At 61.4% G+C, this 55,450-nt stretch carries 56 protein-coding genes and 1 tRNA gene (2 of these 57 running past the window's edge); 30 read left to right on the top strand and 27 right to left on the bottom strand.

What is annotated here, in order from left to right; all coding sequences use genetic code 11:
• The 3 genes in view from SPITH_RS10670 to araD are tightly spaced (each overlapping or abutting the next) and all read left to right on the top strand, a layout consistent with a single transcriptional unit that may run on beyond the window.
• Positions 1–540, top strand: the 3' end of a protein-coding gene (locus SPITH_RS10670; RefSeq protein ID WP_014625669.1) for a ribulokinase. Its footprint begins 1,155 nt before the window's first position; 540 of the gene's 1,695 nt are visible here — the last part of the coding sequence; the start codon falls outside the window, past its left edge; the stop codon is at positions 538–540.
• Positions 537–2,042 (top strand): L-arabinose isomerase, encoded by a 1,506-nt coding sequence (gene araA / locus SPITH_RS10665; RefSeq protein ID WP_014625668.1) that lies wholly within the window; start codon positions 537–539, stop codon positions 2,040–2,042. The genes SPITH_RS10670 and araA overlap by 4 nt, the downstream gene beginning before the upstream one ends.
• Positions 2,042–2,746 carry an L-ribulose-5-phosphate 4-epimerase AraD gene (araD, locus tag SPITH_RS10660; RefSeq protein WP_014625667.1) on the top strand — a complete coding sequence of 235 codons (705 nt, stop codon included), beginning with the start codon at positions 2,042–2,044 and terminating at the stop codon, positions 2,744–2,746. The genes araA and araD overlap by 1 nt, the downstream gene beginning before the upstream one ends.
• Positions 2,747–2,761: 15 nt before the next feature.
• Here araD and mnmA read toward each other — a convergent pair whose 3' ends face one another.
• The 3 genes from mnmA to SPITH_RS10645 are packed head-to-tail and all read right to left on the bottom strand — an operon-like array spanning position 2,762 to position 5,921.
• A complete protein-coding gene (gene mnmA, locus SPITH_RS10655) occupies positions 2,762–3,892 on the bottom strand; it encodes a tRNA 2-thiouridine(34) synthase MnmA (RefSeq protein ID WP_014625666.1) in 1,131 nt (376 codons plus the stop codon).
• Positions 3,893–3,916: 24 nt separating this feature from the next.
• Positions 3,917–5,143: a GTPase HflX gene (hflX, locus tag SPITH_RS10650; RefSeq protein WP_014625665.1), complete on the bottom strand. Its 1,227-nt coding sequence runs from the start codon at positions 5,141–5,143 to the stop codon at positions 3,917–3,919.
• A gap of 13 nt (positions 5,144–5,156) precedes the next feature.
• A complete protein-coding gene (locus tag SPITH_RS10645) occupies positions 5,157–5,921 on the bottom strand; it encodes a hypothetical protein (RefSeq protein ID WP_014625664.1) in 765 nt (254 codons plus the stop codon).
• A 214-nt stretch (positions 5,922–6,135) separates the two neighbouring features.
• On the opposite strand from SPITH_RS10645, the gene SPITH_RS10640 reads away from it, so the two are divergent.
• The 4 genes from SPITH_RS10640 to SPITH_RS10625 all read left to right on the top strand — a co-directional run bounded on the left by SPITH_RS10640 (position 6,136) and on the right by SPITH_RS10625 (position 9,751).
• Positions 6,136–8,172 carry a sodium-translocating pyrophosphatase gene (locus SPITH_RS10640; RefSeq protein WP_014625663.1) on the top strand — a complete coding sequence of 679 codons (2,037 nt, stop codon included), beginning with the start codon at positions 6,136–6,138 and terminating at the stop codon, positions 8,170–8,172.
• 95 nt (positions 8,173–8,267) lie between these two features.
• Complete coding sequence (locus tag SPITH_RS10635; protein ID WP_014625662.1) at positions 8,268–8,486, top strand: hypothetical protein; 219 nt, start codon at positions 8,268–8,270, stop codon at positions 8,484–8,486.
• Positions 8,455–8,979, top strand: coding sequence for an NUDIX hydrolase (locus tag SPITH_RS10630; RefSeq protein WP_014625661.1), 525 nt, complete (start codon positions 8,455–8,457; stop codon positions 8,977–8,979). Before SPITH_RS10635 ends, SPITH_RS10630 begins: the two co-directional genes overlap by 32 nt.
• A 7-nt stretch (positions 8,980–8,986) precedes the next feature.
• Positions 8,987–9,751, top strand: a complete 765-nt coding sequence (locus tag SPITH_RS10625) for a chorismate mutase (RefSeq protein WP_014625660.1) — start codon at positions 8,987–8,989, stop codon at positions 9,749–9,751.
• Positions 9,752–9,813: 62 nt separating this feature from the next.
• On the opposite strand, the gene SPITH_RS10620 is transcribed toward SPITH_RS10625, so the two are convergent.
• From SPITH_RS10620 to SPITH_RS10595, 6 genes are all read right to left on the bottom strand, one after another.
• On the bottom strand, positions 9,814–11,028 hold the full coding sequence (locus SPITH_RS10620; protein WP_014625659.1) for an aminotransferase class I/II-fold pyridoxal phosphate-dependent enzyme: 1,215 nt from the start codon (positions 11,026–11,028) through the stop codon (positions 9,814–9,816).
• A 12-nt stretch (positions 11,029–11,040) separates the two neighbouring features.
• A complete protein-coding gene (locus SPITH_RS10615) occupies positions 11,041–11,859 on the bottom strand; it encodes an SDR family oxidoreductase (protein WP_014625658.1) in 819 nt (272 codons plus the stop codon).
• A gap of 39 nt (positions 11,860–11,898) precedes the next feature.
• Positions 11,899–13,791, bottom strand: a complete 1,893-nt coding sequence (locus SPITH_RS10610) for a TRAP transporter large permease (RefSeq protein ID WP_014625657.1) — start codon at positions 13,789–13,791, stop codon at positions 11,899–11,901.
• Positions 13,778–14,770, bottom strand: a complete 993-nt coding sequence (locus SPITH_RS10605) for a TRAP transporter substrate-binding protein (RefSeq protein ID WP_014625656.1) — start codon at positions 14,768–14,770, stop codon at positions 13,778–13,780. Before SPITH_RS10605 ends, SPITH_RS10610 begins: the two co-directional genes overlap by 14 nt.
• Before the next feature lie 14 nt (positions 14,771–14,784).
• Complete coding sequence (locus SPITH_RS10600) at positions 14,785–15,777, bottom strand: TRAP transporter TatT component family protein (RefSeq protein ID WP_014625655.1); 993 nt, start codon at positions 15,775–15,777, stop codon at positions 14,785–14,787.
• 80 nt (positions 15,778–15,857) lie between these two features.
• Positions 15,858–15,929, bottom strand: a tRNA-Cys gene (locus SPITH_RS10595).
• 138 nt (positions 15,930–16,067) lie between these two features.
• On the opposite strand from SPITH_RS10595, the gene SPITH_RS10590 reads away from it, so the two are divergent.
• The 4 genes from SPITH_RS10590 to SPITH_RS10575 all read left to right on the top strand — a co-directional run bounded on the left by SPITH_RS10590 (position 16,068) and on the right by SPITH_RS10575 (position 19,838).
• Entirely contained in the window at positions 16,068–17,312 is a 1,245-nt protein-coding gene (locus tag SPITH_RS10590) for an IS256 family transposase (RefSeq protein ID WP_014624686.1), read from the top strand.
• 72 nt (positions 17,313–17,384) lie between these two features.
• Positions 17,385–17,876 (top strand): peptide deformylase, encoded by a 492-nt coding sequence (gene def, locus SPITH_RS10585; protein WP_014625654.1) that lies wholly within the window; start codon positions 17,385–17,387, stop codon positions 17,874–17,876.
• Positions 17,849–18,826, top strand: coding sequence for a methionyl-tRNA formyltransferase (gene fmt / locus SPITH_RS10580; RefSeq protein ID WP_014625653.1), 978 nt, complete (start codon positions 17,849–17,851; stop codon positions 18,824–18,826). Before def ends, fmt begins: the two co-directional genes overlap by 28 nt.
• Complete coding sequence (locus SPITH_RS10575) at positions 18,807–19,838, top strand: PASTA domain-containing protein (RefSeq protein ID WP_014625652.1); 1,032 nt, start codon at positions 18,807–18,809, stop codon at positions 19,836–19,838. The genes fmt and SPITH_RS10575 overlap by 20 nt, the downstream gene beginning before the upstream one ends.
• A gap of 107 nt (positions 19,839–19,945) precedes the next feature.
• Here SPITH_RS10575 and SPITH_RS10570 read toward each other — a convergent pair whose 3' ends face one another.
• The 3 genes from SPITH_RS10570 to SPITH_RS10560 form a co-directional block, all read right to left on the bottom strand.
• Positions 19,946–20,650, bottom strand: a complete 705-nt coding sequence (locus SPITH_RS10570; protein ID WP_014625651.1) for a Bax inhibitor-1/YccA family protein — start codon at positions 20,648–20,650, stop codon at positions 19,946–19,948.
• A 240-nt stretch (positions 20,651–20,890) separates the two neighbouring features.
• Entirely contained in the window at positions 20,891–21,679 is a 789-nt protein-coding gene (locus tag SPITH_RS10565) for an ABC transporter permease (protein WP_014625650.1), read from the bottom strand.
• A complete protein-coding gene (locus SPITH_RS10560; protein ID WP_014625649.1) occupies positions 21,669–22,583 on the bottom strand; it encodes an ABC transporter ATP-binding protein in 915 nt (304 codons plus the stop codon). The genes SPITH_RS10565 and SPITH_RS10560 overlap by 11 nt, the downstream gene beginning before the upstream one ends.
• Before the next feature lie 87 nt (positions 22,584–22,670).
• On the opposite strand from SPITH_RS10560, the gene SPITH_RS10555 reads away from it, so the two are divergent.
• Entirely contained in the window at positions 22,671–23,003 is a 333-nt protein-coding gene (locus SPITH_RS10555; protein ID WP_014625648.1) for a YqfO family protein, read from the top strand.
• A gap of 10 nt (positions 23,004–23,013) precedes the next feature.
• Here SPITH_RS10555 and SPITH_RS10550 read toward each other — a convergent pair whose 3' ends face one another.
• On the bottom strand, positions 23,014–23,559 hold the full coding sequence (locus SPITH_RS10550; RefSeq protein WP_014625647.1) for a macro domain-containing protein: 546 nt from the start codon (positions 23,557–23,559) through the stop codon (positions 23,014–23,016).
• A gap of 314 nt (positions 23,560–23,873) precedes the next feature.
• Positions 23,874–25,196 carry a transposase gene (locus SPITH_RS10545; RefSeq protein WP_014625646.1) on the bottom strand — a complete coding sequence of 441 codons (1,323 nt, stop codon included), beginning with the start codon at positions 25,194–25,196 and terminating at the stop codon, positions 23,874–23,876.
• A 301-nt stretch (positions 25,197–25,497) separates the two neighbouring features.
• Between SPITH_RS10545 and SPITH_RS10540 the strand changes: the two genes are divergently transcribed.
• The 6 genes from SPITH_RS10540 (at position 25,498) to SPITH_RS10515 (ending at position 30,988) form a co-directional block, all read left to right on the top strand.
• On the top strand, positions 25,498–26,742 hold the full coding sequence (locus tag SPITH_RS10540; RefSeq protein WP_014625645.1) for an IS256 family transposase: 1,245 nt from the start codon (positions 25,498–25,500) through the stop codon (positions 26,740–26,742).
• A 72-nt stretch (positions 26,743–26,814) separates the two neighbouring features.
• Entirely contained in the window at positions 26,815–27,978 is a 1,164-nt protein-coding gene (locus tag SPITH_RS10535; RefSeq protein ID WP_014625644.1) for an RCC1 domain-containing protein, read from the top strand.
• A 45-nt stretch (positions 27,979–28,023) separates the two neighbouring features.
• Positions 28,024–28,854, top strand: a complete 831-nt coding sequence (locus SPITH_RS10530) for a hypothetical protein (protein ID WP_014625643.1) — start codon at positions 28,024–28,026, stop codon at positions 28,852–28,854.
• Between the two features lie 32 nt (positions 28,855–28,886).
• Positions 28,887–29,888, top strand: coding sequence for an NADase-type glycan-binding domain-containing protein (locus SPITH_RS11840; protein ID WP_169311821.1), 1,002 nt, complete (start codon positions 28,887–28,889; stop codon positions 29,886–29,888).
• A 171-nt stretch (positions 29,889–30,059) separates the two neighbouring features.
• Positions 30,060–30,539, top strand: a complete 480-nt coding sequence (locus SPITH_RS10520) for a hypothetical protein (RefSeq protein WP_014625641.1) — start codon at positions 30,060–30,062, stop codon at positions 30,537–30,539.
• 164 nt (positions 30,540–30,703) lie between these two features.
• Positions 30,704–30,988, top strand: coding sequence for a transposase (locus tag SPITH_RS10515; RefSeq protein WP_041624063.1), 285 nt, complete (start codon positions 30,704–30,706; stop codon positions 30,986–30,988).
• A gap of 284 nt (positions 30,989–31,272) precedes the next feature.
• Here the strand turns inward: SPITH_RS10515 and hcp are convergent, their stop codons facing one another.
• Both hcp and SPITH_RS10505 read right to left on the bottom strand, forming a co-directional pair.
• Positions 31,273–32,931: a hydroxylamine reductase gene (gene hcp, locus SPITH_RS10510; RefSeq protein WP_014625640.1), complete on the bottom strand. Its 1,659-nt coding sequence runs from the start codon at positions 32,929–32,931 to the stop codon at positions 31,273–31,275.
• Between the two features lie 39 nt (positions 32,932–32,970).
• A complete protein-coding gene (locus SPITH_RS10505) occupies positions 32,971–33,804 on the bottom strand; it encodes an ATP-binding protein (RefSeq protein WP_014625639.1) in 834 nt (277 codons plus the stop codon).
• A 101-nt stretch (positions 33,805–33,905) separates the two neighbouring features.
• Between SPITH_RS10505 and SPITH_RS10500 the strand changes: the two genes are divergently transcribed.
• Positions 33,906–34,619: a Crp/Fnr family transcriptional regulator gene (locus tag SPITH_RS10500; protein WP_014625638.1), complete on the top strand. Its 714-nt coding sequence runs from the start codon at positions 33,906–33,908 to the stop codon at positions 34,617–34,619.
• Here SPITH_RS10500 and SPITH_RS10495 read toward each other — a convergent pair.
• Positions 34,603–35,097: a PaaI family thioesterase gene (locus SPITH_RS10495; RefSeq protein ID WP_014625637.1), complete on the bottom strand. Its 495-nt coding sequence runs from the start codon at positions 35,095–35,097 to the stop codon at positions 34,603–34,605. The two genes, SPITH_RS10500 and SPITH_RS10495, sit on opposite strands and share 17 nt — an antisense overlap.
• A gap of 149 nt (positions 35,098–35,246) precedes the next feature.
• Between SPITH_RS10495 and SPITH_RS10490 the strand changes: the two genes are divergently transcribed.
• Genes SPITH_RS10490 through SPITH_RS10480 form a run of 3 tightly spaced genes read left to right on the top strand, consistent with a single transcriptional unit; the run spans position 35,247 to position 36,467 of the window.
• Entirely contained in the window at positions 35,247–35,846 is a 600-nt protein-coding gene (locus tag SPITH_RS10490; protein WP_014625636.1) for a response regulator, read from the top strand.
• The gene (locus SPITH_RS10485; protein ID WP_014625635.1) at positions 35,839–36,198 is read left to right on the top strand and encodes a response regulator; all 360 of its coding nucleotides are present in this window, start codon (positions 35,839–35,841) and stop codon (positions 36,196–36,198) included. Before SPITH_RS10490 ends, SPITH_RS10485 begins: the two co-directional genes overlap by 8 nt.
• Positions 36,195–36,467 carry an acylphosphatase gene (locus tag SPITH_RS10480; RefSeq protein WP_014625634.1) on the top strand — a complete coding sequence of 91 codons (273 nt, stop codon included), beginning with the start codon at positions 36,195–36,197 and terminating at the stop codon, positions 36,465–36,467. Before SPITH_RS10485 ends, SPITH_RS10480 begins: the two co-directional genes overlap by 4 nt.
• Positions 36,468–36,579: 112 nt before the next feature.
• On the opposite strand, the gene eno is transcribed toward SPITH_RS10480, so the two are convergent.
• The 9 genes from eno to zwf all read right to left on the bottom strand — a co-directional run bounded on the left by eno (position 36,580) and on the right by zwf (position 46,918).
• A complete protein-coding gene (eno, locus tag SPITH_RS10475) occupies positions 36,580–37,881 on the bottom strand; it encodes a phosphopyruvate hydratase (RefSeq protein WP_014625633.1) in 1,302 nt (433 codons plus the stop codon).
• Positions 37,882–37,941: 60 nt separating this feature from the next.
• Positions 37,942–39,537 carry a glucose-6-phosphate isomerase gene (locus SPITH_RS10470; RefSeq protein ID WP_014625632.1) on the bottom strand — a complete coding sequence of 532 codons (1,596 nt, stop codon included), beginning with the start codon at positions 39,535–39,537 and terminating at the stop codon, positions 37,942–37,944.
• A gap of 43 nt (positions 39,538–39,580) precedes the next feature.
• Positions 39,581–40,846 carry an argininosuccinate synthase gene (locus SPITH_RS10465; RefSeq protein WP_014625631.1) on the bottom strand — a complete coding sequence of 422 codons (1,266 nt, stop codon included), beginning with the start codon at positions 40,844–40,846 and terminating at the stop codon, positions 39,581–39,583.
• Between the two features lie 10 nt (positions 40,847–40,856).
• On the bottom strand, positions 40,857–42,056 hold the full coding sequence (locus SPITH_RS10460) for an aspartate aminotransferase family protein (RefSeq protein ID WP_014625630.1): 1,200 nt from the start codon (positions 42,054–42,056) through the stop codon (positions 40,857–40,859).
• A 10-nt stretch (positions 42,057–42,066) separates the two neighbouring features.
• Positions 42,067–42,846: an acetylglutamate kinase gene (gene argB / locus SPITH_RS10455; protein ID WP_014625629.1), complete on the bottom strand. Its 780-nt coding sequence runs from the start codon at positions 42,844–42,846 to the stop codon at positions 42,067–42,069.
• 15 nt (positions 42,847–42,861) lie between these two features.
• Positions 42,862–43,899: an N-acetyl-gamma-glutamyl-phosphate reductase gene (gene argC, locus SPITH_RS10450; RefSeq protein WP_014625628.1), complete on the bottom strand. Its 1,038-nt coding sequence runs from the start codon at positions 43,897–43,899 to the stop codon at positions 42,862–42,864.
• Complete coding sequence (locus tag SPITH_RS10445) at positions 43,900–44,376, bottom strand: arginine repressor (RefSeq protein ID WP_014625627.1); 477 nt, start codon at positions 44,374–44,376, stop codon at positions 43,900–43,902.
• Between the two features lie 164 nt (positions 44,377–44,540).
• Positions 44,541–45,455: a glucose-6-phosphate dehydrogenase assembly protein OpcA gene (locus SPITH_RS10440; RefSeq protein ID WP_014625626.1), complete on the bottom strand. Its 915-nt coding sequence runs from the start codon at positions 45,453–45,455 to the stop codon at positions 44,541–44,543.
• Positions 45,440–46,918, bottom strand: a complete 1,479-nt coding sequence (gene zwf / locus SPITH_RS10435) for a glucose-6-phosphate dehydrogenase (protein ID WP_041624372.1) — start codon at positions 46,916–46,918, stop codon at positions 45,440–45,442. The genes SPITH_RS10440 and zwf overlap by 16 nt, the downstream gene beginning before the upstream one ends.
• Positions 46,919–47,197: 279 nt before the next feature.
• Here zwf and SPITH_RS10430 point away from each other — a divergent pair, with 279 nt between their 5' ends.
• Positions 47,198–47,938, top strand: coding sequence for a biotin--[acetyl-CoA-carboxylase] ligase (locus SPITH_RS10430; RefSeq protein WP_014625624.1), 741 nt, complete (start codon positions 47,198–47,200; stop codon positions 47,936–47,938).
• On the opposite strand, the gene SPITH_RS12845 is transcribed toward SPITH_RS10430, so the two are convergent.
• Entirely contained in the window at positions 47,935–49,497 is a 1,563-nt protein-coding gene (locus tag SPITH_RS12845; protein WP_052296286.1) for a hypothetical protein, read from the bottom strand. The two genes, SPITH_RS10430 and SPITH_RS12845, sit on opposite strands and share 4 nt — an antisense overlap.
• Positions 49,498–49,666: 169 nt before the next feature.
• On the opposite strand from SPITH_RS12845, the gene groL reads away from it, so the two are divergent.
• The 7 genes from groL to SPITH_RS10390 all read left to right on the top strand — a co-directional run.
• On the top strand, positions 49,667–51,295 hold the full coding sequence (gene groL / locus SPITH_RS10420) for a chaperonin GroEL (protein WP_014625622.1): 1,629 nt from the start codon (positions 49,667–49,669) through the stop codon (positions 51,293–51,295).
• A gap of 112 nt (positions 51,296–51,407) precedes the next feature.
• Complete coding sequence (locus SPITH_RS10415; protein ID WP_014625621.1) at positions 51,408–51,710, top strand: hypothetical protein; 303 nt, start codon at positions 51,408–51,410, stop codon at positions 51,708–51,710.
• 121 nt (positions 51,711–51,831) lie between these two features.
• On the top strand, positions 51,832–52,764 hold the full coding sequence (locus tag SPITH_RS10410; RefSeq protein WP_155816559.1) for a hypothetical protein: 933 nt from the start codon (positions 51,832–51,834) through the stop codon (positions 52,762–52,764).
• 52 nt (positions 52,765–52,816) lie between these two features.
• The gene (locus tag SPITH_RS10405) at positions 52,817–54,106 is read left to right on the top strand and encodes a YARHG domain-containing protein (RefSeq protein ID WP_014625619.1); all 1,290 of its coding nucleotides are present in this window, start codon (positions 52,817–52,819) and stop codon (positions 54,104–54,106) included.
• Positions 54,107–54,190: 84 nt separating this feature from the next.
• Positions 54,191–54,916 (top strand): response regulator transcription factor, encoded by a 726-nt coding sequence (locus SPITH_RS10400; RefSeq protein ID WP_014625618.1) that lies wholly within the window; start codon positions 54,191–54,193, stop codon positions 54,914–54,916.
• 9 nt (positions 54,917–54,925) lie between these two features.
• Positions 54,926–55,147, top strand: coding sequence for a tetratricopeptide repeat protein (locus SPITH_RS10395; protein WP_013314766.1), 222 nt, complete (start codon positions 54,926–54,928; stop codon positions 55,145–55,147).
• An 8-nt stretch (positions 55,148–55,155) separates the two neighbouring features.
• Positions 55,156–55,450: the 5' portion of a bactofilin family protein gene (locus tag SPITH_RS10390; RefSeq protein ID WP_014625617.1), read on the top strand. The gene runs 119 nt beyond the window's last position; 295 of the gene's 414 nt are visible here — the first part of the coding sequence; it begins with the start codon at positions 55,156–55,158; its stop codon lies beyond the right edge, outside the window.

Below are 55,450 nucleotides of genomic sequence, written 5' to 3'. Positions count from 1 at the left end.
GCCGCAGCCCTTGAGCTTCATCCCGAGGATCCGGTGGCTCTCGACTGGTTCAACGGACGCAGGACTCCCTACGCCAACCAACTCCTCACCGGTGCGGTGGCCGGTCTGGATCTGGGGGTGGATGCCTCCCTGTTCTACAGGATCCTCATAGAGGGGACGGTGTTCGGTTCGAAGGCCATCGTGGACCGCTTCAGGGAAGAAGGGGTGGAGATCGAGAGCATCGTAGGGATAGGCGGGGTGGCGAGAAAGTCCCCCCTCGTGATGCAGATGATGGCGGATGTGCTCGGAGCGCCGATCGATGTGCTCGCCAACGATCAAACCGTGGCGATCGGGGCGGGGTTGTTCGGCGCAGTGGCTGCGGGCGTCTTCTCCTCGGTGGAGGAGGCGCAGGAGGTGATGGTGCCTCCCGTGGAACGTACCTACGTGCCGGAGAAGAGCAAGGCAGATCTGTATGCCCCGCGATATGAGAAGTACCGGATGCTCGGGCGTTTCATAGAGTCCGAGTTTACCACTTATCCCGAAGAAGGGAGGGAGTCATGATAGACCTTTCCAGGTATCGGTTCTGGTTCCTCACCGGGAGTCAGTACCTCTATGGCATGGAGACACTCGAGAAGGTCGACGCGCATGCGAAGCGGATGGTAGAGGGGCTCAACGCCGATCCCCTCCTCCCGTGTCCCGTCGAATGGAAGCCGGTGTTGAAGAGTCCCGATGAGATACGCCGGGTATTCGAAGAGGCGAACGCCGATCCCTCGTGTGCCGGAGTGATCACGTGGATGCACACCTTCTCCCCGTCCAAGATGTGGGTGGGCGGTCTCTCCATCAACAGGAAACCGCTCCTCCACCTCCACACCCAGTTCAATCGTGACATCCCGTGGGATGCCATCGACATGGACTTCATGAATCTCAACCAATCGGCACATGGAGACAGGGAGCACGGCTTCCTCCACGCGCGGATGCGGCTTCCTCGGAAGGTGGTGGTGGGCCACTGGGAGGCTCCCCACGTGAGGGAGCGGATCGGGGTGTGGATGCGTGTGGCCTGCGCGGTGGCGGACGGTCGGGAGGGGCAGGTGGTCCGTTTCGGAGACAACATGCGTGAGGTGGCCGTCACCGAGGGCGACAAGGTGGCGGCGCAGATCAGGTTCGGATGGTCCGTGAACGGATGGGGGGTGGGGGAACTCGCGAGGCTCCTCCAGGAGATCCCTGAGAACGAGGTGGAGGAGATCCTCGATGTCTACAGGGAACGATATGAGTTCCCCAAGGACGAGGGCGCCCTGGCCTCCATACGTGAGCAGGCGCGGATCGAATGCGCCCTCAGGAGGTTCCTCGAAGAGCACCGGGGGATCGCCTTCACCACCACCTTCGAAGACCTGCACGGACTCCCCCAGCTCCCGGGGCTCGCCGTACAGCGCCTCATGGAGGACGGGTACGGGTTCGGTGCGGAAGGAGACTGGAAGACTGCAGCCCTGGTGAGGGCGGTGAAGGTCATGTCGACCGGCCTTTCCGGCGGCACCTCGTTCATGGAGGACTACACGTATCATCTCGAGTCGGGACAGGAAGCGGTGTTGGGGGCCCACATGCTGGAGGTGTGTCCCTCGATCGCCGGAGACAGGCCTCGGATAGAGGTGCACCCGCTCTCCATCGGAGGGAAGGCCGATCCGGCGAGACTCGTCTTTGAAGCGGCTCCTGGCCCTGCGCTCAACGCCTCCCTCATCGACCTGGGCAACAGGTTCCGCCTCCTCATCAATGAGGTGGAGTCCATTCCCATCCCTCAGCCCATGCCGAAGCTCCCGGTGGCACGCGTGCTCTGGCGTCCGAAACCCGACTTCCTCACGGCGGCCGGGGCATGGATCCTCGCCGGAGGCGCACATCACACCGTGTTTTCTACGTCCATCACCAGGGAGTATCTTGAGGACTGGGCGGAGATGATGGGCCTGGAGTACGTGCTCATCGACGAAAGGCTCGACGATCTCGAGACCTTCAAACGGGAGCTCAGGTGGAACGAGGTGTACTGGTCGCTCGCCTCGATGAACCAGGGGGGATGATGAACACGTACGAGGAACTCAGGAGGGAGGTGTGGAAGGCCAACCTCCTTCTCTCGGAACACAGGCTCGCGTTGTTCACCTGGGGGAATGTCTCAGGCTATGACCCCGATGCAGGCGTGGTGGCCATCAAACCGTCCGGGGTGCCCTACGATGCGCTCACTCCCGAGGACATCGTGGTGGTCTCCCTCGAGGGAGAGAAGGTGTGGGGATCGCTCAAGCCCTCCTCGGATACGCCCACGCATCTCGTGCTTTACCGTGAGTTTCCCGGCCTGAGGGGCGTGACCCACACCCACGCCCCTTTTTCCGTTTCCTGGGCCCAGGCGGGTGTGGACGTGCCCCTCTACGGGACCACCCATGCGGATCACTGTGTGGGGCCGGTGCCGTGTACCCCCTATCTGAGCGAGGGCGAGGTGCAGGAGGCCTACGAGGAGGAGACGGGACGACTCATCGTCCGGACCTTCAAGGCACGGGGGGTTCAACCGCTCCATACCCCCATGGTACTCGTCGCGGGCCACGGCCCTTTCACCTGGGGGAGCAGCCCTGAGGAATCGGTCCGGCACGCGGTGATCCTCGAGGAGATATGCAAGATGGCCCTGTGGACGAGGATGACCAATCCGGAAGTCTCCTCCCTCCCCTCCTACATCGCCCGGAAGCACTGGGAGCGGAAGCACGGGCCTCACGCCTACTACGGGCAGGGTTCCTGATGGGGTGGGAGGGGATCACCCCTCCTCCGTCTGCAAGATGAACCCGCTGCAGAGGACCTCATCGCCCACGTAGGCCACGAGGAGCTGGCCCGGGGTGACGGCGCGCTGGGGCTCGTGAAACCTCACCCGGATCCGGTCCCCCTCATGGGTGAGTACGGCCGGCGCCGCGCGATGGGCGTATCGGATCTGGGCGAGCACTTCCATCGGACGTGGTGGAGGCGGCGCGAACCAGTTCACCCCTGCGGCCTCCACCACCCGATGGAGGAGGGCCTCCTCCCGGTCCGTGACGATCACCGCGTTCCGTTCGGGATCTATGGCCTTCACGTAGACCGGGCGGCCAAGCGCCACCCCGAGCCCTCTCCGCTGGCCTATGGTGAAGACGTGGATCCCTCTGTGGCGCCCCAGGACGTTGCCCCGTTCGTCGAGGATGGGGCCGGACTCTCCCCCTTCCTCGAAGAACTCCTGCAGGAACTCCCCGAACCTGAGGCCCGTGGTGTTGAAGCACACGTCCTGGCTCTCCGGCCTCTCGGCCGTGGGGATGCCATGGTGCCGGGCGTAGGTCCGTATCTCGTTCTTGGTCTGGTCTCCGAGGGGGAAGTAGGCGTGCCGCAGATCCTCTGGTCTCGTCTGGGCGAGGAAGTAGCTCTGCTCCTTGGTTCCGGCCTTCCCTCTCAGGAGATGGACGCATCCCTCCGCGTCGACGTAGATGCGGGCATAGTGACCGGTGGCGATGCCGTCCGCGCGCAGCACCTCCCGTGCGTATCGTACCAGATGTCCGAACTTGAGGGTGCGGTTGCAGAGCACGCAGGGGTTGGGGGTGCGCCCCGACCGATATTCCTCCCATGCACGCCGCAGTACCCGCGAGGTGTACAGGTCGTGGAGGTTGAGCACGTGGTGTTCGATCCCCAGGTGTGAGGCCACCTCCCGCGCGGCCCTCGCTTCTTCGGAAAAACCCTCGTGGTCCACCTCTGCAGGGGTGTTCACGCGGATGAAGGTGAGGCCCACCACCTCTATCCCCGCCGAGAGGAGGAGGTGGGCGGTCACGGAAGAGTCGACCCCTCCGCTCATCGCCACTACAAGACGCCGGGGTCTCCGTGTGTCACGAATATCCTGAAACGGTGTGTGATGCTCACTTGTGTGGATCATGATTGGGAAATATACCTCATCTTTTTACTCATGAACAGATGGGACGGAGGGGGCGTACCTCACGAAGAGTCCCACATCGGTGTATTCCTGATGGATGATGGCGGCGCGGGAGAGGACTTCGTGGGATTCCCCCAGCCTGTGATAAGGAAGCTCCAGGGTTTCTATGGGGTAGTGGCGTTCCATCTCCCGGACGATGAGGGAGAGGAGTCCCTCGATCCCCTCCCCGGTCTTTGCGGAGACGAGGATTTCCGGATGATTCGAAGGGGGAAGGAGGGGGTGGGGGGAGGATCGATCGACCTTGTTGTAGACCCTGATTCGTGGGATGTGGTGGGCTCCTATCTCGGTGAGGACCTCCTCGGTGGTGGAGAGGTGGAGGAGGAGGTTCGGGCTCGACAGGTCGACCACCTCGAGGAGGAGGTGGGCGTCGCGCACCTCCTCGAGGGTAGCGTGGAAGGCATCGACCAGGGTGTGGGGCAGATGTTGGATGAAGCCCACGGTGTCGCTCACCACCACCCGCCCCCATCCCGGAATCAGGCACGTCCGGGTGGTGGTGTCCAGGGTGACGAACGGTCGGTCCTGTATACGCACGGCCTGGCCGGTGAGGCGGGTGAAGAGGGAGGATTTCCCTGCATTGGTGTAGCCCACAAGCGAGACGCGGGGGATGCCTGCCTCGAGACGCCGGGAACGGGTGGTGGTCTGGTGGCGCTCTATGGCCTCCATCTCCCTTCGTATCCTCGCGAGTCTGGAGAGGATCATCCGTCTGTCGAGCTCGATCTGACGCTCACCCTCACCCCTCGTACCTCGGGCACCACCTCGTTGTCGGTCGAGGTGTGACCAGGCTCCCCGCAGTCGTGGGAGAAGATACTCGAGACGGGCCTTCTCCGTCTGAAGCTGGGCCTGCTTGGTCCGGGCATGGCGGGAGAATATCTCGATGATCACCTCGGTACGATCCATCACCCGGCTCTTCACCAGATGTTCCCAGTTGCGCTGTTGCGCCGGGGTGAGGTCCTCGTCGAAGACCACGAGATCGATCCCCCGCATACGGGCCTCCCGTGCTACCACCTCTGCCTGGCCGGGCCCGAAGAGGAACTTCCTCTCAGGCGTTCTGAGGGGGAAGGAGAGGATCGTCTCCGGGATATAGCCGAGTTCTTCCACGAGGAGGGAGAGCTCCGGAAGGGAGGAGGTCTCCTCCCTTCCGGTTTTGCGTCCTACGAGGATGCAGCGTGGGGCCTCTTGCCCCGTGTCGTACATCGTGCCTCCATTCCTAGATGATGAGAGCCGATTTCGCCCAGTCGTAGTGGTGACGGCGCAGTTCGTCCACCGATTTCATGGGGTAGAAGACGATCCCGTCCTTGTTCCCCACGTACACACCGGTGTTGATGATCTGGTAGGAGAACGACCCGATGTGGGACCGTTCGATGGTCTTGGTGGGTTTCTCTTTGTTCTCCACCACGGTTTTGATGCAGTCCTCGAGGTGTTCGATGTTCCTGTCGTAGATCGCCCCTATGTTCCCGGTCTCCTCGGGGTGGTCGAAGTCGATGGTCTTGATGTCTGCGAAGGCGATGGTGGGGACGTAGATCTTGCTCGAGCCGTCGGAGATCTTGGCGGCGAAATCTCCGGGAGGGAGGGAGCTCACCACCAGGGGGGTGATGGGACAGAGTTCCTGGTAGAGGTAGTACGATCGTGGTGCACCGGGGCGATAGGGAGCCTGTTGCAACTTGAGGGTACGACCATCACGGGTGGTGAGGTAGAGATCCTTCAAGCTCTCGAGGGGGACGTGCTCGAGCACTCTGTAGACTCCCAGGTACACCGAGTGCTTGGGTTCCCCGTTGGGATGGGGGACACACCGCTTCCGTGCGTACTCCCAGTCGAAGAAACTGCCGAATTCGCCCTCCACTTCGATGAACATGATTCCCTCGTAGGCCCCTTTCCTCGTCCCGGTGGCCATGTAGGCCCCGAAGTCCTCGGGTGAAAGCTGTGATGCGATGAGTCCCTCCGTGGGGAAGATGGAAAGGTAGTACCGTATCATGCTCACTCCTTTTTCTTGTGGCTATTGAAAAGTGTAGATCAATGGGGCCGAAAAGTAAAGTGAGCGTTTTCGGCTGGGGGTTTGAATAATTATCTCTTTTTTTGGGAATAAAATACGAAAAAGTGTGGACTATCGATCACCGGATGCCCTTGAAAAGGTTCCTCAAAGGTGCTACAAGGTATGCATAAATATTCATCCTTACGAGGAGCGACGTATGCAGGATCAACTCTTGCTCCTGTTCCCCCTGGGAGCAGGACTGGCGGCACTTGTAGTTGCGTTCTTCCGTTATTTCTGGATAAAGAAACAGGAGACAGGGGCGGACCGTCTGCAGGAGATCGCCGCTGCCATAAGGGCGGGGGCGATGGCCTTCCTGGCCCGTGAGTACAAGGTGATCGTCCTGTTCGCAGCCGCGGTGACGATGGTGCTCGTCCTCGGAGAACAGGGCTACGAACGACTGGTGGCGGTGTCCTTCCTCGTGGGCGCCCTCATGTCGGCCCTCGCGGGCTTCGTGGGTATGCGGGCGGCCACCCAGGCCAATGTCCGTACCGCCCACGCCGCCGAGAGAGGGCTGGTCCCGGCCCTCACGGTGGCCTTCAACGGCGGGAGCGTGATGGGCCTTTCGGTGGTGGGGTTTGGGATCCTGGGACTCTCCGCACTCTTCCTCGTCTATTCGCGGGTCTTCGGCTCGGAGGTGCAGGTACTCAACGGCCTGGTGATCCCCATCATCTCGGGGTACTCGATGGGCGCGAGTTCCATCGCCCTCTTCGCCCGTGTGGGCGGGGGGATCTTCACCAAGGGGGCCGACGTGGGCGCCGACCTCGTGGGAAAGGTGGAGGCGGGTATCCCCGAGGACGATCCCCGCAACCCTGCGGTGATCGCCGACAACGTGGGCGACAACGTGGGCGATGTGGCGGGCCTGGGATCCGATCTTTGCGAGTCGTACATCGGGGCGATCATCGGTTCGGTGGTGCTCGGTGGTGCCCTCGGGTCCTTCCGGCTCGCGATCCTCCCCCTCCTCATAGCAGGCGTCGGTATCATCGCTTCGATCATCGGGACCTTCTTCGTCCGGACGAGGGAAGGGGGGCATCCGCAGAAGGCCCTCAACCTGGGGAGCTTCGTGGCCGCAGGGCTCATGCTCCTCTTCACGTACCCTGCCGTCTTCTGGATCCTCTCTCCCGAGCAGGGACTCGTCGTCACGCCCCTGGGACTATTCCTCGCCGTGCTCTCGGGCCTCGTGGCCGGGGTGCTCGTGGGGATCATCACCGAGTACTACACCGGTGACGGGAAGAAGCCCGTGCTCGCGGTGGCGCGCTCCTCGCACACCGGGACGGCGACCAACATCATCGCGGGGATAGAGGTGGGGATGCAGTCCACCGGTCTCCCGGTGATCGTGCTCGGACTGGCCACGTACCTCGCCTACCTCGCCGCCGGCCTCTACGGTATCGCCATCGCGGCGGTGGGCATGCTCTCCACCGTGGGGTACCAGGTTTCGGTGGACGCCTATGGCCCCATCGCCGACAACGCGGGCGGTCTGGCGGAGATGGCCAAGCTCGATCCCGAGGTGCGGATGAGGACCGACAAGCTCGACGCGGTGGGCAACACCACGGCCGCCATCGGAAAGGGGTTTGCGATAGGGTCGGCCACCTTCACCGCCCTCTCGCTCTTCGTGGCCTACGAGGAGGCCGCAGGGCTTCCCGGTATCGACATCACCCAGCCGAAAGTCATCGTGGGCGTGCTCATGGGGGCCATGCTCCCCTACGTGTTCTCCTCGTTCGTGATCGGGGCGGTGGGTCGGGCGGCCTTCGCGATGATCGAGGAGGTGCGCCGGCAGTTCCGCTCCATCAAGGGGCTCCTCGAAGGCAAGGAGAAGCCCGACTACGTGGCGTGTGTGGACATCGCCACCAAGGCGGCGATCCGAGAGATGATCATCCCGGGACTCTCCGCGGTGGTGATACCCCCTCTCGTGGGGTACCTGGGAGGGGCCGAGATGCTCGGAGGCCTGCTCGTGGGGGCTATGGTCTCTGCGGTGATGCTCGCCCTGTTCATGGCGAACGCCGGAGGGGCCTGGGACAACGCCAAGAAATACATCGAGGGCGGCGCCTACGGCGGGAAGGGCTCCGAGTCTCACAAGGCGGCGGTGGTGGGTGACACCGTGGGGGATCCCTTCAAGGATACCGCGGGACCCGCCATGGACATCGTGATCAAGCTCATGAGCGTGGTCTCTCTGGTGATCGCTCCCAACCTGCGCTAGGAGGGGTGGGCTTCGGAATCCACGGGCGGCCGGGTGGCCGCCCTTTTCGTGTATGGGGCTTGAAGGACACCGTGGTGTCGGGGTATAGAGAAGACATGGCGGGAGCCAGGGTGCCGTACTGTCCCGCGTGCAGGCACTTCAGGGTGAGCTGGGATCCCCGATTCCCCCGTGCCTGCATGGTCTTCGGGATCAAGAGCAGGGAACTCCCGAGTCTCGAGGTGCTCCGTGCCACGGGCCGGGCATGCCCGGTGTTCGAGGAGTCCCCGAGGATAAGGAGGGAACGTGGACCACGGGCTCGAACAGGGGGGGAGTGAGACCTGCGTCCTGGTAGACGACCAGGACAGGGTGGTGGGCACGGCCCCGAGAGAGGCCTGCCACAGGGATCCGGGACTCATGCACCGCACGGTGCACGTGGTGGTCATGAACCGGAGGGGAGAGGTGCTCCTGCAGCGGCGTTCCATACGGAAGGACGTGTGCCCGGGGCGGTGGGATACCGCTGTGGGCGGTCACGTCCGGCCTGGAGAGGACCACGAGGAGGCCGCGCGGAGGGAACTCAGGGAGGAGCTCGGTCTGGAGGGGCTCCCCCTCGTATGGGTGGGGCGCATGAAGGTGGAGACCCCCTGGGAGACCGAACTCGTGGGGGTGTTCATCACGGTCCACGATGGGCCGTTCTCTCCCGATCCAGAGGAGATAGAGGAGCTCAGATTCTGGAAGAAGGAGGAGGTGGAGACCTCGGTCGGCGACGACCGCGTGACCCCTGGACTCGCCCGGGAGATTTCCCTCCTCAAACGATGCGGATACTGGTGAGGTGTCTATGGTCCCGACCATCTCGTTCGACGTGGACCTCATCGCGGCCCGGCTCTCGGGCCTCGAGGAGACGATCATCGCTCGTTTCCTGGACAGGGCCCAGTTCCACGAGAACAGGATGGCCTACGAGAAGGGGAAGAGCGGCTTCGAGGGAGGTGGGGAGGCCTCTCTGTTCGAATTGCGCCTCAGATACCAGGAGGAGATGGACGCGGTATTCGGGCGCTTCTGTGTGCCCGAGGAGCGCCCCTTCTACCGGGATCTCCCCGCGCCCAGGAGAAAGGTCATCCTTCCGGACTACGGTCTGGGGGTGGACGACTACGACACCGTCAATCTCATGCCCCGGATCGTGGAGGCCTACCTCGCCGCCATCCCTTCGTTCTGTCCTCCAGGGGATGACGGCCAGTATGGTTCGAGTGTGGAGCATGACGTGATGGTGCTTCAGGCCATCTCACGAAGGGTGCACTTCGGTTCGTACTTCGTGGCCGAGGCCAAGTATCGGAAAGATGCGGCCCTCTATCGACCCCTCATCGAGAAGGGCGATCGGGAGGCGGTCCTCGCCCTCCTCTCCAGGCCCGAAGTGGAACAGCGGATCCTCGCCCGCGTGCGGGAGAAGGCTGACTGGCTCCAGTCAAAGGTGGACAGGCGGATCCGGAAGGTGGTTGATCCCGAATTCATCCTCTCGTTCTATCGAGATGTGATCATCCCCCTCACCAAGGAAGGACAGGTGCGCTATCTCCTCGCGAGGGGGTCTTCCGAGGCGGGCCGAACATGAAACACACCGTCCCGGCCGGGACGGTGTGCGGTTTTCACGACGTGTCTGGTGTTCTCCTTCGGCTAGATGAGCCCCATGGCCTTGCCCACCCTCCCTGCGATCTCCAGGGTGGCCTCCAGCTCCTCGTCGGTGTGGGTTGCCATGAACGAGGTACGGATGAGAGCCCGGTTGGGCGGGACCGCCGGTGAGATCACGGGGTTGGTGTAGAGCCCTTCCTGGTACATGGTGTACCAGAACTTGAAGGTCTTCTCGTTGTCGCCGATGATGAGGGGAACGATGGGCGTCTCGGTGTCCCCCACGTCGAACCCGAGGTCCTTGAACCCCTGGATCATCCTCCGGCCGATCTCCTGAAGCCTGTGTACGCGTTCCGGCTCCTTTTCGATGATGTCGAGTGCCGCGAGGGCTGCGGCGATCTGGGCGGGCGGCATGCTCGCGCTGAAGATGAGCGGCCGGGAGTGGTGCTGGATGTAGTCGATGACCTCCGCATCCCCGGCGATGAACCCGCCGATGGAGCCGAATGACTTGGAAAAGGTGCACATCACCAGGTCCGCGAGGTTGGGATCTCCGTAGTGCTCGAGGGTCCCCCGTCCGGTCTTCCCCAGCACTCCCATGGCGTGGGCCTCGTCGAGGTAGATCCTGGCGCCGAACTCGTCGGCGATCTTCTTCATCTCGGGGAGCTTCGCGATGTCCCCCTCCATGCTGAAGACCCCGTCGGTCACGATGAGCACCGGCTCGTCCGGCGGGATGCGGGAGAGCACCTCCCTCAGATCGTCCATGTTGTTGTGCTTGAACCGGTGTATGTTCCGGCAGCGCGTGAAGGCGGAGCCCAGCATGATCCCATCCATGATGGAGGCGTGGTTGAGCTTGTCGGTGACGATATGGCCATTCGTCTCCATGAGGGCCGAAATGGAGCCGAGGTTGGTCTGGTATCCCGTCGTGAAGCAGAGTGCCGCCTCTTTCCCGACGAACCTGGCGATGCGGTGCTCGAGTTCCTCGTGGAGGGCGAGGGTGCCGTTCATGAATCGAGAGCCCGAGCAGCTCGTCCCGTAGCGTTCCACGGCCTTCTTCGCAGCCTCTATCACCCTCGGGTCCTGCGACAGACCCAGGTAGTTGTTCGACCCCGCCATGATGAACTTCTTCCCTTCGATGATCACCGTGTTGCCGTGGTTCTCGTTGATGGGTCTGAAGTAGGGATACCACCCCTCCTGCCTGGCCTTCTCTGCTTCCTTGAACTCGTAGCACTTTTTGAAGATATCCGTCCGTGTGGTCTGTGCCATGCGCTCCTCCGTTTAGTGGTGTGCTGTTCTTTTCACTTGTGCCTGATTGATCGTATAGACGAGGTTCGGGAAGTGACGGTTGATCTTCTCTATGAGTGTGCCCTCGAGCCCCGGAGTGATGAGAAAGCGTCGCTTCCTCATCCCTTTGAGGAGTTCCCGGGCCACGAACTGGGGCGGCACGGGTTTCACCGTACCGCTCACGGCCTTGGTCTCGGGCGGCTTGGTCTTCTCCTCCTCGTGGAGCTGGGGGGTGTCGGTGTCCGGGGGGCAGAGGACCGACACGGTGATCCCGTGCAGTTCCGCCTCGCTCCTGAGGCACGAGGCGAAGCCGATGATGCCGAACTTCGAGGCGCTGTAGGCGGTGTACCCGAAGACACCGATGTAGCCTGCCATCGAGGAGACCATCACGATGTAGCCGCTCCCCCTCTGCTTCATGGCGGGGTACAGCGAGTGCACCGTGTACCAGGTACCCTTGAGGTTGGTGTCGATGGTCCGTTCGAACCACTCGTCGGGGATCCGTTCGAAGTAGTTGGGATAGGCCACGCCGGCCGAGGTGATGAGCACGTCCGGGGCGGGGTGTTCCCTCATCCACTTCCCGAGCGTCTCGCGGATCCGAGCCCCCTGTGAGACGTCGAGGGGGAGCGTGAGTACCTCCTGGTTCGGACTCCTGCAGGCGGCGGCCACCTCCTCCTTCGCTCGGGCGAGGCGCTCCTGGTTCCGGGCGATGAGCACGATGTGCGCCCCTTCTCCGGCGAAGAGCCGGGCGCAGGCCTTGCCTATGCCGCTCGAGCCGCCCGTGATGTAGATCCACCTGTTTTCGAACGATGTCATAGCCTGATCCTAGCACAGGGATGCGTGATCCATCCAGTACTACCCTCCCAGGAGGTGGAGCAGCCCGAGGGAGAGGGCCGGAACATAGGTGATGAGCAGTACCGCCGCGAAGAGGACGAGGAAGAATGGGATCACCTGCTTGTATATGGAGAGGAGATGTTCCTCGAACCTGTAGGAGGCCAGGAAGAGGTTGAGTCCCACCGGAGGGGTGAGGTATCCCACGGCGAGGTTGGCGAGGAAGAGCACCCCCATGTGGACGGGGTGGATGTCGTAGGCCTCCGAGAGGGGCACGAGGAGCGGGGCGACGATCATGATGGCCGAAAAGATGTCCATGAGGCACCCGGTGATGAGGAGGATGATCGTCACCAGGAGGAGGAAGAGATACTTCGAACCGACGTGCGCCTTCATCCAGGCGGTGAGCACGAGGGGGAACTGGGTGTCGACGATGTAGTAGGAGAGGGCCTTCGCCGCTCCCAGGAGCAGGAGGATCCCCCCGATGATGGGGAGGGCCCGTTCGATGGTCTTCCACGCCTCCCTGAGGGAGACCTCCTTCGTGATGAAGACCTCCACGATGAAGATGTAGACCACCGAAAAGGCCGCGGTCTCCACCAAGGTGAAGATGCCGCTGAAGAATCCCGCCACGATGATGAGCGGGAGGAGCACCTCCCATATGACGTCGAGCAGCCTTCCCCTGGTCTTGTTCTCTTTCCCGGTCGTGCCTTCGGGAGACGGATGCCGCAGGCTCCACACGATGCTGTAGATGATGAGCGACCCCACCAGGATGAGACCGGGGATGAATCCGCCGATGAAGAGGTCCTTGATGCTCACATGGGCCACCGAGCCGTAGATGATGATAGGGAGGCTGGGAGGAAAGAGCAGACCTATGGTCCCGGAGGCCGTGAGCAACCCGTGGGTGAAGGGCCGCGAATACTGTCTGCTCTGGATCATCACATAGGAAAGCACGCCACCGAGGGCGAGGATGGCCACGCCCGAGGCACCGGTGAAGGTGGTGAAGAAGGCCGACACGAGGATCGCCACGATCGCCACGCCTCCCGGAAGGTGGTGGAAGAGGCGTCTGAAGAAGGCGATGAACCTGTCGCCGGCTTTGCTCGCCGAGAGGAGGAATCCCACCAGGGTGAAGAGCGGGATGGGGGGGATCGGGGTGTCGGTGAGGAGGGTGTAGATTTCGTCCGGAACCACTTCGGGGACGCCCCAGCTCCCGAGGAGGAGGAAGAGGCTGATCCCCGCGATGCCCACGAAGAGGGGGAGTCCCAGGAGGATGAGGAGGACGAGGCCGAGGACCACCCAGACCCCGTGGCGCGCCGAGAGGGCCGCGATGGCCTCGGAGACGGCGGTGAGAAGTGGGTGTTCCAGGCCGCCCGCGGAGAGGAGGTTGGAGACGGCGGGGGCGCCGAGGGCGAGACCTGTGCACAGTCCGGCCCCCATGAGGAGGGCGCGGGCCGAGGGTGAGGAGACGGGTGCCCGAAGGAAGAACCTCGCTGCGATCACCGAGAATCCCAGGGGGATCACCCAGGTGATCGCTCTCAAGGGGACCCCCTCTATGTGAGCGTGGGGGTCGAAGGCGAGCACATAGTGGGATACGGCGCTGAGGGCGAGCACCGTGGTGAGTACGCCGGCGAACCAGGAGATGAGGACGAGGAGGACGGTCTTCCACCTGCGGGGGAGTATGCTCTCAAAGAAGGCGATGGAGAGATGACTCTTCATCCTGCTCCCCATCATGGCACCGAAAAAGGTGACCCAGATCACCAGGTGGTGGAGGAAGTCGCTGCTCCCCGGGATGCCGGTGGAGAAGAGGAGACGGGCCCCCATTTCAAGCAGAGGGAGCGTGGTGAGGACGAGGAGCGCACCTCCTCCCAGGATGGTTTCGACCCTGTGAAGCAGGTGTCGGGAGGAAGTCTCATCGATCCTCATGGCCAGCCCTGTAGTCTTCTATGTGGTGGATGACCTGTTCATAGATGTCCCGGGAGAAGAGCGTCCCGGCGAGTCGGGCGAGCCCTTCCCTGCTTATGGCCTCCCACTGGGCGATCTCCTCTTGGGTGGCCTCGTGTATGACGAGTCCGTGCTGTTTCATGATGGAAAGTGCCTTCTCGTCCACCTCCTTCACCTTGTCGTTGAGGGCCTCCGCCGCCTCGGCGGCCGCCCTCCTGAAGGGATCGCGGTAGCGTTCGGGGATCCGGTTCCAGGTACGTTCCTCTATCACGAGCGCACCCACCACCGGTGCGAATTTGAGCGTGGTGTAGTGGGGTGCGAGGGCGAACCACTGCAGCGTAGCGACCAGCACGGGGGGTGCGTACACCGCCTCCACGATACCGGTCTGGAGTCCTGCGAGCACCTCGTTCTGGGTGAGGGGGACGATGTGGAATCCGAACTCCTTGAACGTCTGGTTCATCTCCGGCTCGTCGGGGTAGGTGCGTAGCTTGAGTTTTTTCAGTTCGTCAGGAGTATAGGCCGGGACCTTGGTGAAGAAGTTGACCCACCCCGCCACCTGCCACACCACGGGGACGAAGCCCTTCTGGACGAGAAGCCCTTCCCAGCGAGGACCCATCTTCTCGAGGAGGTAGGAGACCTCCTCGTCGCTCTGGGCGATCATGGGGAGCGCCATGGTGATCATGTCCGGGTGAATCTTATTGAGACCCACCGAGGTGAGAACCGCGCCCTGCAGCTGGCCGAGCCTCATCTTTCGAATCACGTCGATCTCATCGCCTGCGATCCCTCCCGGATATATCTTCATCTCCACCTCACCGTTCGAGAGCTCCGCCCACTTTTGGGCCACCTCTCTGAGGGCCTCGTCCCAAGGTGTTCCTACTGGCGCCAGACTCGCCACCTTGATGGTGAGAGCCCACAGAGGGATCCCCAGGAAGAGGAAGAAGAGCTTGACCAGGTGTCGCATAGGCACTCCTTTTTCTAGAAGAATCGGTCGTCGAGGGTCTCGAGAAGCCACTCCGCCTTCTCCCGTGCAACGGCGTTCTCCAGGGCGTGCTCCGGTGTGTCGCCGGGAGGTATGGAAAGCGCCCTCTCGAGCAGGTTCCGGTAGGTATCCTTGTCCTGTCTCGGATACACGATGCTCTCCGCGTACGTGATGTAGGGGGAGAGCTTCTTCCCCCCGCTCAAGGCCACCGCCCGCTCGAAGTGGTGGCGGGCCTTTCCCTCGGGAGTCGCGTCGGCCAGACCTTCACTCTCGTAGTAACGGCGGAGACCCTCCACGAGGAGCTCCGGAGGGTTCGGTCCCCACCACAGGGCCTCCGGGAGGCCCCCATAGAGGGAGATGAACATCTCGTGGACCGCCCCCTCCTGGGAATCGGGAAAGGAGAGCAGGATCGTCGCAGCCAGGCTCACGGCCTTGGGTATCGAGAGCGAGAGTTCCGGATCCGACGGGTCGAGGGAGATGGCTGAAAGGAGCCCCGCGGCCCCCCAGTAGAGGGCGGCGACGTCCTCCTCCCGTACCGTGCCGAGGAAGGTCGAGAGGTCCCCTCCTTCCCATTCGGCAAAGGCGCGAGGATGGGCCTCCTCCAGGGCGTGGAGGGCGTAACGCGCCCCCCGGAGGTAGAGGAGCCTCGCTCTCCGGTACGCCTTCTTCTGTGCCGCGTACGAGGAGAGGGGAAGTCTACGGGCCGGTTCCTCCACGAAGGCCTTCGCATAGGAGACATACCCCTGGGCAAGGGTGAGGAGCAGCTCCCGGTTGTCGGGATCCGACTGGAGGAGCGTTTCGTAGAGTTTGAGGGCGAAGGGTAATGCCTCTGCCACGAGCTGAGGGTCTTCCTCCGTCGAGAAGGGATCGGCCCCCCCCGTGCCGAGAGAAGAGACCACAGCCCGGGTGATCATCTTGTTGAGGGAGCAGGAGGGAAAGACCGCCACCATCACGCACACGAGGAGAAGCAGGAAGAAGAGCTTCCGCATGGGTATATGATGTATCAGATTTTCTCTCTGCGCAAGGGTTTTCTATCGGATTGCAGGGGCATGTCCGTGGAGATGAAAAGAGGCGCCGGCCGGATTCGAACCGGCGAATAAGGGCTTTGCAGGCCCCTCCCTTACCACTTGGGTACGGCGCCCCGTTCGATATAGAGTATTACTAAAAAAAGAGAGCTTTGTCCACTGGGACTGTAACATCGAGTGTTGAAAAAGGCGGGGAAAAAAGATAAGGGGTATCTCCCACCACACTAATCCTTTTTTCAAGGAGGAGATACCCCATGAAGCGTGGTAACACACGCACACTGATTGAGACACAGTATACCCTCTCTGATCTGATGAAACAAGTGGAAGACCAGCTACGGGAGGAGGTGCGCCACACCTACAAGACGTACCTGGAACACCTCCTTGAGACGCTGAGAGAGGAGGCAGTAGGACGACCACGATATGCACGAGGGGAGCCTGAGAAAGGGCAGTACTACCGGTACGGCTACAGAAAGTGGAAGAGCGTGCAGACCCCCTGGGGGCCGATCGAGGAGGTACGCGTGCCCCGCATTCGCACCGGCGGGGGGAAGGAGGTAAAGCTGGTGACCTACGAGCAGAGGCTCGTGGCCCTCGCCGAGCAGCTCCTTCTCGGGTATGTGGGAGGGATGAGCGCGCGGACGTGGGCCATCCTGTTACGGGAGCTGGGGATAGGCGAGGCTCACCCGCAGACACTCCTGCGGCTCATAAAGCGTCTTCGTGAGGAGAAGGAGCAGTGGCGGAGGAGGTCCCTTAGAGGAGTGAAGGCCCTTGTGCTGGATGGAGTGTGGGCAAAGAGGCGTGGGAGGGGTCAGAAGAAGCTGGTTGTCCTGAGTGCCGTGGGGGTGAAGGAGGACGGATCTCATGAGCTCCTCGACTGGGTCGTTGCGGAGCAGGAGGACCAGGCGAGCTACGAGCGACTCCTTACCAGGCTCTATGAGCGAGGGCTTCATGAGGTGGAGCTGGTGGTGGCCGATGAGGCTGAGGGGATCCGGCAGGCCGTGGAGACGGTGTATCCTGAGGCGAAGAAGCAGGTATGCCTCTGGCACCTGCAGGGTACGCTTGAGCAGAAGCTCCTGCAGGACATGGGGGAACGGAAGGGGAAGAACGCAGACCTCCAGAAGGAGAGGCGAGCTTTTCGAGCGGAGTACTGGAAGCTCTTTGAGGCAGGAGGGAAGGAGGACGCAGCACGTGCGTTGGAGGCATTCGTGAAGAAGTGGGCGGCGAAGGCTCCCCGGATGACGGCCTCCCTCCTGTGGCGGAAGGACCGGCTTTTCTCCTATCTGGAGTTACCCTATGAGTGGAAGGAGAAGGTGAGGACGAGCAACCTTGCGGAGAACATGTTTCGGCACATGAGAAGCTTTCTACGGAGGTATCCTGGGTATATGAGCCATGCCCATGCAGATGAGGTGGTAGGCCTCTACGTGGTGGGCATGCAGGTGATACAAGAGGTGGGGAGACGCACCCCTTATCAGCTCCAGCTCAATTTCAACACTCCCCCTTGACAATCCCTTGTCCACTCCCCGCGTTGTCAGGGAGGGCTGTTTTTCGTACTATAACAAGGAGGAGTATGTAGTATGGAGTTGAGATATCTTGGAGACGAGACCCTGAGGAAGCGTGCGGTCCTCGTTCCGGAGATAGACGGACGGCTCGCCCGGGTGGTCGAGGGGATGTTCGACCTCATGCACGAGGCCAACGGGATAGGGCTCGCCGCCCCTCAGGTGGGGATCTCCCAGCGTTTCTTCATCTGTCACGTCCCCGAGGGGGAACCCCTCGTCTTCATAAACCCCGAGATCACCGCGACCTCACCGGAGCTCGCCACCTTTGAGGAGGGGTGCCTCAGCATCCCCCAGATCTACGCCGACGTGGTGCGGCCTGCCGCGGTGGAGGTGTCTGCCTGGAACCTGCAGGGAAAGCCGTTCAGGATGGAGGCCGATGGCCTGCTCGCACGGGTGATCCAGCACGAGTTCGATCACCTCAACGGTGTGCTCTTCCTCGATAGGCTTCCCTCCAAAAAACGTGAGAGACTGGAGCAGCTCTATTGGAGACGAACGCGCGTGGCTCGCTGAGGGTCCTGTTCGCAGGCACCCCTGCGTTCGCCGTCCCTTCGCTCCGGGCGGTGGCCTCACGCTTTCCTGTCGTGGGGGTGCTCACCAATCCCGATGCCCCTCGAGGGAGGGGCCGTCGCCTCCAGAGTCCTCCGGTGAAAGAGGAGGCCCTCAGGTTGGGGCTTCGTGTCTTTCAGCCTGAACGACTCGATGCAGCGTTCCGTGAGCAGGTGGCCCGCCTGGCGCCCGACATCCTGGTAGTGGTGGCGTACGGAAAGATCTTCGGCCCGAAGTTTCTCGCGCTCTTCCCCAAAGGGGGCATCAACCTCCATCCTTCCCTGCTTCCCAAGTATCGGGGACCTGCTCCCATCCCCGCGGCCATACTCAACCTGGAGCCTGAGACCGGCATCACCGTGCAGAAACTCGATCTCAGGATGGATGCCGGTGACATCATCCTTCAGGAACGCATATCCCTCACCGGCCGGGAGACCTCGGAGAGCCTTTCTCTCTGGGCCTCGGAGCGGGGGGCCGAGCTCCTGGTGGAGGCCCTCCACCTCATCGAGGAGGGGAAAGCCACTCCCGTCCCCCAGGACGAGACTGCGGCCACCTACTGTGCGTTGTTGAAGAAAGAAGACGGACTCATCCTCTGGGAGGAAACAGCCGTCAGGATTGATGCGAAGGTGAGGGCCTTCTACCCCTGGCCGCGGGCCTACACGTCCCTCAACCAGCACAGACTCTATCTTCTGGAAACCGTCCCTCTGGAAGACCGGGAGGCGGATGCATCTCCCGGTACGGTGGCAGGAGTAGACAAGGACTACGGAATTCTGATACAAACCGGGAAGGGCCTCCTCGGGGTCCTCAAGCTCCAGAGAGAGGGTCGCAACCCCCTGGGATGGAAGGAATTCCTCAACGGTATGCCGGATCTTGTCGGGCTGCGGCTGGGAGGAACTGGTGAAACGACTGGTCCGTAAGGTGCGAGAAGCGATTCCCCGTTCTCCTGATGAACCGGCGAAGAAGTGGTTCTCGTTCTTCATCTACGCGAGCATCTTTCTCATGCTCCTCATGGCCCTGGGAGGGGTGGGCGCTTTCATGCTGGCCATCCGGGCGCCTGAAGAGGTGCTCGTGCCCGCCGTGGAAGGCCAGGAGCTCGAAGACGCCCTCCTCGCCCTCCAGAAATACAAGCTCTATCCCTATGTGCAGCTCAGGTACAGCTCTGACCCCACCACCAAAGGGAAGGTCATCGCACAGAGCCCTCCACCCGGTTCTCTCATGAAGGTGGGTAAGGAAGTGACGCTCGTGGTGAGCAGGGGAGCCGTGGTGGAAGAGGTGCAGGACTACAGGGGTAAGCTCGTCGAAGAGGTATCCCTCGAGCTCAGGAGCCTCTTCGCCCCTTATGAGCCGCTCATCACCATAAAGCAGCCTCTTGTCTACGTGTACAGCGACAAGCCTGTGGGAACCGTGCTCGAACAGAAACCCGAGCCTGGCACCCGGATCACCGGTCCTGTGGATCTCGAACTGGTGGTGAGCCGTGGGCCTGCGCCGCAGCGGGTGGCCGTACCGGAACTGGTGGGTAAGCTCCCGGATGAGGCAATAGAGGCACTCGCGTCCCTCGCCCTCCCCTTCACCTTCTCTCCCGTGGAGGAAGAGGACACCCCATCCGATCCGGGCATGATCAGGGAGCAACTCCCGGAGGCGGGTACGCGGGTCGCTCCCGGTACGAGGGTGGAGCTGAAGTACGTACCCTACCGGAACACCCGGACTGAGATCGCCGGTCTCTTCGACTATGCCCTCCCGACCTATCCCGTACCGGTCGATCTCTCGGTGGAGGTGATCATCCCCGGCGGAGAGCGTGAGGTGCTCTTCTCCATGAAACATCCGGGAGGACGGCTGAGCTTTCCTTACCTCCTTCCGGTCAATGCCGAGATAGTGGTAAAGGTGTACAACCGGGAGATCATTCATCACCTTGTGACTCAGCCTCAATGACCATTCGGTACAGCGGTTCTTGGGCAGGACCAGAAGCCATGCGTGCAAAAAGAGATGAGGGCCGTCACGGACGGCCCTCATCTCTTTCCTGATGAAGGTTCTTTCTCCTAATCCCTCCGGCTCCCCATGATCCTGAGGAGGAACAGGAACAGATTGATGAAGTCCAGGTAGAGTTTGAGCGCGCCCATGATGGAGAACCTCACGTAGACGCTCTCGTCGGAGGGATCGATCTGGGTGGCCCACTGTTTGAGGATCTGGGTATCGTACGCCGTGAGTCCTACGAAGATGAGCACACCCACGTAGGAGATGATGAGTGAGAAGCCTTCGCTTCGCAGGAAGATATTCACGAGAGAGGCGATGATGAGCCCCCACAGAGCCATCCCCACGATGCTCCCCACCCTGGAGAGATCGCGCTTCGTGAGATAGCCGTAGGCGCTCATCCCCGCGAAGGTGGCTGCGGTGATGAAGAACACCTGGGCGATGCTCGTTCCCGTGTAGACGAGGAAGAGGGGGGCGAGGGTCACCCCGTTGAGCGCCGAATAGGATGCGAACGCCACCGTGGCCGCGAAGGGGCTCATCTTCTGTATCCGGAGAGAGAGGTAGAAGACGAGGGCGAGCTCTCCTCCTATGAGGAGGAAGAAGATGAGGGGATTGCTGAAGAACGTCCTGAGGAGTGTCGGTGAACTTGCCACTCCCAGGGACACCACGCCGGTGAGGGCGAGGCCTCCCGTCATCCAGAGGTAGATATTGGTGAGGATCCTTTGAAGCGCACCGGTCTGAGGTCCGGTGAGTGCCTGTGGTCGTGCGAGCATGGCTCCCTCCCTGATCTGTGGTCTCTCCTTACACTCTACTCAAAAAAGAGAGTGCCGGAAAGGGCCTTGTGTAACTTTCTCCTCCTTCCGATGTTTATAATAACGTAAAAAGGAGAGCGCGTCGCGCTCTCCTTCAGCCTCCTTTTTTTCTGGCTTCCGATAGTGTCACCTCCTCGCTATCGGAAGCTTTTCTTTTTTCAATAGACTATTGTACCCCGATCCTGCGGATTCGTCAAATTTTCAGTCCACCATCTGGCGTCTGAGCCTGCGCATCCCGAACCATCCTGCAAGTACAATGAGTACCACACAGTAGAGGATGTCCCACAATTGGGTGAGACCCATATCACCCATGGAGTATGCCCTGAGGAGACGGACGGGGTGGGTGAGGGGGAAGACCTCCGCCACTGGCCTGAGCCAGTCCGGGAGCTGCTCTATGGGGAACACCACCCCGGAGAGGAAGAACATGGGTTCTATGAACCCTGTGAAGAAGAAGTTGAACTGTTCGAGGTTGTCCACGATGGAAGTGATGATGAAGGCGATGGTGGCGAACATGCTCGCGGTCAGGAATCCCACGAGGGGGGCGATGATCACCTGGAGTGGGTTCAGGATGCCGAAGATGCTCACCACGACGAGTACGCTTGAGGAGAAGAAGAACCCCTTGGTTCCCGCCCAGAGGATCTCTCCGATGAGGAGATCGTGTGCGGTGAGAGGGGCGGCAAGCATGCCGTCGTAGATCTTTTCGTACTTGAGCCTGATGAAGGTACCGAAGGTGCACTCGTAGGCTGCGGTGAACATGGCGGGTGTGACGATGATCCCGATGGCGAGATACTGGACGAAGGGCTGGCCGTTGATGTCGGGGACGAAGCGTCCCAGTCCCAGGCCGATCCCGATGAGGAAGATGATCGGCTCCACGAAGGGAGGAAAGGCGTTGGCGAGGAGATTCTGGGAGTACACGCGCACGTGTCTGAACCACACGCTGTAGATCCGGTACAAGAACGGGGCGTGAAGGGAGAGGGCTTCATTGACCATCTTTCAGCCTCCTTCCGGTGATCTTGAGAAACAGGTCCTCGAGTGTGGAGGGGCGGATGAAATAGCTCCCGGCCGGGAGTTCGGCGGTAAAGGTTTCGAGTTCCTCTCTCGAGGGGGCGTAGACGAGGGTCCGCTCCTCGGAATGTTCCACTCTGAGGGAATCGCCCGACGGCGGGGTGTAGGAGGGGATGAGGACCTCCACCACCTGGGGTTCTATGTGCTTCTCCACGAGTTCCCTCGGGTTGCCTTCGAGGAGCGACTTGCCGTGGTCCATGATGATGATCCTGTCGGCGATGTGGTAGGCCTCCTCCATGTAGTGGGTGGTGAGGAGGACCGTCACTCCCTGTCTGGTGAGGGCCCGAATCCTGTCCCAGATGAGTTGGCGCACCTGCGGATCGAGCCCCGTGGTGGGTTCATCGAGGAAGAGAAGCTCGGGCTGATTGAGGAGGGCCCGGGCGATGACGAGTCTCCGTTTCATCCCGCCGGAGAGGGCCTTCACCGGCTGATCCCTCTTCTCCGAAAGCTCCATGAACTCCAGGAGCTCTTCGATGCGCGCTCTGGCGCGGGAGGGTTTCATCCTGTAAAAACGTGCGAAGATCTTGAGGTTCTGCACCACGTTGAGTTCGTCGTCGAGGTTATTCTCCTGCTGCACCACGCCGGTACGCTGTTTGATGGTGAGTTCGTGTTCCTCCGGGTCGAGCCCGAAGACTTCCACCCGGGTCTCGGGGTGCGGATCACGGCGTGCCTTGCCGTAGAGGATCTTGATCATGGTGGTCTTCCCCGCCCCATTGGGGCCGAGGAGTGCCACGCACTCGCCCCGTCCGGCGGAGAAGGAGAGATCGGTGAGGGCCCGGAAGGTTCCATAGGTCTTGTGGCAGTGTTCCACCCGTACGATCGTTTCCATGGTATGGAAGATACCTCAAAAACACTATACTGGAAAGGGTTGACACGAGGAGTACGGGGATGCACCTTATGAGCCGAGGAGGTGTGCATGCCGCGTCTCTATAAGGTGGAATGGTACGTGCCTGTGGAGCATGCAGAGAAGGTGAAGGAGGCGGTCTTTGCCGCCGGAGCCGGGCGGTACGAGGCCTACGACAGTTGTGCCTGGCAGACCGAGGGAACGGGCCAGTTCCGACCCCTCGAGGGGAGCGATCCGTTCATCGGCGAAAAGGGAAAGGTGGAGCACGTACGGGAGGTGAAGGTGGAGTGCATCTGCAGGGAAGAGGTGCTGAAGAACGTGTTACGTGCCCTCGTGGAGGCCCACCCCTACGAGGAACCGGCCTACGGCGCTTTTCCGCTCATCACGCTGGAGGACCTCACGTAGTGGCGGGTCCTCATGACGAGGGGAAGATGCGGGAGAGCACCTCGTCGTGGAGGGCCTGGTCCTGGGACCGGTAGAGGACGAAGACGATCCTCTTGGGGTAGGTGAGCCCCTTCTCGATCATCGATTTGATCGTGGCAAAGGCCACCTCGGCCGCCTCTCTCATGGGATAGCCGAAGACACCGGTGGAGATGGCGGGAAACCCCACACTCTCTATCTGGTGTTTCTCGCACAACGTGAGGGAGTTTTCATAACACCGGGCGAGAATGTCGGCCTCAGGCTTGTCCTGGCCGTAGACAGGCCCGAGGGTGTGAATGACGTAACGATTTGGGAGATTGTGACCTCCGGTGATCACCGCCTCACCGGGCTTGATGGGCGCGTATGTGCGACACTCCTCTGCGAGCCCTGGGCCTGCGGCGCGGTGAATGGCACCTGCGACCCCTCCACCCGGCATGAGCATGGCATTGGCCGCGTTCACGATCGCCTCAAGGTCGGGTTGTGAGGCGATGTCCCCCTGTCGTGTCTCTATCACGATGTCCCTGTAGGTGATCCTCGCCATAGTCCCTCCTCTGGATGGAAGGTATGAAAGAAGTCTACCATGTGAAGAGGAATGTGGGGAGAGCCTTTTGCGCTGTACTGCTTTTTGTAGTAACCCAACGGGAATCCTGGGCAACAACGCGCTGTAATGCCTGCTTAGGGTGTCAACGTTACCGTATTCTCATCCGGAATAGTGCTCACAACGGTACACTATGCACGATGGTTTGCTCGCGTTCACTCCACCACGGCGGTTCTGTATCCGAACTGGACACACCTTCCCTCAGGATTCCTCAAGGGAACGTGGATACGGGGGATCGGTTTCGGTAAGACCGCTCGTTAGGCCGCAGGCCTGACCAGGGAGCGCATCTGGTTTGGCTGGTTCTCTCGCACTCGTCCCAGGGCAAGGGCACTCATGACAGAAAACACCAGCGTAAGGTGAACCGACAGTTTCTCCTGCCCCCGGATCGTGTGGAGTTCCAGGCTAAAGCTTCGATCCAGCCGGCTGTGGATCCGCTCCAAGGCCGTTCGCTTGGCATACTCCCGCTTCCACCGATACGAAGACTGGGCGAGAGGCGTGAAGACTCTGCGGTCCGTGGAGAGGGGGATCCGAATACAGGAGGCCAAGGGACAGGAGGCTTTGCCCTCACATCCATACCCATAGTGCACCGCAGGACAGCCGTACTTCAACGTGCCCCGCTTCTCTTCAAATCCCCGGTAGGCCATCTCCCGCTGCGTCCCCGTGGCCATACAGACACAACTCACCGTCCCTTGGTAGTCATACACCACATTTCTTGTCCCCGGGACCAGCCTGGTCTGTTCTCCATCTTTCCACAGGTTGCGAATATCGATGACCGGTTTGATCCGGTGCTCGTGCCACAACAGATCTATCAACGTGCCATCATCATAGCCCCGGTCGGCCGTGAACACTTCCGCCGCCTTGAGTATATGCGGCCGATGGCGATCCAGGGACCGAATCAGCTTTCGCATCACCGGCACCTCGTGCTTTGAGGCCCGACTCACCGTAAAGGCCACCGGCAGTTCATACGCTGTATCCGCAAGGAGGTGCACCGTAAACCCGAACCATTTCTTTACCGACTTCTGCACCTCCCCCCGTTCATTCTGATACACATACTCATGACACCCCCAGTCCGCATCGTGCTCCCCTCGCCGGTCTCCGGCACCCTTCCCCCTTCGACGGGCAACGCTTGCTATCCCCTTCCCATCGGCTCCCAGCCGCCGCCCAAATCCAGGCAGCTCCCGGTAGCACTGATCCACCAGGCTGGTAAACACCCTTACCAGTGCTTCCCGGATACTCCGCTTCCTCAAGGTGGAAAGAAACCGGCTGTACGCGCTGGCACTGGGTACCGCATCGCTTCCCCGGGTAGGATCAAATCCACACAGGTCCCTCAGTTGCCCGTTCCGCAAGAGCTCCCGGCGTAGCTGCTCGATGCTCGGGTGCTGAAACACTATCCCCGCAACGAGCGAGTTCCACATCGCCCGTACCGGATACTCATTCCGGCCTCTCCCCCGCCTCTGTTCCAGCTGCTGCATCAGTTCCTCATCCGGCAGGTTCTCCAACACCAGCCGAAGCCGATGTAAATCCCCCAATGCTTCTACATCGTGCCAGCAAAAAAGTGATTTCTGTGCTATACTTGCCATGGGCCCCTCCGTCGGTTTTCTGCTACCATGATTCTATCATGGAAAAACCCGGGGGCCCTCTTTTTTGGGGTCAATTTTTCAACTCCGACCTCGTTTTCCCCTTACTATCGCACCGTTGGACCGCTTTTTTGGGGTAAAATAAATCCCCACCCGCTTGTAATGTCTTTACCTATCGTTGCGTGAAAACAGCGCAAAAGGCTCCTACCCTGGGATTGTAACATCGAGTGTTGAAAAAGGCGGGGAAAAAAGATAAGGGGTATCTCCCACCACACTAATCCTTTTTTCAAGGAGGAGATACCCCATGAAGCGTGGTAACACACGCACACTGATTGAGACACAGTATACCCTCTCTGATCTGATGAAACAAGTGGAAGACCAGCTACGGGAGGAGGTGCGCCACACCTACAAGACGTACCTGGAACACCTCCTTGAGACGCTGAGAGAGGAGGCAGTAGGACGACCACGATATGCACGAGGGGAGCCTGAGAAAGGGCAGTACTACCGGTACGGCTACAGGAAATGGAAGACCGTGCAGACCCCCTGGGGGCCGATCGAGGATGTACGCGTGCCCCGCATCCGCACCGGCGGGGGGAAGGAGGTGAAGCTGGTCGCCTATGAGCAGAGGCTCGTGGCCCTCGCCGAGCAGCTCCTTCTCGGGTATGTGGGAGGGATGAGCGCGCGGACGTGGGCCATCCTGTTACGGGAGCTGGGGATAGGCGAGGCTCACCCGCAGACACTCCTGCGGCTCATAAAGCGTCTTCGTGAGGAGAAGGAGCAGTGGCGGAGGCGGCCGCTTGGTGGGGTGAAGGCGCTCGTGCTGGATGGAGTGTGGGCAAAGAGGCGTGGGAGGGGTCAGAAGAAGCTGGTTGTCCTGAGTGCCGTGGGGGTGAAGGAGGACGGATCTCATGAGCTCCTCGACTGGGTCGTTGCGGAGCAGGAGGACCGAGCGAGCTACGAGCGACTCCTTACCGGGCTCTACGAGCGGGGGCTTGAGGAGGTGGAGCTGGTGGTGGCCGATGAGGCAGAAGGCATCTGGCAGGCGGTGGAGACCGTGTATCCCGAGGCGAAAAAGCAGATATGTCTGTGGCACCTGCAGGGTACGCTTGAGCAGAAGCTCCTGCAGGACATGGGGGAACGGAAGGGGAAGAACGCAGACCTCCAGAAGGAGAGGCGAGCTTTTCGAGCGGAGTACTGGAAGCTCTTTGAGGCAGGAGGGAAGGAGGACGCAGCACGTGCGTTGGAGGCATTCGTGAAGAAGTGGGCGGCGAAGGCTCCCCGGATGACGGCCTCCCTCCTGTGGCGGAAGGAGCGGCTCTTCTCCTATCTGGAGTTACCCTATGAGTGGAAGGAGAAGGTGAGGACGAGCAACCTTGCGGAGAACATGTTTCGGCACATGAGAAGCTTTCTACGGAGGTATCCTGGGTATATGAGCCATGCCCATGCAGATGAGGTGGTAGGCCTCTACGTGGTGGGCATGCAGGTGATACAAGAGGTGGGGAGACGCACCCCTTATCAGCTCCAGCTCAATTTCAACACTCCTCCTTGACAGTGCCCCTACCCTTTTTGTCTTGACTTAATGGGCGCAGTACAACATACTAGTGAGTGAGGAGGTATGAAGATGAAGAGAGCAGTGGTGTTCGTGATGGTCCTGTTGATGGTGGGAGTGGTGAGTGGAGAGGAGGAGTGGAAGGAGTGGGTGGAGGACTGGGTGGGGGAGTGGGTGAAGGTGATGGAGGGGGTGAGGGAGGTGGCGGCTGAGAGGTACAGTTCGGTGGTGCTGAAGAAGGATGGGAGCTTGTGGGGGGTGGGGCCGTTGGCGAAGTGGCTGATGGGGAGGGAGGAGGAGGTGCGGAAGTGGGTGAAGATACGGGAGTGGGATGGGGTGAAGGACATAGCCATGGGCGGAGGTCACATTCTGGTGTTGAAGGAGGATGGGACTGTGTGGGGGATAGGATCGAACGTATATGGGCAGCTTGGGCTTGTGGAGGAGGACAAGTGGGACAGGGAGAAGTGGGTGAGGATGGAGTGGGTGAAGGTGGCGGAGGGGGTGGTGAAGATCGCAGCGCGTTCGGTGCATTCGTTTATAATAAAGGAGGATGGGAGCCTGTGGGTAGCGGGGTGGGAGGAGGAGACAAAGTTTGGAGTGGAGCCTGCGATGAATTGGAAGGAGGGGTTTGGATGGAAGAAGGTGATGGAGGGGGTAGTGGACGTGGCGACAGGGGAGTCTCACGCGCTGGCGTTGAAGGCGGATGGGAGTGTGTGGGTGGTGGGGGAGAACCATTCAGGGCAGCTTGGGGTGGGGGGGAGGAGGGGGAGAGAGGAGTGGACGAAGGTGATGGAGGGTGCGAAGGCGGTGTGGGCGGGAGGGGACCAGTCATTTGTGCTGAAGGAGGATGGGAGCGTATGGGGTGCTGGAAGGAACGACATGGGGATAATGGGGGTGAGAATGAAGGAGAAGAGCTATGGGATGGGCGAGGAATATGTGTGGAGGTGGACGAAGGTATTCGAGGGGGATGTGAAGGAGGTGGCGACGGGGGGGTGGCACACGCTTCTGTTGAAGGAGGATGGGAGTGTGTGGGTACCCGAGGAGAGTGTATGGCTGTCTAAGGGGGGATGGATGGAGAGGGATCCTGCCTATCCATGGGTGAAGGTGATGGAGGGGGCCAAGGCGATGGCGGCAGGGCAGTGGCACGCGTTTGTGCTGAAGGAGGATGGGAGCTTATGGGGGATGGGGGAGAATGGGGATGGGCAGTTGGGGATTGAGGGAGTGGAAGGGGAGTAGGATGCGAGGCACTACGATGCGCAGACGCTGAAGGAGGTGCTGGGGGTGGATGATGCGGGGGTGGTGGCGATCTACGGGACGGGGCGGGTTCCTGTGGGGGTGAGTGAGGAGCAGCTGTTGCGGCTTGGAGGGGAGGCGGTGTTGAAGGAGAGGGGATGTGTGTGGGATGAGAGGGAGAGGAGGAGGGAGAGTGCGAATGGAGGGCAGGTGATGATTGGGATGGAAGCGTTGGGGGTGGAGTGGGATCTGGGGGAGAAGATGCTTGCCTTGGGGGTGGACGAGCAAGGGATAGTGCGTGAGCGGTTTGTGGTGTGGGGAGAAGTATTCCGGCAGGGAGCGAGCTATTTTTCTAACTTCCATGAAGGGAGGAATCTTGGGTTGGATAGTCTTGTGTTGAGGAAGGAGAGTGTTGAAGGGGAGGGGAGTGAGGCACGGGTATTCACAGGGATGCAGACTGTGGACTCTTTGTGGAAGGATAGGCCTGATAGGACGATACGGAACCAGTCGTACGAGCATCCTGTGCTTGGCACGGTGCAGGGGAATACGATCATGAGCGATGTGTGGCTGAGACTTTTTAAAGTTAACAGTGGTGGATGGGATGGTCTTGGCTTATTGCATAATGCTGTGGTGATGGATGGGGATATCATACAATATACAGGATATGATGACGAAGAAGATAGTCGGTGGTGGCTTCATACAGATCATAATGGATACTATTGGGCAAGCGATGGATGTTTTATGTTTCCTCCTGAGATTTATAGTAACCTGGTAAATACGTTATATACTGAATGGGGTCTTAAGAATAATTATGAAATATATCTTGGTCTGTATGAAACTTGGCGGTGGACATTCTCTGAATCAATTTGGGGTGAGTGAAAATGAGGAGATTTCTATTTGTGTTATTGATCATGAGCAGTGGTATTGGTAACTCAGAAGATTTTATTGTGAATTATGGAGAGACAGAGAGGATACTTTTTATGAGAATTGCAGAGGATAAACTGTATTTTTACATCAATCCCTACATGGAAAGATATAAATCTGTGTGGATATACAGAGAAATGATTGAGGAAGAAGACGACGGGTATATGTACGCAACAGTAGAAGGGGTAAAGATAAGACTGGTTTGGGGTGGCGGATGGAGTATCTATCACCCACTTGATACCAAGGGGAGTATGTGTGTGACATGGGCTATGGAACCTTACAAAATTTTGGAGTTCACCCGTGAGGGAAAATGGGAAGAAAAAGGATTTTTTGAAGAAGATGGGAAGCCTATAGGAGGTATCCCCGATGAGCCAGGTGTGGAGTGGCTTGGGGTATCCTCGTATCTGCGGGAAAAGGTGAGAGGGAGGGAAATACACTATACAGGTGAAAAGATGGTAGAACTTTTTGTGTTACATAGAACACCCTCATATATAGAAAACTGGTATTTTAACTGTGCGAGTGTAGAACCGTGGGTTGAAGGAGTGGAAGGTCCTGGCATAGGGGAGAAGATCCGGATTAGGTTTAAAGGGCGTCGCGTGAGAGTGGATGGGGATTTGATTGGAGAGGTTGAGGGAGAAGGTGAGGGAGCTGATCGGTTTGTGGTGTTGAACGGGTTTGTGGATCCTTTACGGCCGCACCTGTACAAGATGAACAACCGGGTGAAGCGTGCGGTGATACGGTCGGTGGACGGGGGTGAGCCGTTTGAGGTGGAGGTGGCGTTTCCTGATGTGGTGAAGTTTCACGTGGTGAAGCTGCCGCGGGCGGCGAAGGAGGTGGAGTTTGAGATCAGGGAGGTGTACAGGGGGACGAAGTGGGACGACACGTGCGTGACGGGGTTTTTCCTTGAGCGGGTTTGGGATACTCGTGTGAGAGGGACCTGGGAACCTGCAAGGGAGGTAGCGGAGTGGGAGAGGAGTAAGAAGAAGTAAGATGGGCGTGGATGAGTGAGGAATCATCCGTGAGCGGTTTGTGGTGTGGGGAGAAGGTGGAGCGGAACATGTGGAGCTATCTTTACTGATTATGGTGAGAAGAGGTTTTTGGGGTTGGATACAATATGGCTGGTCAAGGAAAATGTGGAGAGGGGGTGGCAGGAGGGAGTGATGATAGACGGGGTGCAGTCAGTGGATAATTTGAAGAGTGGGTCACATAACCAGCCGCTTGGTGCGGATCATCCGTTGGCCGGGTTGGAGTTGCAGGGGAATACGATCATGGCGGATGCGTGGCTGAGACTGGAGAAAGGACATTCTTGGCTGGAAGGGAAATGTATAAGTTCAGGGCTAGTTCATAACACTGTGGTATTGGATGGAGATGTGGTGTTTTATTCGGGGCTGGATGACGATGGTGATGGGTTAAGTTGGCGCCAGCATGACTATGAAGGGCCTGATCCGTATGGGCATTGGGCGAGTGATGGATGTCCCATGATGAGTCGGGAGGATCGGGAGATGGTTGAGATGTTCCTGTATGATGTGTGGGGGGTGAAGGAGGGGTATGAGGTGTGGATGGACGTGCAGTATCCGGCAGACTGGTACTGGCAATTGTTGAAGCTCTACTCGTTGTATGGGCCAGGAAGGACATGGTAGGTGAAGGAGGGGAAGCATGAAGAAGCTGAGCGTGCTCCTACTGAGTGTGTGGTGGGCGACAGGGGGATGGGGGGAAGGTTGGAGTTCATGTGTATACTGCGTCCCGTAGGAGTGGACACGGAGAAATGGTAGAGGTAAGACTGGAATAAGGGAGGAGGACGCAGATGAAGAAGCGGACATGGACCACTGAAGAGAAACTTGCGATCGTCCTGGAAGGACTCCGAGGCGAACGGCAGATCGCCGAGATCTGCCGGGAACACCAGATCAGCCAGACGATGTACTACCGATGGCGGGACAGGTTTCTGGAAGGGGGCACGAGAGCCCTTGCAGACGGCAGGAAGGAGAAGGACACCTATCGAGCGAAGATAGAGCAGCTTGAGAAGATCATAGCGAAGCAGGCGATCCAGATCGAGATACTAAAAAAAACGAAGGAGCTGTTGGGGAGATAGAGGCGGTGGAGCGGCTGGTGGGGGAAGGGTACCGGGTGAAGGATGCGTGTGAGGCGTTTGGCGTGAGTCGGAGCCGGTACTATGCGAGGAGGAAAAGGGGGCAGAAGGTGGGGAAGAAGCGGGAGGAGAAGGAGAGGGACGATCTTGCACTCAGGCATATGGCACTGGGTCGACGACGCGGGAGCCCTGGCTGGATGCAGTCGTGCGGCGCGGAGATCCCCTTTGAGGTCAAGGAGGAGGGGGTTCCCACCTCCTCCTCATGGGCAATGAGGGTTCATCCTCGTCTAGACCATTGCAGCACCGAGCATCCGGTCGAGATCATCGTCCACCGTGGCGATGGTGCCGATTTCGAATTCTCTGATGAGGATGTCGCGTACTCTCTCGGAGAGAAAGGCGGGGAGAGAAGGACCGAGGTGAATGCGTTTCACCCCGAGGGAGAGGAGGGCGAGGAGGACGATGACCGCCTTCTGTTCGTACCAGGCGATATTGTAGACGATGGGAAGATCGTTCACCGATGTGAGGCCCAGCGCTTCCTTGAGGGTGAGGGCGGTCTTGATGAGCGAGTAGCTGTCGTTGCACTGCCCTGCGTCGAGGACACGGGGTATTCCGTCGATCTCTCCCAGCGGGAGCTTGTTGTATCGATATTTCGCACACCCTGCGGTCAGGATCACGGCGTCCTGGGGGAGGCTCCGTGCGAACTCGGTGTAGTATGAGCGCGAGGGGGATCGGCCGTCGCAGCCCGCCATCACCACGAACCGGGTGATCTTGCCGGTCTTTATCGCCTCGAGTACCTTGTCCGCCACTGCCGCTACCTGGTGGTGGGCGAAGCCCCCTACGATGGTGCCCTCCTCAAGCTGGGTAGGAGGTGGACAGGTCTTTGCGTGTTCGATAAGGCGCGAGAAGTCCTTTCGAGCCCCTGGTGTCCTCTCAGGGATGTGACGCGCGCCGGGATACCGCACCGGACCGGTGGTGTAGAGTCTGGAACGGTAGGTGGCGTTCGCAGGGGGCGGCACGAGGCAGTTGGTGGTCATGAGGATGGGGCCGCCGAAAGCCTCGAACTCCTCCACCTGTTTCCACCATGCGTTTCCATAGTTGCCGGCGAAATGAGGATACCTCTTGAAGAAAGGATAGTAGTGGGCCGGGAGCATCTCTCCGTGGGTGTAAATGTCGATGCCCGCATCCTTCGACTGTTCGAGGAGGTCCTCGAGATCCTTGAGGTCGTGTCCGCTCACCAGGATCCCCGGCCTGTTCCTCACCCCAAGGTTCACGGTGCTCACCTCGGGATTCCCATAGGTGGATGTGTTGGCCTCGTCGAGAAGCTCCATGGCGAGAAGACCTGTGCGGCCGCACTCCATCACCATATCGATGAGCTCGTTGGGAGAGAGAGTGGTATCTTCTGTGGCGAGCAATGCCCTCTCGATGAAGGAGATGATCCTCTCGTCCCTGTAGCCGAGGACTGCAGCATGGTGGGTGTAGGCAGCCATACCTTTGATACCGTAGAGAAGGAGCTCTTTGAGCGACCGTACATCCGGATCTTCAGTCCGCCTCGGTCCCCACGTGTATCCCTTTCTCTTCCATTCGGTGGGACTGCCCTCGTGCCATCGGGCGAAATCAGGCTCTTGCAGCCGAATACCAGACTCATGGAGGCTCTTCCTCAAGGTTTCACGGACGTGGAGTGCCTGGTGGATCCTTTTCACGAAGTCGTCGGGGTCGAAGTTCACGTTGGTGACCGTGGTGAAGAGTCCTTCGATAATGAGGTCTTCAGCTTTCTGCGATTCAATGCCGGCCTCACGGGCAGCTCTGTGATAGAAAGCGACTCCCTTAAGCACGTGAATGAGCACATCTTGCAGGTTCGATACCTCGTCAGTCTTGCCGCACACCCCGCGGATCTCGCATCCTGTGCCGCGGGCAGCCTCCTGACACTGGAAACAGAACATACTCATGGTGCATCCTCCTGTAGGTTGTGGTGTAGGACAGGGAGATCAGAGAGTGATCTGCTCCCTGGATATGAGCTCACCGTCTATGCTCACTACGGTGAGAGAGAGTGGCACCTCGGTACCCGATCGCTTCAGGGCCTCTTCCACGAGGTAGAGGAGTCCCCTGCAGCAGGGAACCTCCATGATGGCCACCGTGATGCTCGCAGGACGGGCATGGGTGAAGAGGTGGGAGAGTTTCTCGAGGTACACGTCCTGGCCTTCGTCGAGCTTGGGACAGGCGATGAGGAGTTTCCTCCCTGCGAGGAGCTGGGGGTGGAATCCGCCGAGGGCGAAGGCCGTGCAGTCGGCTGCCACCAGCAGATGGGCTCCCCTGAAGAATGGTGCCTCCGGATGGACGAGGTGGAGCTGGATGGGCCACTGGGAGAGAGCGGAAGGTGTGGAGATCTGGGATGGCTCTTCTGCCCGCTCGATGGTGCGCGCCACGCTCGAGGGACAACCCGCAAAGGCATGGGGCACGGCGGGCCTGTACTCCGGCACCGGGATGTGGTGCTCATGAAGGTAGGCAATCGCCTCGGAGAGGTACTCCTCCTCGCCGTGTTCCGCGAGGTGGGTGAGGTGGGCGCGGATCACCTCCGGGCCCTGCTTCACGATGTTCGCGATGACGGCCCGCTCGTCGTAGGGCTCGGCCTCACGTTCCTCGAAGCTGATGGCCCCCACCGGGCAGTGGCCGATGCAGGCCCCCAGCCCATCGCAGAACAGGTCGCTTATGAGGCGCGCCTTTCCGTCGATGATCTGGAGCGCCCCTTCCGGACAATTGGGGATGCACTCCCCGCATCCGGTACACAGGTCCTCGTCTATGGTGATGATCGTACGCTTCATGATCTCCTCCCGGTATCGTGCTGCCTCGAGTCTACACAGGGGGAGACCTGGTGTATGTAACGCTTGTTACATTTCTTGAGAAAAAATGTTATATTTTTATCATGAATGCCAGGAAGGATACCTCCGCCCCCCTCCCCCCTCTCCTCCGTCGCCTCCTCCAGGTCCCCCTCTTCTCCCCCCTCTCCCCACACGAAGCCCGCACCGCCTTCACGCGCGCTCTCCCCACCCTCCACCCTTTTCGCCGCACTCAGATCCTCCTCCTCCAGGAGGAACCCTACACCGCGCTCTGGGTCCTCCTCGAGGGCTCCTGTGCAGGGGAGATCGTCGACCCCGAGGGCAGAACCATCACCGTGGAGCGCTTTGACGCACCCTCGGTCCTCGCCCCTGCCGTGCTCTTCGCCCCCGACCCCCGGCTTCCCGTGCAGGTCCGCGCCCTCACCTCAGGGAAGGCCGCGATTTTCCAGAAAGAGGACCTCCTTCTTCTCTTCCGCCACTATCCGGTCCTCCTCTCCTCCTTCCTCGCCGACGTCTCCGACAAGCTCCTCGCCCTCTCCCGCCGCCTCTCGTTCCTCACCCTCCTCTCCCTCCGTGAACGCCTCTCCCGCTATCTGCTCTCCCTGCCCGCCGATCCCGACGGCACCGTGACCCTCCCCTCCACCGTGGAACACCTTGCCACCTATCTCGGTACCACGCGCCCCTCGCTCTCCCGCCTCTTTTCCCAGCTTCGCCGGGGAGGACTCATCGAAAAGACGGGCAGGCGTGTGCGCATCCTCGACCGCGGGGCCCTCACCCGCATCCTCACCGATCGCCGGTAGCCCCCTCCAGGAAGGCCTCCCGCCCCGGGTAGAAGAACCGGCGCCTCGCGATGTGCTCGGGCACCGTGAAGTAGACCATCCGCCCCCTCGCGCACACCCGGCCCTCGCCGTCCTCGATCACCCCCTCCACATGGGCCAGGTGGCCCTCCATGTGCGAAAGGCGCGCCCGCACCGTGAGGGCCCCCCTGTCCACGTAGACCGGCCGCTCGTAGGAGACCTGGAGCTCCTGTGTGGTTCCGGACGTCCCCACCAGGGCGAAGACCACCCAGCTCCCCGCCTCGTCGAGGAGCGTCGCCTGGATCCCGCCGTGGAGCACCCGGTAGTAGCCCTGCAACTCCTCCCGCGGCTCCCACCTGCACACCACCTCCTCCCCCTCCACCTCGAACGACATCCTGAGCCCCACCGGATTGTGGGGGGCACACCCGAAGCACCGGTACCCCTCTATCCCCACATACGGATTTCTGATACGATCTCCCATATGGAACCTCCTGGATTTTCTCATGGTATCTGGAATTGCACCCTATTTCAATTGACTTTTCGGGGATTTTGGATATAATACACTTATCCTATGAATAGAATCATAGCGAATAAGAGAAAAAGTATGGTTTGTACGTCGGGAGCTCTCGGATGGCGCAGAGAAAGATGAAAGTGCGTACCTTCTCGGCGCTCGAGGTGGCCAACATCTGCGGTGTGGTCAACCAGACCGCCATCAACTGGATCAAGCAGGGACACCTCAAGGGCTTCACCACCCCCGGAGGACACTACCGCGTGTATCTCGAAGACCTCCTCCACTTCCTCGAGAAGCGCGGCATGAAGATCCCCCTCGAACTCCAGGAGCTCGCGGATCTCAACGCCGGCAGCATCCTCATCATCGACGACGACCGCCAGCTCAACAACCTCCTGCGCCGATATCTCGAGAAACAGTTCCCGGGCTACACCATACTCCAGGCCTTCGACGGCTTCGAGGCGGGCATGCTCCTCGCCCGCGAACGTCCCGATCTCGTGCTCCTCGACCTCGATCTTCCCGGCATCAACGGCCACGAGCTGTGTCGTCGCATCAAGGAGGAATCCGCCTGGGGGGCTCCCGTGGTATTCGCCATCACAGGGCTGGAGGGGGACGGAGAGAAACAGCAGATCCTCCTCGAAGGGGCCGACGCCTTCTTCAGGAAGCCCTTCGAGTTCGAAGCCCTCGCTTCGGAGATACGGAAGGTGTTCGACAATGAGTGAGAAAGACCTCCCCCACATACTCCTCGTGGAAGACGACGATGCCATACGCCTCAGCCTCAGGGACTTCCTCTCCAAAGACGGACGTTTCCACGTCCACGTGGCCTCCGACGGTCTCGGTGCCCTCAGGATCCTCATCGACCATGACATTCAGTGCATCGTCACCGACTACCGGCTCTCGGGGCTCGGCGGGGACTACTGGATCAGATTCCTCAAGAAGTTCTGCGGGCACCTGCCCGTCATCGTCATAAGCGGATTCCTCGAGCCCGGATTCGAGATACCATTCCCCCTCATCTACAAGCCGTTCGATTACGAAGAGATATTGAGGAACGTATCGGAGTGTCTGGGGAAATGAAGGCCTTCTTCGCACGGGTGGAAGGACGGGTACAGGGCGTGGGTTTCAGGTACTCGTGTCTGCAGAAAGCACGCGCCCTCGGCCTGGTAGGATGGGTGAGGAACACCCCCGACGGCGCGGTTGAGGTGTACGCCGAAGGGCCCGAGGCGGCCCTGGAAGAGCTCGCCCGGTGGCTCCACAAGGGGCCGCTCTACGCCCAGGTCCTCAACGTGGAGATCCGCCCCATGCAGCCGACCGCTACGCATCACGAGTTCAGGATCGCCTACTGACGCCCCACTGCCTCTTCATGTCTCATGGAGCGGGCAGGGGACACACCACATGCAAGGATAAAAAAGCGGGGCCTGCGGCGTACAGGCCCCGCCTGGGTGCGGAACTGTTTCTCTAGCCCCTCTTCCGGATGGAGTAGAAGGCCTTCTTTCCTGGATACTCGGCCGTGTCTCCCAGGATCTCTTCGATCCTGAGGAGCTGGTTGTACTTGCTGAGCCTGTCGGAACGGCTCAAGGACCCGGTCTTTATCTGACCGGTGCCGAGGGCCACCACCAGGTCGGCGATGAAGTTGTCCTCGGTCTCACCGCTCCGATGGGAGACGATGGCGGTGTACCCGGCGGTCTTCGCCATCTCCACGGCCTCGAAGGTCTCGGTGAGGGTGCCGATCTGGTTCACCTTGATGAGGATGGCGTTCGCCACGCCCTTCTCGATCCCCTGGGCGAGACGCGTGCTGTTGGTGACGAAAAGGTCATCCCCCACGAGCTGTACCCGGTCGCCGATCCTGTCGGTGAGAATCTTCCACCCTTCCCAGTCGTCCTCGGCCATGCCGTCTTCGATGGACACGATGGGGTACTTCTTCACCCACGTCTCCCACAGATCGGCCATCTGTTCGGAGGAGAGTTCCTGTCCCGTGGACTTCTTGAGCACGTACTTCTTCTTCTCCGGATCGTAGAGCTCGCTCGTGGCAGGATCGAGGGCGATCATCACGTCGTCTCCAGGCTTGTAGCCCGCCTTCTCGATGCTCTTGAGGATGAGCTCCACGGCCTCTTCGTTGGACTTGAGGTTGGGGGCAAAGCCGCCCTCGTCACCCACCGTGGTGGAGTAGCCGTTCTCCTTGAGGATCCCCTTGAGGGTGTGGAAGACCTCGGTGATCATGCGCAGGCCCTCCTTGAACGAGGGGGCGCCCACGGGCATCACCATGAACTCCTGGAAGTCCACCGAGTTGTCGGCATGGGCCCCGCCGTTGAGGATGTTGGCCATGGGAACCGGGAGCACGTTGGCCTTGTAGGCCCCGAGGTAGCGGAAGAGCGGAATCCCGAGGAAATCGGCGGCCGCCCTTGCCACGGCCATGGACACGCCCAGGATGGCGTTCGCTCCGAGCTTGCCCTTGTTCTCGGTGCCGTCGAGCTCGATGAGCGTGCGGTCGATGTCCACCTGGTCGAGCGCATCGAGCCCCTCGATCTCGGGGGCGATGATGTTGTTCACGTTCTCCACCGCCTTGAGCACACCCTTACCCATGTACCGCTTCTTGTCTCCATCCCGGAGCTCCACCGCCTCGTGCACCCCGGTTGAGGCCCCCGAGGGCACGGCTGCACGGCCCATGGACCCGTCTTCGAGCACCACGTCTACTTCCACCGTGGGGTTGCCACGGGAGTCGAGGATTTCACGCGCTTCCACGTATTCTATCATGCTCATAATCCTTCTCCTTTCTCGATAGAGGATTCTCCCTCACCGTACCCGAGCACAGGGGGGGTGTCAAGATCGGCGTACCCCCAGGATCCGGGCGTATGCCGTGAGGACCGGGTCGGTCGGGGTGCCTGCGAGCACTTCTTTGGTGAGCACCTTCCCGAGCTGCACCCCCTCCTGATCGAAGCTGTTGATGTTCCACAGGAATCCCTGGAACATCACCTTGTTCTCGTAGTGTGCGAGGAGGGCCCCCGCGGTCCGTGGAGTGAGCCGCCCGCCGTAGAGCAGGCTCGAGGGACGGCCGCCGGGGAAGTGCTTGTTCTGGTCCTCGGCGTCCTTGCCCTTGGCGAAGGCCACGATCTGGGCCGCGAGGTTCGCGTTGAGCTTCTGCTGACTGGTGGAGCCGTCGATCTCTCTGTCGAAGCCCGTCTGGCCTTCGACGAAGCCTATGAACTGGAGAGGCACGATGTCGGTCCCCTGGTGGAGGAGCTGGTAGAAGGAGTGCTGGCCGTTCGTGCCGGGCTCACCGAAGATGATGGGCCCGGTAGGATAGGCGACGGGCTCACCCCATCGGTTCACCCGCTTCCCGTTGCTCTCCATGTCGAGCTGCTGGAGGTGGGCCGGGAACCGGTGGAGCGCCTGGCTGTAGGGGAGGATGGCCGTCGCGGGATGGTTCAGCACGTTCCGTTCGTACACCCCGATGAGGGCGTCGAGCATGGCCGCGTTCTTACGCGGATCGGGCTCGAGGGCCGACCGGTCCGCCTCGTGTGCCCCTGCGAGGAGCTCCTGGAAGACCTCCGGCCCCAGGGCGAGCGAGAGGACGACTCCTCCCACCGGGCTCGTGGCCGAGTAGCGGCCGCCGATGAAGTCGTCGATGTAGAACCCCGCGAGGTAGTCGGGATCCTGGGCGAGCGGGCTCGTCTTGCTCGTGACCACGACCATCTGCCGCTTCGGCTCGGTTATCCCCTTCTCCCGGAGGAAAGAGGAGACGAGGGCCGCGTTGGTGAGGGTCTCCTGCGTGGTCCCGCTCTTGGAGACCAGGATGAAGAGGGTGCGTGCAGGGTCGATGGAGGAGAGGACCGCGGCCGCATCGTCCGGATCCACGTTGGAGATGAAGCGCGCCTCCATGGGGAGGGCCCCCTTCGTCGCCCGCACATACCCCTCGAGGGCATAGTAGAGGGCGCGCGGGCCGAGGTCGGAGCCCCCTATCCCGATCTGGACCACGGTGGTGAAGGGTGCCCCCGAGGGGCCCCGCACCACCCCCTCGTGGACCTTCCGCGCGAACTCGAAGGCCTTCTCGTGTTGCTCCACGTAGAACTCCCTCAGGTTCACCCCTTCGTGGACCACAGGGCCTGCGAGCTCACCCCGCTGGAGGTGGTGGAGGACCTTCCGCTTCTCTCCGGTGTTCATCACCTCGCCTGCGAGCAGGGCCCGATACTTCTCGAGGAGCTGCTGCTCCTTCGCGAGGTCGGAGAGGAGGGAGAGGATGCGCTCGTCCACCGCCTTTGCCGCATAGTTGTAAAAGAGGCCTCCACCTGCGGGCACCTGGTACGAGCCCACCCGTTCGGGTGTGAGCACCTCTCTGAGCGATGCCCCCCCCTTCTCCTTGAGGAGGGCGTGAAAGCTCTCACACTGGTCGAGGTTCCTGTAGGAAATCGATCCCATGCGTCCTCCTTGTCTCGTGTGTGGTGTGCTCGAGGGTCGCCGCTCACTTCTCGGAGAAGCGTGCCATCTCCTTCATCTCCTCTGCCGGCCCGCCCTCTGCCTCGAGCTTCTTCTGGACCATGGCGCTCACCCCTACCGGGAGACCGTAGAGCTTGATGAACCCGGTGGCATCCCGGTGATCGTAGCTGCTCTCGCCGAAGGAGGCGAGGTCCTGGAGGTAGAGCGAGTACTCCGAGGATCTCCCGCAGACGATGATGTTGCCCTTGTAGAGGGCGAGCCTGATCTTCCCTGTGAGGAACCGGGCCACGCTCTTCATGAAGGCGTCGAGGGCCTCCCTCTGGAGCGTGAACCACTTGCCCTGGTACACGAGTTCCGCATACCTGGCGGCGAGCTGGCGTTTGAGGCTCAGTGTCTCGGCGTCCAGGGTGATCATCTCGAGCTCCCGTAAGGCGGTGAAGAGAATGGTCCCGCCCGGCGTCTCGTACACGCCCCTGCTCTTCATCCCCACCACGCGGGTCTCCACCACGTCGGCCCTTCCGATGCCGTGCTTACCTCCCAGCTCGTTGAGCCGGGTGAGGAGCTCCACCGGACCGAGCCGCTCGCCGTCGAGGGCCACGGGGATCCCCTGCTCGAACTCCACCGTGATCTCTTCCTCCTGATCGGGTGCCTCTTTGGGCGACCGGGTGAGCATGAACATGTCTTCCTCGGGCCTGTTCCACAGGTCCTCCAGTATGCCCCCCTCATGGCTTATGTGCCAGATGTTCCAGTCCCGGGAGTAGATGTTCTTTTTGGAGATGTTGCCCAGGGGGATGCCGTGCTTCTGTGCGTACTCGATGGCCTGCTCCCGAGAGCGGATATCCCACATCCGCCAGGGCGCGATGATCTCGAGATGGGGTGCGAGGGCCTTGTAGGTGAGTTCGAAGCGCACCTGGTCGTTGCCCTTGCCCGTACAGCCGTGGGCCACGGCGTCGGCACCCTCCTTGAGGGCGATTTCCACCTGCTTCTTGGCCTGGAGGGGACGGGCGATCGAGGTCCCGAGGAGGTACTTTCCCTCGTAGATGGCTCCGGCCCGGAGCATGGGGAAGATGTAGTCCCTCACCAACTCCTCTTTCACGTCGAGTACGTAGATCTTCGATGCCCCGGAGGCGATGGCCTTCTGCTTGAGGGCCTCCCAGTCTTCTTTTTGGCCCACGTCGGTACACACCGCCACCACCTCACAGCCCGGATACTGCTCCTTGAGCCAGGGAATGATGATGGAAGTGTCGAGCCCTCCCGAGTAGGCGAGCACGATCTTCTTGATCTCCTTCATGTCTCACTCCTTATGAAACGTCCTCTGCGAATATGGCTTCGAGGATGGCGCAGCCTTCCTCGAGTTCCTCACGGCTCACCACCAGGGGCGGGGCGAGGCGGAGCACGTTTTTCCCGCTCCTGAGCACGAGGAGCCCCTTCTCCCTCGCGCGGGCGATCACCTCCTTCACCGGTACCTTCTCGGAGAGCTCGACCCCCTGAAGGAGTCCGAGGCCCTTTCGTTGAAGCACGAAGGGGAAGGTCTCCACCATGGCCTCGAGCTTTCGGGCGAGGAACTCGCCCTTCTCCCGCACCTCTGCGAGGAACTCCGGCCGGGAGACGGTCTCCCAGACGTGGAGCCCCACCGCGCAGGCGAGCGGTCCGCCGCCGAAGGTGCTCCCGTGGTCGCCCACGACCAGGAGGTCGTTCACCCGATCGGGGATGAGCGCCGCACCGAGCGGGAGCCCAGCCCCCAGAGGCTTGGCAAGGGTGATGATGTCCGGCTCGAGCCCCACTGCCTCGGATCCGTACAGGTACCCCGTGCGGCCCAGCCCTGTCTGCACCTCGTCGGCGATGAGGAGCACGTCGTACTTCCTGCAGAGCCGGTTGAGGGCCTGGGCGAACTCACGGCTCATCACCTCCAGGCCGCCCTCTCCCTGCACCGGCTCCACGATCACGGCCGCGTACCGCTCGTCGAGAAGGGCCTCGAGGGCCTCCACGTCGTTGTAGGGTGCGGTCACCACCCCCGGCACGAGGGGGAGGAACTTCTCCTGGTAGGCCGGGGTGGGGGTCACCGAGAGGCTCCCCATGGTCCTGCCGTGGAACCCATGGGTGAAGCACAGGAACCGTACGGCGTGTTCCCCTTTGGTGGCCTTGGCATAGAGGCGTGCGTACTTGAGGGCCGCCTCGTTTGCCTCGGTGCCGCTGTTGCACAGGTGCGCAGCCGCGAATCCGCCCGAGGCGCAGAGGCGTTCTGCCAGGGTGAGCGTGGGCATGGTGGAGAAGAGGTTGGAGACGTGGATGAGTTTCTCCGCCTGTTCGGCCATGATGCGGGAGATCTCTGCGCTGCCGTAACCCAGGGCGTTCACCGCGATCCCTGCGGTGAAGTCCAGGTACCGGTTGCCCGCGATGTCGTAGAGGTACACCCCCTCACCCCGCTCGAGGACGAGGAACTCGTTCCCGTACTGACGGGGGAGTGCGGTGTTCGTGGCGAACTGGTCTTTGAGCTTCATGGTAAACCCCTTACGTGTGGAGTGTGGTGCCTGTCTTGCCCTCGAGGAGACGGCGGAGGTCCCCTTCGCCGGTGTACTGTCCGATCACGATGTGCCCCACGCCCGCTCCCAGGGCCCTGAGCGACGAGCGCACCTTGGGGATCATGCCGCCCTGGATGATCCCCCGGGCAATGGCCTCTTCGGCCTCCTCAGGGGTGAGGGAGGAGAGCACTTCTCCTCCCGAGAGGATTCCCGGTATGTCGGAGAGGAAGATCAGGGCATCGGCCTTCAGCGCCTCTGCCACCGCGAGGGCGGCTTCATCGGCATTGATATTGAGGCCCTCTCCCGAGGAGTCCATGGTGGTGGAGGAGAGGATGGGGAAGTACCCCGCCGCCATGAGGAGGGAGAGCAGGGAGGGATCGGTGGAGACCACCCTCCCGGTGCGCGTCTCGGGGGAGAGCGCCTCGCCCACGAGGATGGGGCCGTCCGCACCGGAGAGCCCCACCGCCCTGATGCCGGCCGCATGGGCGGCCCGTACGAGGGACTTGTTCATCCTGCCTGCGAGCACCATCTCCAGGATCGGGATCTCCTCCGGCCTCGTGATGCGCAGGCCGTCGCGGAAGACCGGCTCTATCCCCAACAGCCTGCTGATCCGGGAGACCTCCGCCCCCCCGCCGTGCACCAGCACCCCGTTGCCGCCGAGTCTCCGGAATCCGGAGAGCTCTTCGAGGAACCGGTGGAGGGACGCTTCGTCCTCCACCGCGCGGCCGCCTATCTTGACGACGATGGTGTGGGTCTCGTCTTCGTCCATGTGATGTATACCCTCCTATATCTCGCCACCGTCGGGCAACCCCTCGGTTTCGGGGAACCCGAGGCGGATGTTCATGTTCTGTACGGCCTGGCCCGAGGCCCCCTTCACCAGGTTGTCGATCGCCGAGAAGAGCAGGAGGTGGTCGCCCTCTCTCTTCCAGCTTATATCGCACCGGTTGGTGCCGCGCACCCACCTCGTCTCGGGAAGTGAGGGATGGATGATGCGTACCCACGGGCGTGAACCGTAGTGCGCCTGGTAGCATGCGCGCAGCTCCTCGTCGGAGACCTCTCGGGTGAGGGTGCACACCGTGGTGACGAGCATACCCTGTTTGAGCGGGACGAGGTGCGGAGTGAACAGGAGACGCACCCGGGACGAGACGGCGCCCAGCTCCTGCTCCATCTCGGGGAGGTGCCTGTGGCTCCTCCCGGGAAGGTAGGGGGTCATGTTCTCGGTACGCTCGGTGAACAGGTACGTGTCGGCGAGCTTCCTCCCCGCCCCCGAGATGCCCGAGAGGGCGTTCACCGTCACGGTCTCACGGACCAGGCCTTCCTTCACGAGGGGAAGGAGGGGGAGAAGGGTTGCGGTGGGATAGCAGCCCGGATTCGCCACCAAGTCCGCCCGGGCGATCTCGTCGTGGTTCCACTCGGCGAGCCCGTAGACCGCACGGGGAAGCAGGTGGGGCGCCGGATGGTTCTCCCCGTAGGTGGCCTTGAAGAGTTGGGGGTCTTTGAGCCGGAAGTCGGCGGAGAGGTCGATGACCAGGGCCCTTCCCACGAAGGAGGCGCAGGCCTTTGCCGAAGCGAGGTGGGGGAGACAGGAGAAGACCACCTCGGGGGAGAGGGCCTCGGCCTCTTCCAGCGCGACGTAGCGCCCCCCTGTAAGCGAGAGGCGAGAGGAGTGTGCCTCGCCAAAGCCCCTGTCGACCTCGCCCACCAGGGCACCGGTCTTTGATCGAGAGACAGGAATGATGGAAGAGACCCGCGGATGGTGTGCGAGCAACCTCATCAGCACCATCCCGGTGTAGCCTGTGGCTCCGAGAACAGCTATGCGCATCTATGCTCCTCTGAAGGATGGGATGTAACGGGAGAGGGTTTCGAGAAAGGCCTCCCTTGACGTGCCTTCCTTGAGGACAGCGATGATCGTGTCATCCCCTGCCACGGTACCAAGGAGTGAGGGGATCTGAAAGGTGTCGAGGGCGAAGGCCACGCTGTTCGCGTGCCCCGGCAGGGTGCGTATGACCGCGAGATTTCCCGAGAACTCGAGCGACCTGAAGCCCCGGATGAAGTCCTGGACGAAGTTGTTGCCCACCTCTCCCTCGGTCTCGTTCTCTCCGGGGAGGATGTAGTAGTACCCGTTCTCCCCTTCGGCCACCTTCCCCACCTTGAGCAACTTGAGGTCGCGAGAGAGCGTCGCCTGGGTGATCCTGTGCCCGTAGGCGGCCAGTCGTTCGAGGAGTTCCTCCTGGCTGCGGACCCGCGAGGATCGGATGATCTGCCTGATGAGTTTGAGTCGCTCTTCCCTGCCTTTCACACCGTCTCCTGTATATTTATGCTCTCTCACGGTCACGGATGCCGAGAATAATGAATAAAAATACAGAAAACAACCCCCTTCTGCAAGGGGGTGAGGGCGTACCACGCAGGATTATTCGAGAACTCGTGCGCTCGAAGGGGTGCCTCGGCGGGGATCTCGCGCGCCTACACCCCCGCGCACCGCAGCGCCTCCCGGTAGAGCGGGTCGCTCACCGGGTTCTCGCACTCCTCGGCCAATATCGCCGCGTCCTCCGGCAGGTCGGCCGCCCCCGCCCGCACCTCCTCGCGCCCCCCTCCTCGCCCCTCCCACGCCACCCGCACCTCTTCCGCACCCCCTTCCCATCCCAGCCCCACCCCCGGCTCCCTCCCCCCCCATCCCAGCCTGCTGCACACCCACCCCGCGATCAGCCGCGCCCCCGCCTCGCTCGGCGCCGCCACGCGCAGCCGGGCCCCCTCCTCCCGCCACACCCGCCACCGTTCCCCGCACGCCCGCGCCACCTGCGCCCGCACCGGCCGGTACCGTGCCCACGCCATATCCGCGAGCACCCCCCGCGCCTCGGGCACCGTGCGGCCGACCCCCTCCATGAACCCCTCCAGCCCCACCCCCCTCTGTTCCAGGGCCTCGCTGTCGATGAGCACCTTGTCCACCCGGTCGAGGAGCACGTCCAGGAGCCCCTCCCGTCCCTCCAGGGGAGCCGCCCACCAGGCCACCACCGGCAGATCGCGTACCACGAGCGCACCCCACGTGCCCGGTGCACACCCTGCATCGTCTGGCCCGTTCTCCACGATCACCTCCTGGAAACACACCCCCCGCTTCGCCGCATCCACGCTGCACCGCGCCGAAAGCGAGATCCGCGTGCGCTCGTGGGGGGAGAGGTCGAGCCGGATGATCCGCGCCGCCCGCATCCCCATGAGCCCGTCCAGGGCCTGCTCCACCTGACGCCGTCCTTCCTCGTCGTGCACCACGATGAGGGTGAACAGGATCTCCCGCGGCTTCCCCGGCGAGGCCGCCTCCTGCAGCTCTGCGAGCCGCGCCTCCATGGTCTCGGGATCGAAGAGTTCTCTCACAGAATCCGCCATCGTCGACCCTCTCGTGAAAGCAGGTATCGCGCCTCGCGGGGACCCGCGCTTCCCGGGGCGTACTCGTGGATCGGAACACCGGCCTCCTCCCAGCCTCGTCGCACCTCGTCCACGAAGGACCACGAGGCCTCCACCTCGTCCGCCCTGGTGTAGAGCACCGCATCCCCTATGAGGGCATCGAGCAGGAGCCGCTCGTAGGCCTCGGGCAGGTCCTCGGCGAACGACCGCTCGTAGTCGAACTCGAGCCACGCCGGCCTCAGGTCCATACGGTAACCCGGGCGCTTCACGTTCACCCTGAGACTCATTCCCTCGTCCGGCTGGATCCGTACCACGAGCACGTTCTCCCCGGGTTCGAGCGGCGCCTCCCAGAAGAAGGTGTGCGGCACCCGCCTGAAGTGGATCGAGACCTCCGAGACCTTCCTCGCGAGCCGCTTGCCCGTCCGCAGGTACACCGGCACACCCGTCCACCGCCAGGTGCGCACCTCGGTCCTGAGGGCCACGAAGGTCTCCGTGGTGGATGAGGGATCCACCCCCGGCTCCTCCCGGTAGCCGGGCACGAAGGCCCCGTCCAGCACGCCGGCCGTGTACTGGGCCCGCACCACCTCCCGCGGCTGCGGCGGGGCGAGGGCGCGCAGCACCTTCACCTTCTCGTCCCGTATGGCCTCGGCCTCGAACCTGAGCGGCGGCTCCATCATGGTGAGGGCGAGGATCTGCAGGAGGTGGTTCTGCACCATGTCGCGCAGGGCGCCCGCCTGCTCGTAGTAGTTGGCCCTGCCCTCCACCCCTATCTTCTCGGCCACCGTGATCTGGATGTGATCCACGTACCGGTTGTTGAGCACCGGTTCGAAGATGCCGTTGCCGAACCTGAAGGAGAGCAGGTTCTGCACCGTCTCCTTGCCCAGGTAGTGGTCGATGCGGAAGATCTGCTCCTCGCCGAACCACCTCCGGATGAGCCGGTTGAGTTCTCCGGCCGACTCGAGGTCCCTCCCGAAGGGTTTTTCTATCACCAGGCGTACCGGCTTCCCTTCGAACGAGGAGAGCCCTGCCTCACCGAGCCCCTCGATGATCTCGGGGTAGTTCTGGGGAGGCGTGGCCAGGTAGAAGATCACCTCTCCCCCGGGCAGGAGACGCGAGGCGAGGGTGCGGTACCCTTCGGGATCGTCGAACGTGGCCTGGTGGTAGGTCATGGTCGTGAGGAACGAGGCGGCCCTGTCCTCGCGGTAGAGGGTCTGGCCCTTGAGGGCCTCCTCCATGGTGCGCTTGAGCGTTGCATCGTCCCACGGCCTTCTCGCGAACCCCACGATCCGTGTCTCGGGGAGGAATCCCTTCACGTAGAGGGCGTAGAGGGCGGGTACGAGCTTGATCCGGGCCAGGTTGCCGGTGATCCCGAAGATCACCAGGGTACACGGCGGGGCCTCCTTCTTCACCGAGAGCCCCAGCTCGAGGGGGGATGAGCGACTCATGGGAATAATATAGCAAAAAACGTATCGGCGGGGATACCTGGGGATGTAGAAGAGGTAGGTCGTCATACATCAGGTGCCGGAAAACCCGGAACACGGCAGGCGGTGGGCGGAGTCGCCTCGTCAGGGTCCCATGCCCTGAGCCGCAGGGGCAGGGAACGCACGTGCGGACCGGGGAGGTCCCCCGTAGGGTTCCGGCCGGCAGGAGTGCCTCGGTTCCACTCCCTCCGGGGCGCTGTTTTTTCCCTGTGCAAAACACCGGTTCCATACTAGAATGTCTCCATGCTGCCCATAGAGAGAACCAGCCCGTTCCATGGATCCCCCATCTTTCACAAGGACGAGACCACCTCCACCATGGTGGATGCCAAGAACCTCTACCTCCAGAGCCTGCCCTCCGGTACGGTGGTGTGGGCCGATCACCAGGTGTCGGGGAGGGGGAGGGTTCCCGGAAGACGGTGGGTCTCGGAACCGGGTGAGAACCTCCTCTTCACCTTCTTCCTCCGCAAGGAAGAAGCGCCCGAGCCCTTCACCTCGCTGCCGGTGCGGGTGGGATTCGGTGTGGCCCGGTACCTGGAGGATGTCTGGGATCTCCCCGCCCGGGTGAAGTGGCCCAACGACGTGCTCGTGAGGGGCAGGAAGATCTGCGGCATCCTCTGCGAGGTCAAGTACGAGGCGGTGTTCGTGGGTATCGGTCTCAATGTGAACCAGCGTTCGTTCCCCGGAGAGCTCTCGCGGCGGGCCACGTCGATCCGCAGGGAGCGGCACCGTCGGGCCGACCTCGAGGAGGTACTGCTGGGGGTGCTGAGCGAGGTGAAGGCGGCCTTGGGGGATGAGGAGTGGCGTGAGGGTGTGGAGCGTCGGCTCTGGAGGCGGGGTGAGGAGGTGGTCTTCCTGGAGGGGGATCCGGATCGGGGGGTGAGGGTCTGCGGGGTGGTGGAGGGGGTGGGCGGGGCGGGAGAGCTCCTGCTCCGCACGGATGAGGGGATGAAGGCGTGCGTGAGCGGTGAGGTGGAGTGGGGCTAGTCAGAGGGGAAGAGGGCGGCGAGGACCTGGGGCGGGAGGTCTCCGGCGGGGAGGGGGGAGGTGAGAGTGGGGGAGACGAGGAGGGTGGTGCGGAGGGGGGTGGGAAGGGTGCGGGGTGATGCCGGGCCGGGGATGGGGAGGGGGGTGAGGGAGAGGGTGTGGCCGCGGTTCGAGGCCTGGAGGAGGAGGGGACAGGGGACGGGGGCCCAGGGTGAGAGCGGCTGGACGAGGAGGTGGGAGTCGGGGGTCTGGACGAGGAGGCCGGTGGGTGCACAGAGGAGGGAGGGGGTCTCGAGGGTGGCGGGGCTCTTCAGGGTGTGCTGGAAGAGGGTGAGTTTCGGCGGCGAGGGGGAGGAGGGGAGGGGGAGGGAGAGGGGGTGGAGCCGGCTCATCCAGGGGGCGTCCAGGGCTTCGGGAAAGAGGGCGAGGTCGAGGATGAGGTGGGGGAAGCCTTCCACCAGGAGGAAATCCGCGGTGGCGAGGGGCGTGGTGCCGGCTGCGGACAGCAGGGTCCGGAGCCCTCGTACGTGCTCGCCCTCGAGCGAGAAGGCGCTCTGTACGGTGATGCGGGTCTTTTTGCCTGCGAGTTCCACCTGCGGGGCGGGGAGGCGATGGGCGGGGCCGGGACCTGAGGCCACGAGTACCGGGAGGCCGCCTTCGAACTCCACGTGTATCCCTTCGTCCGACAGGATGGCCCTGCCCTCCATGTGGGCGCCGAGGGTCCGCTCGGCGGGGGGGAGGGGAGCGGCGGGGGTGGGGTGGTAGGCGGAGAGGGTCTGCAGGAGGAGGCGGGTGTGTTCCTCCGAGTCCTCGTCCATGGCGCGGAGGCGGTCAACGTGGGGAACCGAAGGCAGGGGCACGAGGAGGGGGGTGAGGTGCTGGGTGGGGGGTAGGGGGAGGGGATCGGGGAGCGGTTCGAAGCTGAAGGTGTGGCCCTTGCGGTCGAGGTCGAGGAGGACGGTGAGGAGGAGGTCGGCCTGCGCGGCGAAGTCGGGGCCGGGGGTCATGAGGAGGACGAGGGGGTCGGGGGAGAGGAGGGCGCGGGTGAGCGTGCGGAGCGGGGAGGATGAGAGGAGGAGGAAGGGGAGGTGGACGAGGGGGAGCGCGCCCTGGGGCGAGGCGAGCCGGCCGTGGAAGGGGCGGGAGGGGGAGAGGAGGGTGGTGAGGGGCGTTTGGGGGAAGGTGGGGGGGAGGGGGGAGAGGGTGCCGGCGGGGTGGTGATAGGCGCGGGGGGTGAAGTGCCAGAGGTCGTACGTCCCGCTCCACCAGGGGTTGTGGAGGGCCCAGGCGAGCTCGTCTTCCTGTTCCTGCGGGGAGAGGAGGTGGAGAGGCACCCCTGCGTAGCCCATGCTCACGAGTTCGTCGCCCACAGCTATCCTCCGTTCGAGGAACCGCCTCCACCGCTCATCTTCGAGAAACGGACACACGGGAATGTTCCATGTCGCCGTGGCCTTCCCCGGGAGACTCCCCAGGAACTCCTCCAGTTCCCCAAGGGGCACGGCATCGGCCGGAGGATCGGGGATGAACAGGATGGAACGTGCGTTCCGGATCTTTCTCATGCCTACCTTATTACCACAGGACCCTTCCCGCTGCAATGGGCCTCCTTTTTGCGGGAACCAGTTGCCGTTTGAGGGAAAGCTTGTTAATTTACTGACAAAAGAGACTACACATATTCTATTTCCGTTACACACAACACACTCAAAACCTTAAGGAAAGAGAGGGGTAGCTATGGCAAAGCAACTGAAGTTCGATGAGGAAGCTCGAAGGAAGCTGCTCTCCGGAGTCGAGAAGCTGGCGAACGCGGTCAAGGTCACGCTTGGCCCTCGAGGACGCAACGTGCTTCTCGACAAGAAGTTCGGTGCTCCTACGGTGACCAAGGACGGTGTCTCGGTGGCCAAGGAGATCGAGCTGCCCGATCCGTTCGAGAACATGGGCGCGCAGCTCCTCAAGGAGGTCGCCACCAAGACCAACGACGTGGCCGGTGACGGCACCACCACTGCGACGGTTCTCGCCTACAGCATCGTGAAGGAAGGCCTCAAGGCCGTGGCCGCGGGTGCCAACCCCATGGCTCTCAAGCGCGGTATCGACAAGACCGTCGACCTCGTGGTGGAAGAGATCCGCAAGAACGCCAAGGAGATCAAGGACAGGGACGAGATCGCCCACGTGGCCGCCATCTCCGCCAACAACGACATGGAGATCGGTGAAGAGATCGCCAACGCCATGGAGAAAGTGGGCAAGGACGGCGTGATCACGGTGGAGGAGTCCAAGACCATCGAGACCACCACCGAGTTCGTCGAGGGTATGCAGTTCGACCGCGGGTACGTCTCCGCCTACTTCGTGAACAACCGTGAGACCATGACCTGCGTGCTCAACGACCCCTACATCCTCATCCACGACAAGAAGATATCCAACATGAAGGACCTGCTCCCCATCCTCGAGAAGGTGGCGCAGCAGGGTAAGCCCATCCTCATCATCGCCGAGGATGTGGAGGGTGAGGCCCTCGCGACCCTGGTGGTGAACACCGTGCGCGGTACGCTCCAGGCCTGCGCCGTGAAGGCCCCGGGCTTCGGCGACAGGCGGAAGGCCATGCTCGAGGATATCGCCATCCTCACCGGCGGTCAGGTGATCTCCGAGGAGCTCGGCCTCAAGCTCGAGAACGTGGAGCTCTCCCAGCTCGGCAGGGCCGGGAGTGTGAAGGTGACCAAGGACGATACCACCATCGTGAGTGGCGCGGGTGACTCCAAGGCCATCAAGGACAGGATCGCCCAGATCAAGGCCCAGATCGAGGAGACCACCTCCGACTACGACAGGGAGAAGCTCCAGGAGCGGCTCGCCAAGCTCGCCGGCGGTGTGGCGGTGATCAACGTGGGTGCGGCCACCGAGGTGGAGCTCAAGGAGAAGAAGCACCGGGTGGAGGACGCCCTCTCGGCCACCAGGGCGGCCATAGAGGAAGGTATCGTTCCCGGCGGTGGGCTCACCTACATAATCGCGACCAAGGCGCTCGATCAGGTCGACCTCTCCTCCTGGGAGGAGGACGAGAAGATCGGCTTCAAGATCGTCAAGCGGGCGCTCGAGGAGCCCATGCGGCAGATCGCAGCCAACGCAGGGCTCGATGGGTCCATCATCGTCCAGCGGGCCCGCGAGGAGAAGAAGGGTGTGGGCTTCGACGCCGCCAAGATGGAGTGGGTGGACATGATGAAGGCAGGGATCATCGATCCCGCCAAGGTGACCCGCTCCGCCCTCCAGAACGCCGCCTCCGTGGCCGGGCTCCTGCTCACCACCGAGTGTGCCGTCACCGACATCCCGGAGGAGGAGAAGAAGACCCCCGGTACGCCGGATATGGGTATGGACTACTAAGACCCCTCCTAAGGGGATTCGGGAGCCCTCGTTGCAGGGCTCCCTTTTTTCATCTATGCTCATCTCCATGGCACACCACATACGGTGTGCGTCATCAGAGGGAGGATGGCCCATGACGCTCAGCCGAGAGGACTTCATCTTCACCATAGGGTACGAGGGGAGGACCGCCATCGTGGACGGGAAGGCCAAGCGTGAGTACGGGAAGCTCTCCACCATGGAGCTCGCCGAGAAGGGCCTCTTCCGGGCCGCCTTCTGTTCGGCCCTCTACTCGGGGGATCCCGAGGAGATCCAGGCCTTCATCGACTACTACAACCGTGTGAACGGCGTGAGGGAGTACACCCTCGAGGCCTGCAAGCGCCTCTTCGGGGTTGACGGGGTCCCCGAGGGCGTGGAGCGCGTGCTCGAGGTACGGTAGGGGAGAGGAAAGAAGAGACGACCGGTGGCACGCATATGAACGGACTCCAAGCGTGCACATGTGATATTTTTGGTGATGAGAGGGTTATAGTGTAACCAAGCAGTGCAAAGGATGCAGGATGATGAATATGAAGCGGATTATTGGCGTAGGGATGCTGATCTGTATAGGGGTGGCATGGCTTGTGGGGCAGGAGGTGGCGGAGGGGGAGATGGAGGAGGTGGCGCGGTTTAGGATAGGGGGTGGTAAGGGTGAGCTGGGGTATAGGGAATCTCCGGGGCCGATCACGATCCCATATAAGCCGGTGATGGGGCATGCGCTTCGTGGGTTGCTGATATTTGACATAATGAATGGGCGTTTTGTGTTTTTGGACACGAAGGGATACAGGGTAGAGCGAGAGGTGCGATGCGAGCTTGATTATGAGACGACGCCGTATCAAGTCGAGGAAGATGTGTTTGTATTGAGCAGGCCTGAGTGGTATCGAGTGATCGAGGTGTATGATGCGAGGCGGGGTGAGATGGCGGTGGTAAACGATGAGCGATTCAAGGACTACCGTTCGTGGTGGTACTATGGGGGCGTGCTGTTTATACAGGATGCGGAGGGGCGGTTGTGGAGCGTGCCCGATCCTGAGGTGGACGAGGAGGCGAATCGGAGGAAGGTGCTGGACGAAGAGGGGACGAGGCGGTATGTGGAGGAGCGGTGGGGGGAGAGTGGGGAGGTGAGGATAGACGAGGAGGGGCGTCTGTTCATACGGGGCGAGCTTGCGACGAGGGACTATACGACGTGGTTTGAGTACCGGACGGGGGAGAAAATAGAGGTGATTAGGGGTAATACGTATCTTGGTAAGGACAAGGATGGGAATGTGTACTGGGGGAGTATTGGGAGTGTGGTGGTCTATCCTCCGGAACGTGAAAAGGGTATAACGAGGATAGTAAGACTCGCCCTTTCGAAGATATTAGGATCCGTTGTGGTGGACGGGCAGACGGGTGATCTGTACGTGCTTGGGAAACCCGAGGGTGGTGAGATACCGCTGTATCGGATACGGCGGGACTGGTGAGGGGGTGGTGGGAGGAGGCAGAACTGTACCAAGCAAAACAGAGGAGGTAGTGATGAGGAAGTTACTTTTGCCAGCAGTAATGCTCTTGAGTCTTGCGGTGGGGTATACGCAGGAAGTGAGGGTAGAGCTTGTTGGGCGCTTTGAGGAGATTACGGTAAAGGGGATGGAGCCTGCGATGGAGAGTCCCTCCGGTTTTTGGGTGGATGAGAAAAGACAGCGTATAATAATTGATGACGAGATTGATTTGAAACGGTTTGAGATTGAGTGGGGGGGAGGAAAAACGCACATCTTTCAGCGCGAATTGAAGAAGAGGGGCTGGTGGATGGGAGGAGATGTATATCCAATAGGTGGATATACATTTGGTGTGAATAGAGGGAGTGTGCAGGTACTAGATGCTCACTATAATGTAATAGTGTATTTTTCAAGCTCTGTTGGTGAAGCGTTTCATGGGCTGCTACCGGTTGGGCCTGTATTTTTTCTCAAGGGGAAGGATAGGTTCTATTGTGTGTTTCCATGGGAGAATGGGAGTGCAGGATCTGTGGATACGGATGGGCGGATCTATATGGGTAAGGAGGTTATTGAGCTGCTTAGGGAGCTTGATCCTGAGAAGTACGAGGCGAGTGTGAGGCGTGCTGAGGAGCTTGGGCTTAAGGAGGCCTTTGAGGAAGGGCGGGCGCTTGTATGGGGGAGGACGTACTATGACACGCCGAGTAGGCTGCACGAGTATTGGGGAGAGTGGTTGTTCAGGAGTGAGGCCGATCCAATATATGCGGATGAGCAGGGTAACCTCTCTCAACTCTACCTGAACTTTGAGGAAGATGCAGGTTCTGAGTTTGGGGTGGTGGGGCCGGATGGGGAGTATCTGGTGAGGGAAGAGCACGTGGCCAAGGTGTCTGAGATACTGGGGAGGGAATATAGAGCGGAGGGAGTGATGCGGCCGCCGTATCCTGGGTGTGGGGTGTATGTGGGGTTTGGAGGGAACGTGTACTTTTATGTGGCGGGGTATGAGTACACGGAGGTGTTTCGGATACGGCGGACGTGGGGGGAGCCGAGCATATATGCGCTTGCGGTGAACGGGTATACGGATGACTGGTATGGGGAATATGTGGATGGAGTGATTGAGAAGATGAGCGATGAGGAGCTGAGGCTGCTTAGGAACTGCGTGTTTGCGCTGTACGGGTATGTGTTCAAGGACGAGGGGCTCAGGGAGTATTTCAACAAGCAGGTGTGGTATGAGCCCGATCCCGGGGTGGATCCCGGGAGGCTGGAGCTTCCTCCCGAGCGGAGGTGTCTTGTGGAGCGGGTGCTGCAAGAGGAGCGGAAGAGGGGATTGAGGAAGTAGGCTTTCAAGGGAGGGGATGCGCATTGACAAGAGGCCGAGGGTGGTACAGAATAGGATAACCTCCCAGAAGAAGGCTGGTGCCCGATGGAAAAGAAGAAGATCCTTATAGTCGACGACGAAGAGATCAATCTCGAGTTCTTCGAGATCATGCTGAGCAAGTTGGGGTTCGAGGTCTACAAGGCGAGGGACGGAGAAGAGGCCTTACTGGTGATGAAGGAGCAGCGACCCGATCTCGTCCTCCTCGACAACATCATGCCGAAACTTTCGGGCTGGGAGGTGACCCGCATCGTGAAGCAGGAGCCCGACTACAGGGACGTGGCGCACATTCCCATCGTGATGTTCTCGGCGATGGACGACGTGAGGGACAAGATCGAGGGCTTCGAGCTGGGGGTGGAAGACTACATCACCAAGCCGTTCAACTTCTCGGAGGTGCTCGCGCGGATCAACTCGGTGCTCAGGCATCAGGACATGGCCCGTCAGCTCGTGCAGCGGGAGCGGAGGCTTGCCGTGCTGGAGTCGCTCAACAAGTCGCTCGCCTACTTTGCCCGCCACATGAGGGAGCCGCTCTCCGTGCTCATCGATGAGAGCAGAGAGGTGGATGCCTCCGACCCCAAGACGGTGGAGGCCTTCTTCGGAAAGGTGAGAGAGGTGGCCGAGAAGAGCCTCGCGGCCCTCAACGCTCTCGAGGAAGAGGTGGAAGAGCTTTCCCGGCAGGATTCTTCCCTCAAGGAAGGTGAGATCTCGCTCGATGATCTGGAAGAGCGCTATCAACGGCACTTCAAGGTGTGGAAAGAGCGGGAGATCGTATAGGAGGCAGCCGTGATCTCCGAGACCAAGAAAAAGGTCCTGGAGTACTTCGCCCGGGGGCGCAACTACTACAAGATGATGGAATTCGAGAAGGCCAGGGAGGAGTTCGCCAAGGCCCTGGCCCTGGATCCCGAGGATGGCCCCTCTAAGGTGTACTACGCGCGCTGTCTTCACTACATGAAGAACCCGCCGCCCGAGGATTGGGACGGCGTATTCGAGATGACCACGAAGTAGGGGTCTGCATGGATATACTTTCGGTTGTCGGTGTACCGCAGCCCGCCCACAGGATAGGGCCTGAGGCCAGGGTAACGGGTACGCTCAGGGTGAAAGAGCCGCTGGTGATAGAGGGGCGTTTTGAAGGAAGGATAGAGGGGGGCAGCGTGGTAGCGGTGGCCTCCGGCGCAATGGTGAGGGCCGACATCGTGGCCGATGCAGTGGTGATCGCGGGCAGGGTGGAAGGCGATGTTGAGGCCTCTTCGAAGGTGTATCTCTTCTCGGGGTGCGAGATGTACGGCTCCATCCGTACTGCGCGTATCA

This window comes from Spirochaeta thermophila DSM 6578, assembly GCF_000184345.1.
Taxonomy (GTDB): Bacteria; Spirochaetota; Spirochaetia; order Winmispirales; family Winmispiraceae; genus Winmispira; species Winmispira thermophila.
The sequence above is the reverse complement of the archived record's forward strand: the minus strand, read 5'-3'. Positions and strand labels throughout refer to the sequence as shown.

What these genes read in the sequence shown, in the direction of transcription:
- araA (WP_014625668.1), top strand. Translation starts at nt 537, where the DNA reads ATGATAGACCTTTCCAGGTATCGGTTCTGGTTCCTCACCGGGAGTCAG.
- araD (WP_014625667.1), top strand. Translation starts at nt 2,042, where the DNA reads ATGAACACGTACGAGGAACTCAGGAGGGAGGTGTGGAAGGCCAACCTC.
- mnmA (WP_014625666.1), bottom strand. Translation starts at nt 3,892, where the DNA reads ATGATCCACACAAGTGAGCATCACACACCGTTTCAGGATATTCGTGAC.
- hflX (WP_014625665.1), bottom strand. Translation starts at nt 5,143, where the DNA reads ATGTACGACACGGGGCAAGAGGCCCCACGCTGCATCCTCGTAGGACGC.
- SPITH_RS10645 (WP_014625664.1), bottom strand. Translation starts at nt 5,921, where the DNA reads ATGATACGGTACTACCTTTCCATCTTCCCCACGGAGGGACTCATCGCA.
- SPITH_RS10640 (WP_014625663.1), top strand. Translation starts at nt 6,136, where the DNA reads ATGCAGGATCAACTCTTGCTCCTGTTCCCCCTGGGAGCAGGACTGGCG.
- SPITH_RS10635 (WP_014625662.1), top strand. Translation starts at nt 8,268, where the DNA reads ATGGCGGGAGCCAGGGTGCCGTACTGTCCCGCGTGCAGGCACTTCAGG.
- SPITH_RS10625 (WP_014625660.1), top strand. Translation starts at nt 8,987, where the DNA reads ATGGTCCCGACCATCTCGTTCGACGTGGACCTCATCGCGGCCCGGCTC.
- SPITH_RS10620 (WP_014625659.1), bottom strand. Translation starts at nt 11,028, where the DNA reads ATGGCACAGACCACACGGACGGATATCTTCAAAAAGTGCTACGAGTTC.
- SPITH_RS10615 (WP_014625658.1), bottom strand. Translation starts at nt 11,859, where the DNA reads ATGACATCGTTCGAAAACAGGTGGATCTACATCACGGGCGGCTCGAGC.
- SPITH_RS10610 (WP_014625657.1), bottom strand. Translation starts at nt 13,791, where the DNA reads ATGAGGATCGATGAGACTTCCTCCCGACACCTGCTTCACAGGGTCGAA.
- SPITH_RS10605 (WP_014625656.1), bottom strand. Translation starts at nt 14,770, where the DNA reads ATGCGACACCTGGTCAAGCTCTTCTTCCTCTTCCTGGGGATCCCTCTG.
- SPITH_RS10600 (WP_014625655.1), bottom strand. Translation starts at nt 15,777, where the DNA reads ATGCGGAAGCTCTTCTTCCTGCTTCTCCTCGTGTGCGTGATGGTGGCG.
- SPITH_RS10590 (WP_014624686.1), top strand. Translation starts at nt 16,068, where the DNA reads ATGAAGCGTGGTAACACACGCACACTGATTGAGACACAGTATACCCTC.
- def (WP_014625654.1), top strand. Translation starts at nt 17,385, where the DNA reads ATGGAGTTGAGATATCTTGGAGACGAGACCCTGAGGAAGCGTGCGGTC.
- SPITH_RS10570 (WP_014625651.1), bottom strand. Translation starts at nt 20,650, where the DNA reads ATGCTCGCACGACCACAGGCACTCACCGGACCTCAGACCGGTGCGCTT.
- SPITH_RS10565 (WP_014625650.1), bottom strand. Translation starts at nt 21,679, where the DNA reads ATGGTCAATGAAGCCCTCTCCCTTCACGCCCCGTTCTTGTACCGGATC.
- SPITH_RS10560 (WP_014625649.1), bottom strand. Translation starts at nt 22,583, where the DNA reads ATGGAAACGATCGTACGGGTGGAACACTGCCACAAGACCTATGGAACC.
- SPITH_RS10555 (WP_014625648.1), top strand. Translation starts at nt 22,671, where the DNA reads ATGCCGCGTCTCTATAAGGTGGAATGGTACGTGCCTGTGGAGCATGCA.
- SPITH_RS10550 (WP_014625647.1), bottom strand. Translation starts at nt 23,559, where the DNA reads ATGGCGAGGATCACCTACAGGGACATCGTGATAGAGACACGACAGGGG.
- SPITH_RS10545 (WP_014625646.1), bottom strand. Translation starts at nt 25,196, where the DNA reads ATGGCAAGTATAGCACAGAAATCACTTTTTTGCTGGCACGATGTAGAA.
- SPITH_RS10540 (WP_014625645.1), top strand. Translation starts at nt 25,498, where the DNA reads ATGAAGCGTGGTAACACACGCACACTGATTGAGACACAGTATACCCTC.
- SPITH_RS10535 (WP_014625644.1), top strand. Translation starts at nt 26,815, where the DNA reads ATGAAGAGAGCAGTGGTGTTCGTGATGGTCCTGTTGATGGTGGGAGTG.
- SPITH_RS11840 (WP_169311821.1), top strand. Translation starts at nt 28,887, where the DNA reads ATGAGCAGTGGTATTGGTAACTCAGAAGATTTTATTGTGAATTATGGA.
- SPITH_RS10520 (WP_014625641.1), top strand. Translation starts at nt 30,060, where the DNA reads ATGATAGACGGGGTGCAGTCAGTGGATAATTTGAAGAGTGGGTCACAT.
- SPITH_RS10515 (WP_041624063.1), top strand. Translation starts at nt 30,704, where the DNA reads ATGAAGAAGCGGACATGGACCACTGAAGAGAAACTTGCGATCGTCCTG.
- hcp (WP_014625640.1), bottom strand. Translation starts at nt 32,931, where the DNA reads ATGAGTATGTTCTGTTTCCAGTGTCAGGAGGCTGCCCGCGGCACAGGA.
- SPITH_RS10505 (WP_014625639.1), bottom strand. Translation starts at nt 33,804, where the DNA reads ATGAAGCGTACGATCATCACCATAGACGAGGACCTGTGTACCGGATGC.
- SPITH_RS10500 (WP_014625638.1), top strand. Translation starts at nt 33,906, where the DNA reads ATGAATGCCAGGAAGGATACCTCCGCCCCCCTCCCCCCTCTCCTCCGT.
- SPITH_RS10495 (WP_014625637.1), bottom strand. Translation starts at nt 35,097, where the DNA reads ATGGGAGATCGTATCAGAAATCCGTATGTGGGGATAGAGGGGTACCGG.
- SPITH_RS10490 (WP_014625636.1), top strand. Translation starts at nt 35,247, where the DNA reads ATGGCGCAGAGAAAGATGAAAGTGCGTACCTTCTCGGCGCTCGAGGTG.
- SPITH_RS10485 (WP_014625635.1), top strand. Translation starts at nt 35,839, where the DNA reads ATGAGTGAGAAAGACCTCCCCCACATACTCCTCGTGGAAGACGACGAT.
- SPITH_RS10480 (WP_014625634.1), top strand. Translation starts at nt 36,195, where the DNA reads ATGAAGGCCTTCTTCGCACGGGTGGAAGGACGGGTACAGGGCGTGGGT.
- eno (WP_014625633.1), bottom strand. Translation starts at nt 37,881, where the DNA reads ATGAGCATGATAGAATACGTGGAAGCGCGTGAAATCCTCGACTCCCGT.
- SPITH_RS10470 (WP_014625632.1), bottom strand. Translation starts at nt 39,537, where the DNA reads ATGGGATCGATTTCCTACAGGAACCTCGACCAGTGTGAGAGCTTTCAC.
- SPITH_RS10465 (WP_014625631.1), bottom strand. Translation starts at nt 40,846, where the DNA reads ATGAAGGAGATCAAGAAGATCGTGCTCGCCTACTCGGGAGGGCTCGAC.
- SPITH_RS10460 (WP_014625630.1), bottom strand. Translation starts at nt 42,056, where the DNA reads ATGAAGCTCAAAGACCAGTTCGCCACGAACACCGCACTCCCCCGTCAG.
- argB (WP_014625629.1), bottom strand. Translation starts at nt 42,846, where the DNA reads ATGGACGAAGACGAGACCCACACCATCGTCGTCAAGATAGGCGGCCGC.
- argC (WP_014625628.1), bottom strand. Translation starts at nt 43,899, where the DNA reads ATGCGCATAGCTGTTCTCGGAGCCACAGGCTACACCGGGATGGTGCTG.
- SPITH_RS10440 (WP_014625626.1), bottom strand. Translation starts at nt 45,455, where the DNA reads ATGGCGGATTCTGTGAGAGAACTCTTCGATCCCGAGACCATGGAGGCG.
- zwf (WP_041624372.1), bottom strand. Translation starts at nt 46,918, where the DNA reads ATGAGTCGCTCATCCCCCCTCGAGCTGGGGCTCTCGGTGAAGAAGGAG.
- SPITH_RS10430 (WP_014625624.1), top strand. Translation starts at nt 47,198, where the DNA reads ATGCTGCCCATAGAGAGAACCAGCCCGTTCCATGGATCCCCCATCTTT.
- SPITH_RS12845 (WP_052296286.1), bottom strand. Translation starts at nt 49,497, where the DNA reads ATGAGAAAGATCCGGAACGCACGTTCCATCCTGTTCATCCCCGATCCT.
- groL (WP_014625622.1), top strand. Translation starts at nt 49,667, where the DNA reads ATGGCAAAGCAACTGAAGTTCGATGAGGAAGCTCGAAGGAAGCTGCTC.
- SPITH_RS10415 (WP_014625621.1), top strand. Translation starts at nt 51,408, where the DNA reads ATGACGCTCAGCCGAGAGGACTTCATCTTCACCATAGGGTACGAGGGG.
- SPITH_RS10410 (WP_155816559.1), top strand. Translation starts at nt 51,832, where the DNA reads ATGAATATGAAGCGGATTATTGGCGTAGGGATGCTGATCTGTATAGGG.
- SPITH_RS10405 (WP_014625619.1), top strand. Translation starts at nt 52,817, where the DNA reads ATGAGGAAGTTACTTTTGCCAGCAGTAATGCTCTTGAGTCTTGCGGTG.
- SPITH_RS10400 (WP_014625618.1), top strand. Translation starts at nt 54,191, where the DNA reads ATGGAAAAGAAGAAGATCCTTATAGTCGACGACGAAGAGATCAATCTC.